This is a genomic window from Nitrospirota bacterium, assembly GCA_016214845.1.
In the GTDB taxonomy this organism is placed as follows: Bacteria; Nitrospirota; Thermodesulfovibrionia; order UBA6902; family UBA6902; genus SURF-23.
Map to the genome: position 1 here is coordinate 1 of JACRMS010000004.1, position 57,671 is coordinate 57,671.

A 57,671-nucleotide genomic window follows, 5' to 3' on the forward strand; every position below is an offset into this window, starting at 1 on the left:
GCGTCGTTGATGATTGCGTTGTTGACAGAGAGTAAGACTTATAATGCGGGCATCGGTGCGATTCAGTATGTATACGGTACAATGACCATCCCGAATTATTATGCATCCGGCAACTACGACTTGCAGCACTGGCTTTCCGTGAGCGCTAATTCAAGTGTAATTTCCCAAGCATTAAGCAGCGGCGGTATCCCTTCAACTGTTTATTATTGGGACACAAATATGGATCGTGTGTGGGTAAAGGCAACGATTAACGGAACGGAATACATGTTTGACCCGGCATTTAAGAAGTATGGTGATACAACCGGCATTGATGTGAAAAGCGCCATGCTTTAGCTCTGCTGACCGCAGCGGGAGGCGAAACAGGTACGGATTACATTCGCAACCTTAATGACAGCGCTCTCCGCAGCAAGCTTGTGGAATACTCAACAAACCTGACATCATTTCTCCGCACAAATTATCCGAATTCTGAAATGTCTGAGATACTCGGAGACAGAAAGATTGTTACTGAAATAACTGAACAGTATCCGGCAGGGTTATAACTATTGGGATGAGGTTCCCGATGCGTTTGTCCATAAAATTCATGTTCAGCATGGGGGGATAGACCGGATGTTTTCAATCCCGGAAATTGCCGGGAAGAAATTGGCGATAACGTATAAAATTGATCCCGGTAATTTGAATGTTTCTAATTCTATTACTCAGCCACCTTTATACACTAACAAATTCACGATCCCCCCAAGTACTGTTTTACCTGCACAAGAAAATCCTCCTGTATTTGTAACTTCTGCTAATTGTGTACCAATTGATGATTTAAGTTCACTGATAAATATGGGCGCAATAACTAATGAGTCTAATAGTTGCACGGAGTGGAAAAGGACGCTTTCTAATCCGTCGGGAAGTCTTGCTCTTATGCGAGTGGACTCAAGTCTGAGTATGGGGTCTGCATACTCATGTACAAATTGTGGTTCACACTTACTGAATATCGGGCAAAGTGTAGAGATAGTTGTAACATTCTCCGGGGCCGGACAATCAAGGGGGACAAAGACAGCGCAACTCCATATTGAACATTGTACTGAATGTATTCATACTGTCATTCAAGAGGACTATGCCTTTACAGGAATGATAATTGAATACCCCAACCTGATCGGCTCATACGGCGCAAGCATGCAAACATTTCTGAATGAGCCTGTTACAAGCTTTGCGCGGATAATAAACAATGGTTCACAGAACCTTACAATTACAGATATGTCACTGACCGGTAATGATCCAAGCTTATTTCAGTTCGGGTTAGAGAGCAACACGGTTCCCGGCGGTGGTTACGTGGATATCCCTTTGCAATACTTAGCTTCTGCACAGGGCGCACACAGTGCGCAAATTCATGTTACATACACATACGAAGGCATAAACTATCAATATGATCTGCCTCTGCAAGGGCAAACCAGACTCAGACCCGATGTTTCCGGCTCCAGTATTAATTTTGGGATACGTTATTACAACCAGAGCACTAATGCGGCAGCACAATTGGTAAACAACGGGGCTCTTGATCTGACGATCAACAGCATAACCTTGACCGGCGCAAATCCGGGACAGTTTCAGATAAGCTGGAATACAGGGACCCTTCCCTCAGGTCAAACCCGCAATATAGACGTAACTTATATGGCTAATGCTGTTGGCTCACACAGCGCGTCAATCGATGTCGCTTTTACATACGATGGGCTTTCGTATTCCATTCAACTGCCGTTGTCGGGAGAAACGATCCCCGTCCCTGCTGCTCAGCTTTGGCTTGATGATGTTTTAATTGACGAAGAGAGCCAGCCGGTTTCGTGGGTTGATAATAATACACTCAGGCCAGCTCTGACCTTAAACATTGATCATCCTTATGCCGCTCCATGTGTCCCGGGTGGACCTCCTGGATGTTATGCCGACCAGCCCTCAACGTATATCCTGAAGCGGGGCGCTTCCTACGCAATTATTTCTGATTTCGGTGGAAGCAAAGATGGCTTGCTGCTAAAGAAGCGCCAAAAAATCCTTAATGATTACCGGGCAATTGACGGACTACAGGACATGTCAAGGGAGGTTAGAACGGAAGCCCTTAACATCGTTGGGCAGACATGGATGCACCAGACTACGATGTCAGATAATTTGCTGAGTCAGTTGGCGAACGTGATCCATGTCAGACATCATCGTTTCGGTATCATGGCGCAGGAAAAAGGCTACTATGTGGATGTCAAGACGCAAATGTATTCCTACACTTCCCGGAACAATACAGCAGATGACGAATATAAGTGCTTTAAGTCCGGCGGTTTTCTTAACAGCGCTATGGAGCATGGGGTGCTTGAGCAGTTGCAGGGCATTGACAGACCGGCAGCTTCCACAATTAAACTTATCACCATAGCCAACACAAACGGAAGTAAAATATTTTTTGCTAACGGAAGTGATTTCCCGGCTATAAGACCCCAATTATCAGGATATAATGAAGAAGACCTGAATGATATTGCAGTTAGAGTCAAGCCGATTGCCGAGGGAGGGGACGGGGCCGTTTATATTCTTCCGGCAAACGGCCTGATTCCTCTTGGACAGTGGCAGGGCAAGGGATACGTGAAGTTTACTAGTTCGGAAATAGGTATGATTATCGGGGGGGATTATTATGGAGGATATGCAGGGTACGAAGGAGACTTGGAAGTTGATCCGGTTTACAATGAGTATTTCCCTGATCTTCTACCTCCTGCCGAAATTTCAAATCCTGTAAGCATGGAGCCTGTGGATATGGCGACGGGAGCGTATACGTTTGAGCATGAAGACCTCTCGCTTGGGGCCGCGGAGCCGATGGGGCTGCATTTCAGGCGTTATTACAATAGTGATAATAACACCCAGGAAAGCTCCCTCGGCTATGGATGGAGCCATAGCTACGACATATATTTGAACGTTCACAGCGATGTTAAATCAGGTCTTGCCATGCGCCAGCCGATAGACGCTGCTGCTTTATTAGTGTCTTCAATCGTTACGCTTGATCTTATGAGTATGAGCCAGGAGCAGCCGGGAATAAAAGAATGGATGACGGCAGTATTGACCAACAAATGGGCGATGGATCAGCTCTTCGAAAATTCCGTTTCGGTACATCTTCAAAACAAGGTCCTTAATTATATCAAGCTGCCGGACGGCATTTCTTACAACCCACCTCCGGGTGAGACAACGCAACTTGTAAAAGAAAACGGCCTATACCGTATCGAAGAACGCTTCGGCACCAAAATATATCTCGATTCAAATAACCGTATCAGCCAGTTAACCGATGTTGACGGAAACGCCATGACCTTCACATATGACAGTAGCGGATTAAAGACTGCGCGGGATGCCTTTGGACGAATGCTAACTTTGCAATATTCAGGGGACAAGATCACTTCGGTCTCGGATTCAGCCGGGAGAACGGTAAATTATTCCTATGGAGCGGACAATTTAACGGCTTATTCTGATCCCGAAGGGAATGGATGGGGCTATGGATATGAAGATTCAAACAACCCTCACAGGATGACCAAATTGACCAACCCAATGATAGTAAATACGGCAATAAATACATATGACAGTCTCGGCAGGGTAAAGACGCAGTCTGTACCACGGCAGGGAAGCAACAATACGAGGGTCAACTACAATTTCTATTTCTCACGCTTTAAAAACATGGAAGAAAATCCTGATGGAAACACCATTGGCTACTATTTCGATGATAAAGGAAGACAGATTGCCAGGGAAAACGAGCTGGGGCATAAAAGCACAACTGAATACGACGGACAAAATCACGTGATCAGGTATACGGATCCTAAATCGAAAGTCACACAATTTCTCTATGATGACAGCAGCCACAACTTAAAAAAGATCACCAATGCCCTCAATGAAGAGACTAAATATTCATACGATTCCCTGTTCAGGCTTAGAGATACAGTTGCCCCGTTGTTTAACGGTGCGCATATCGAATACGATGCAGAGCATCATCCTGTTTTAGCTAAATTCGGCGTAAGATATGATGCGACTCTTTCACCTGTAGACAGCGGCATTTTTCAGACCTCGGCTTCTTATTATGCAAACGGCCAGACTGAAACCACTTCTGACGGACGCGGTGCAGTCACAACTTTGACATACGATGACTATGGCAACCCCAATACGATAAGAGTCGGCAGTCATAGGTTTGTGAATTATACATATTACTACGAGATCGGGAAGATAGGGTACCTGACCGACCAGGTAGGCTCAATAACCAGTTTTGATTATGACAAAAGAGGGTTGCTTGAAAGCAAAACCGACCCTATGGGTAAAACTACATCTTTCACTTATTGGAGCACAGGAAATCCATTTAGCAGAACCGACCGCAACAATCATACAATTTATTATTCTTATTCACTAACAGATAAATTGGAATCGATAACTTATCCCGACTTTTCTACCGTTCGACTTACTTACAACCAGCATGATGATCTTTCAGGAGTGCAGGACAGTGTTGGCAATATTAGTTACATCTATGATGCGGCGCACCGTCTCATTTCTATGACCAATCCGTATAATTCTGCAGTGTCTTATGCATATGATGCAAACGGCAATCTCACGGAGCTTACGTATCCGGGGAATAAAAAGGTCGTTTATACTTATGATGCATTGAACAGGTTGAATAGCGTAATGTTGGACTGGGTAACTCCAAAACAGACGGCAAACTACTATTATGATGCGGCAGGGCGTCTGGATTATGCCGTGAACTTCAATGGAACGATAATGGATTATGATTATGATAATGCTAATCGTTTGACGACTCTTGTAAATAAAAAGTCAGATGCAGCAACACTGGCAAGCTACAGCTTCACCCTTGACGGCAATGGCAACAGGACGCAGATTGTTCAGGATGAACCACTGACACTCTCACCAGCCACAGACGCTTCGTATGCTTATAACGCGAAGAAGAATCGTCTGTTGACAGCAGGCGCTTTCAGTTTTGGATATGATGATGAAGGGCAATTACAAACCGGATACAGTTCCACATATTCATTTGATTACGAGCATCGACTCACCGGTATCGGTAGCAATATTCAGTTCTCTTATGACCTTGTCGGCAATCGCCTTCAGGCAGAAAGAAACGGGGTGACCACGCGCTACATCTACGATGCAGGAGGGAACCTGCTCGCCGAAGCAGACGGATCGAATAACATTACACGCTATTACATTCACGGTTTAGGCTTGTTGGCGATGGTTACGCCGGGGAATCAGACATACTGCTATCACTTCAATGCAGTAGGCAGCACGATAGCAATGACGGATTTATCCCAGTCGCTCGTGAACAAATATGCGTATGATGCATTCGGAACGGTCACGAGTTACGCAGAGAACATTCCGCAGCCGTTCAAGTTCGTAGGTCAATTCGGCGTCATGACCGAGCCGAATGGGTTCTATTACATGCGGGCGAGGTATTATGATCCGAATGTGGGAAGGTTCATAAGCGAAGACCCAATCGGCTTTGAGGGCGGAGATATCAATTTGTATGCGTACGTCGGAAACCAGCCAGTAAATTATAATGATCCGAATGGGCAATTCTGTCCATGGTGTGCAGTAGTAGGGGGTGTAACCGGAGCAATTGGCGGATATACTGCCGGAACTATTAGTGGCGATGGTAGTACAATAGCAGCATTAGGAGGGGGATTAGTTGGCGGCCTTGCTGGTGCAATTGTGGGACTCTCTGGCGTGGGAACTTTTGGTGGAGGTGCAATTGGCGAGGCTGCAGGTTCAATTGTTGGAGGTTTTATAGGCGGTGGTGTCGGGAGTATTGCTTCACGGCAAATTGATAATAAAGAATTCAGCTTAAGTGCAACAGGGGTCGGTGCGCTTGCAGGAGGATTGTCTGCAACAATCGCATCACCCGTTGTCTGGGGTGCTGCAGCTCTTGGTGCATCTGAATTTGCAACATCACTTGCTGGTGGAACAATGGGTATTATGGGTGATACTCTTATAGGTACTGGAGCAGCGATTCATAATAGTTGGAAATGATTAATAACCAGAGACAAAAAAATATTAATGTATACACTTTTGGTTTTAAGTCGAGGTTTGCTGAACTTATATGGAATCATCCCTGGTTTTCGTTGCTCTTTTTCTATATATTTACAGGATTCATATTTATTTGTGTGGAAAGTAAAATTGAGAAGGTAATATGGGCTTTGGAAGTAGTGCTACCATATTATGTTGGTTGTTTTGTTTTAAGTCGGTATTTTCTTAGAAATTCATGTTATAGAGTTGTTATTGACAATGATCAACAAATCATAAGATTTTATGTGATGTTTAACAAGGGAATTGTAACCGTTAAGATGAGTGATATTAAAATTGTTATAGGCAGAAATTTTAATTGTGTTGTCAATGGAAAAAAATTTGTGTTGATGAATAATCTCTTGCATGATGTAGTAGCTTTATTACCAGAATCTACAGAGATCAAGTTTGTTGGTTTTTGGGGACGGCTATGGGAAAAGGACTTGATTAAGAGGAATAGAAAACTCAGGCCGGGAAAAAGGCTGGGTTGATTTTCAATAACCAATTGGCTGTTTAGACGGCAAATCCTAATCTATTATTGAAGTGGCGTAGAATGAAAAGAATTGGAATATTTAAAAAGTTTTTATTGGTATTGTTGTCTTTAAGTTTAGTGGCGGTGATCATGGCGTGCGGAGGAGGAAGCAGCAGCGGTGGCGGGGGCAGCAACGCTGGGAACGATCTTAATAGTGTCAGCGGGAATAAGTTTGTAATATCTAAGGTCGAAGAATATACCTATGTTGATGGCGAGCTGTACTCATATGACATTGGACACTACACTTATGACGCCAACGGAAACAAAACGAAATATGAGGAAGACTGGGATAATAATGGAAGCGTGGACTGGGTGACATATTACACAAACGATGCGGACGGGAACGTGATTAAATGGGAAGGCGACCAATATAATGACGGACACATGGACTCGGTTTTTTCTTACGTCTACAATGCTGACGGGGAAATGATCAAGATCGAGCTTGACTATAATGGTGACGGGAAGCTTGAAGATATTGGACACTACACCTACGACGCTGACGGCAAGTTGATAAATGATAAGCATGATTATAACAATGACGGGTCGATTGACGGGATTTGCTATCACACTTATAACTCTGAAGGGAAAGAGGCGAAGCGGGAATTTGGAAACGGCAGTGGAGAGATAGGCGGCATTGGATATTTGATCTATGACTCTGCCGGAAATAATACGAAGTATAAGATTGACTGGGACAATGACGGGAAGATGGAATATGTTCACAATTATACTTATGATGCCAATGGGAACATGATTAAATGGGAAGTTGACGAATACGATGATGGGAAGACCGACCAACTCGAAAATTATGCCTATGACGCTGACGGAAACCGGGTTAAAGAGGAGGTTGACTGGAGTAATGACGGTAAGATCGACAGGATCACTTATTACACATGGCAAAAGATTTGAGGGTCTAAAAATTTTTTTGGGGGGGTAGAGAAATGCTTCTAAAGCTTACGCGCAAGACATTAATGATTTCTGTCAGCATCGCTTTCACCTTATTATCGGGTGCCATCTCTTTTGCCGAAACAATTAATTACGTCTACGACGATCTGAACCGGCTGACGCGGATAGAGTTAGAGGATGGGGCCAAGGTTAATTACTTCTATGATGAGGTTGGTAATAGACTGGAAGTAATGCGGGACAGCGACGGAGACGAAATGCCTGACAGATGGGAAGCTATCAACGGTCTAAACCTCAACGATCCTACCGATGCAGGGTATGATTACGACAATGACGGGTTTAGCAATCTGGAAGAGTATCGGCAAGGGACACATCCGGCGGAGAGCATACAGTGTGTGGATTGCCCGAGGAATTATTCGTCCAGTTATCCTGTTTCTACCCGCGCCATTGCGATAGACAATATGAACAGACCTCATATCGCATATGGCGGAGACCATCTCTATCATGCTTATTATGATGGAACAACATGGAGGTATCAGACGGTTGACAGTTCACCGGGAGTTGGCCAATATGCCTCCATCGCTATAGATTCAAATAACAGTGTGCATATCAGTTATCATGACGGGTATCGCCTCAAATATGCCACAAATGCCTCAGGCTCATGGAATATTTCCACAATAGACTCAACACCAGGTGTGGGACAATATACTTCCATCGCTGTAGATTCAAATAACAGGGTGCATATCAGTTACTATGACTATTCCAACAGCGACCTTAAATATGCGACGAATGAATCAGGCTCATGGGTTGCTTATAAGATAAATCCAACAGGTGATGTTGGATCATACAGCTCCATAGCTGTAGATTCAAACAACAGGGTGCATATTAGTTATTCTGAACAATTTGTTGTTAATCTTCATGTTGACTATGATCTCAAGTATGCGACGAATGCTTCAGGCTCATGGGTTGTTTCAACAATTGATACGGCAGGGAGTGTAGGACAATACTCTTCCATAGCAGTGGATTCCAACAATAAGGCGCATATCGGCTACTATGACTGGGACAATGGCGATCTTAAATATGCCACAAACTTATCTGGGACATGGACTATATCTGTAATAGATTCAACAGGGTATGTGGGACAGTATTCCTCCATTGCTACAGATTCCGATAACGAAGTTCATATCAGCTATTATGATTACACGAATAGTGATCTTAAATATGCGACAAATGAATCAGGCTCATGGGTTGTTTACACGATAAATTCAGCAGGGGATGTTGGTACATATAGCTCTATTACCATAGATTCAAACAAGAAGGCGCATATCGGTTACTATGATTCCACAAACGGGAATATCAAATACGCAACTAACACCTCCGGCTTTTGGGTGTTATCAGCGGTGGATTCGATAGGGGCAAGTGTAGGTTATTATTCCTCTATCGCAATAGATTTAAACAAGAAGGCGCATATCAGTTATTATGATTACACTAATAGTGATCTCAAATACGCTACCAATGCATCTGGGGCATGGGTTACATCTACAATAGATGCAACGGGATATGTGGGACAAACTCCCTCCATAGCCACAGATTCAAACAACAAGATTCATATTAGTTACTATGACGGGCCCTTTAACTATAACCTCAAGTATGCCACCAATGCCTCGGGCACATGGGTTATATCTGTAATAGATTCAGAGGGAGACGTGGGGGCATATTCTTCTATAACCATTGATTCTAACAATAAGGTTCATATCAGTTATTTAGACGCCACCAACTATGACCTTAAGTACGCCACCAATGCCTCAGGTTCATGGGTTATATCAACAATAGATTCAGCAGGGTATGTGGGAGCATATTCTTCCATAGGCATAGATTCAAACAACCGGTTGCATATCAGTTACTTTGATTCTACAAATGCCTACCTCAAATACGCCACTAACGCTTCAGGCTCATGGGTTATTTCAATGGTTGATTCTATTGATTATGTTGGAGACTATAGCTCGATAGCGGTTGATTCAAACAATAAGGCGCATATCAGTTATTATGACTGGAATAAGTGCGTTCTCAAATATGCTACAAATGCGTCAGGCTCATGGGTTGCTATGATAGCTGATGGTGATGGTGCTTGTATGGAAGATGTAGGCAGGCACAGTTCTATCGCCATAGACTCAAACAACAATATACATATCAGTTATTCGGGTGCTGGCCGCCTTAAATATGCTGTACGCACTTCAGGTTCGTGGGTAGTTTCCACTATAGATTCCTCAGGAGCGTATACCTCCATAGCTGTAGATTCAAACAACAGCGTGCATATAAGTTATTCAAGGTCCGTTAGAGATGGTTATTTTAGCAGCAATGGAGAATTGGCGTATTTCACAAACTTTGTCAACAACTCGCCCGCTGCAAATCCCGGAGGTCCATATTCTGGAGTTGAAGGTCAGGTAATAACTTTTAACGGCTCAGGCTCTATCGATATTGGCGGAAGCATAGTGCTTTATGAATGGGACATAAATAATGACGGAACGTATGATTATTATTCTTCATCCCCGGCTCAAAGCCACACCTATACACAACAAGGTGCATTTACTGTTAAACTGAGAGTCACTGACAATAACGGCACAACAAATGAGGCACAGACAAACGTTAACATTTCAGATACTTCTCCAGCAGCATCAATTACAGTGTTGCCGGGGTCAGGCATAGAGCCTCTTACTGTAAGTCTTACAGATGCATCCACTGCATATGATGGAACAGTATCCCGCTCTTGGAATTTCGGAGACGGAAGTCCGGGTAACTCTGAAGTCTCGGTACCTCATGTTTACGCACGGAATGGTGCATACACCGTCACTCTTTCAGTAACAGATGGTGACGGTTCAGCCACCGTAAAAACAGAACTTGTAACTGTCAACGATGCGTTACCGACAGCAAATTTTACAGCATCACCGACAAGTGGAATCGCTCCTTTGATAGTGAATTTTACCGATCAATCCACAGGCTATGATCAACCGTTCACCTACTTGTGGGATTTCGATAATAACGACACTATTGATTCAACCGATCAGAATCCTCAATACATGTATTCAACTACAGGCACTTACACGGTAAAGCTTACCGTCACGGATTCGGACGGGAGCACGAATACGCTGATACGGTCAAATTATATAACGGTAACCCCATCTTGTTTACAGCCCGCAAGAATAATGAGAGCCGCAACTGTTATCAGCTATTACACCACACTTCAGTCCGCCTACGACGCGGCAGTTGACGGAGATATCATTCAGAGCCAAGTGGTGCTATTTATAGAAAACCTTATTATCAATGACCCGGCTACTCCAGGCAAAGCGGTTACATTCGAGGGCGGATATGATTGCGGTTATACAAACAAGACTGGGAATACCGAGTTAAAAGGGCAAGTGACAAACAGTAAAGGGATTGTCAAACTTAAAAACTTTGTAATTAAAAAATAAATATCAGAAAACTGGATTCCCGCTTTCGCGGGAATGACAAATAAGGAGGGAGATATGAAGAAGAAAATAATAATTTTAATGGTAGGCGTTTTACTCATTGCAGCAAATCTCTTTGCGGGAGACGGAGATTTGATTGTGGAGGGGAATCTTGGAGTTGGCACGTTAAGCCCGGCCAATAATTTAGAAGTTGTTGGCACAACGAAATTAACAAACAATTCAGGGACTGATTTGATTTTTAACCCATCAGCGGGATTCTATAAACTCTCTGGCACCACCGCCAATAATTTCGGCATTAGGTTTTATGCGGATGGTAATGCAATAGCTTCTTTGAGTTCTCAGGGACCGAACACCTTTAATCAAGAAGTTTATTCCAATGTCAATTATCCGAGATTTTATGGATCGAGGTCAAGAGGAAGTAACACATCAAGGACTGCCGTTCAAGCTAATGATATTTTTTATTCAATTGAAGGCGGCGGCTGGTATGTGGATGCAGGGGCGCCTACCGCCAATATTGGAGGCAAGATACAATTCGCAGCTTCACAAGATTGGGCAAGAGACACCGGAGGGCCACACTTCGGGACAAGAATATCTTTTTTCACAACGGCAAATGATACAGAAACTAATATTGAAAGATTAAGAATAGACCACGACGGCAATGTCGGCATCGGGACGACAAGTCCAGCTTATAAGTTGGATGTAGCAGGTGATATCCATACAACAGGAACTTATTATCCTACTTCTGACGGAAGATTTAAAAAAGATATAGGCGAAATAGATAATCCACTTGGAAAAATTCTGATGGTAAAAGGAGTGTCTTATAACTGGAAGACATCCGAATACAAAGACAAAGGATTTGACAAGGGAAGGCATTACGGCGTGATAGCTCAGGAGGTTGAAAAAGTTTTTCCTGAGACAGTAAAAGAAGGATCTGACGGCTCTAAAGGCGTAGCCTATACAGAATTGATTCCTGTTCTTATTGAAGCAATAAAGGAACAGCAGAAGATTATTGAGAGTCAGGAGAAAGATATGGATGAACTTAAAGCTAAAGTCCAAAAATTGGAGGCTAAGGATTTCGTGGCAAGGGCTCGGTAAGAGCTTTTGCCACAGTTACAGCTTCTTGAGCGCCTCGGACTTTTTCTTTTCAGTTTTCGACTGTTTCTTCGGGTTGCCTTTTTGCCGGGCGGGGACCATGGCAGCTTCATCGTCAGCGTCAGGGGTCTCTTCTTCTTCACGTTTACTTGCGTCAAGGGCCGCCTGAAGCTTTTTTTCAAATTCGTCCGAGGTGAGGGCCACGAAATCCTTTTTCTCCGCAAAGTCGTAGATCTCCCTGTCCGAGCTTACGACAATCCACGGTGTTGCGGCAGCGGATATTAATAACCTGATAACCTGGTCCGCTTTTTCACCGAGCTTTGAATAGATGATGGTCACCTTGCCGATCTTCGTTCTCGTTTCAGTCAGCTTGCCGTCCTTCCACCCGTCAAAGACGACGGTGAGACTGTGGCCTTTTATTTGCGCGTAATCGTAGAGTTTCTGCACGAGGTCGTTGCGTGCCTTTTCAAGGTTCCAGTGGGCGGTGCCGATTAGGTTGTAGCCGTCTATCAGGATGTGGGACATTAGGTATTATACATCATGAAGAAATAAAGAGGGCAGCCGCGGGGGGTTAATACATTTAATACAATTGTAAGGGCGGGTTTAAAACCCGCCCCTACGTCAAATTTATACCGTTACTTTTTCTGCTACTTCTTTCAGCCATACAAGTCTTGATGAGTAGATCACTGACTTGTTTATAGAATCGTTCAACTCGGCAGGGTCCACGTCGAGGCCCTGTTTCTTCTCGAAGGGGTTGAACTTCGGTTTGTCCTTAACCTGAAACGCGCTCTTCATTTTTGCTGCTGATTCTTTTATCGGAGCTCCCATGACTTTTGAAAGTTCAATAAGAATGTTCTTGTGCTGTCTGGACTCGCCAACAGGCTCGATCACTTTGACGGCGTCTTTTACCTTGCCGAGATAATTGATCATCGTGCCTTCCGATTCAAGATATGCAGCGGCAGGCAGGACAACATCAGCCTGTTTCGCAAGCTCTGTCATATATGATGACTGGACTACCAGGAAATTAACATTGGGTCTCTTGGCAACCGGCACTTCGCCGACAGCGTAAAGAACGTCTACTCCGCCGCTGGTCATCTCTTTGTAAGTCTTGCCCTCGGTAGTGAGTCCCAAAGCAACCACGCCTCTGGCATTGGCCTCATACGGCACAGCGATGACTTTGATATCCATCAACAGGGAAATATTCCTTGAGGCGTTAAAGAGGGAAGGGGCGCAGAATATTACAGGAGACTTCGCTTCAGCCAATAAGTCCGAAGCTTTACCCGCATCCTCTGATACGGCCGCTCCTGAGACGGCGGTTTCAAGCGCCTTGTCCGTTTTTTTACCTTTCGCGATGAGCGCCTTTGCGACCTGCGCAAGCGATGAAGCCTCATCGGCTTTAATATTCACTGCCGCAACAGACGCGGCCCTTGTCTCTTCATGATTTATCACAATGAGTTTTGCTCCTCTTGCAACTCTTCTTCTTATCGCGGCGTCAAGCGCGGGCAGGACCCTTTCCCATTGTGAGGGGGCCAACCCGGCAAGCACGATCACGTCGGCAGAATCAATGTCTGCTGAATCGGAAAATTTCATCGAGTCCGTGTCCGCATAGAGGCTTACGGTTGTATCAATGTTCTTGGTCCTTACGGCGTTCGATGCGAATTGTGAAAGCACGAAGGCGTCCTGGTTTAGTATGCCGGCGGTGCTGATGATGCCGGTCTTGCCGCCTGCCGTCTTTAATTTTTCCGCAACCGCGGCCAGCGCGTCCTTCCATGAAGCCTCTTTCAATTCTCCGTTCACCCTGATCATCGGGGTCATGGCCCTTGCATCCGACGATAAGGCATCAAAACCGTACCTGCCTGTGGCGCAGATATATTTCTCCACGGAGCCTTCAGCCCCGCCTGAGTTTATTTTTGCAAGGCTGCCGTCTTTTGTGCTGACAACTATATCGCAGCCGTTGCCGCATGAAAGGCACACGGACTTTGTTTTTGTATAGTCCCACTCCCTGCCTTTTCTCCACCTGTCCGCTTCAAGCAACGCGTTGACGGGACACGCGTCCACGCAGCTTCCGCAGAACGTGCATCCTGACTCCTGGAGTGGTTTGTCCATGGCAGTGACGACTTTTGCGCCTACGCCTCTTCCCATGAAATCAAGGACGTTCGTGCCCTGCTCCTTGCAGACCCTCACGCATCTTGCGCAGAGGACGCAGTAATCCGGGTCTCTTTTTATAAACGGGTTCGCGGCATCTATCGGATAGCCGAATTTCTTTCTCGTGAAATTCGATTCCTTTATCCCATAATCATATGAATATTTCTGGAGTGTGCACACACCGGCCTTTGTGCAGGTCATACAGTCAAGGGGATGCATGGAGAGGACAAGGTCGAGTACAAACTTTCTCATCTCCTCGATCTGGGGCGTGGTCGTCTTTACGCTCATGCCTTCCTTGACCCTCGTGATACAGCCGACAACGGACGACTTCATGCCTTCTATCTCAACAAGGCACATCCTGCACGCGCCGATGCTTCTCATGCCTTTGAGATAGCAGAGGTTGGGGATATGAATCCCCGCTGATTCAGCGGCGTCAATGAGATTGGTCCCTTCAGGGACCTTGACGGCCTTTCCATCTATTTTTAAAGATACTGTCTTTGACATGTATGACCTCCCAATATATTTTTAGGGGTTAGGGATTGGGGGTTAGGGGTCGGTAAAAAAAACCAAACCCTGATCCCCAATCCCCAATCCCTGTTTTTTATACTCCTACCGGTTCCTTCACCTTTGCGTCAACGAGTATGATCGCGCCTGTCGGGCAGACCTTTATGCAGTCGCCGCATTTCTGGCATTTTTGCTGTCTTATCTCAAACGGGCGGTATCCGCTTTGAAAAGGTTTTTTCTTTTCGCCGTGGACCGCATTATAAATGCAGACGTCTTTGCACAATCCGCACATGTTGCATTTATCAGGGATTATCCTGTACTCGATAAATGCAACGCATGTTCTATCAGGGCATACGCCTTCAAGATGTTTTTTAAACACGTCCGTATCGATCCATTCCAGTATGAATTTCGCGGTGTCCTTGCCTTTCTTGCACATGGACGCTTCGAGCATATTTCCCGCGATCCTCCTGACAGCGGCCAGATCATCCTCATTGCCGATGCCGTCAGCGATATGCTGAAGCCTGACTTTCGCCTCATAAGAGCCGAGGGAGCACGGGAAGCATTTGCCGCACATGGGACCTGACAAGAATTCAGTTACATAGTAGAGCGCTTTTTCCACGGCGCAGCTTTTTTCATCCGCTGCTTTCTTGACGTCTTCGACCTTTAATTCTTTCTGTTCGTTCATTCTTTACCTCTAATACATATCTTCAGCCATATAGATTATTTCGGGCAGGACATATGAAACAAGGTCACGGTAGGTGATCATTCCAACGATCCTGTCTCCCTCAACAACCGGCAGATGTCTTACTTTTTTATTTGCGACAACCGATATGGCCGCGCTGACTTCAGTGGACGGAGTAAAGGTTATCACCTCGCGGGTCATGATGTTCTGTATTATCTCGTTTAAGAACGTCCCGCCCTTTGACAGGCCGCGGACTATGTCCCTCTCGGTGATCATTCCCTTTAATTTCTGGCTTTCGTCAACAACCATTACCGCGCTGATATTTCTGTCGTTCATAAGCTTTATCGCGTCCGCGACCCTGTGGTTGGGGGTCATGGCGAAAAGCTCATACGATGCCTTTGTTTTCATAATGTCGCCAAGCGTCATTTTTGCCCTCCTGTCTATTACCTCTATTTTGTCGGTAGAAACCTTGAATATTTCCTCAAGCGCAACATGTCTGGGCTTCTTTATCTTGACCGCCTTGATCGGACACGCTGTATAACAGGCCTTGCACTGGGTACAGGCTATGCGGTCAATCAGAAACCTGTTTTTCGTCTCGATGACGGCCCCAAAGGCGCACGCCTGTTTACACAAGCCGCATCTGAAGCATTCATTCTGGTCTATAACGAACGCGCCAAGCCCGCTGCAAGCGCCGGCGCGGCAGTACTTATCGTAAATGTGCTCCTCATATTCTTCCCTGAAATACTTGATCGTGCTGAGAACGGGGTTCGGTGCGCTCTGTCCGAGGCCGCAGAGAGAGGTCTTCTGAATATTCTTGCCCAGATCAACAAGTCTCTGTATATCGCCCGGCTCGCCTTTGCCCGATGTTATTCTCTGAAGTATCTGGAGCATCTGAGACGTTCCTATTCTGCACGGCGGACATTTGCCGCAGGACTCGGACTGCGTGAATGAGAGAAAGAATTTCGCCACGTCGACCATGCAGGTGTCTTCGTCCAGGACAACCATTCCGCCGGACCCCATCATGGAACCGACGGAGGACAGTGAGTCAAAATCAACGGGCAGGTCGAGATATGAAGCCGGTATACAGCCTCCTGAGGGGCCGCCTGTCTGGACCGCCTTGAACTTCTTGTCGCCAAGAATACCGCCTCCGATGTCAAAGATAATTTCTTTCAAAGTAATGCCCATCGGGACTTCAACGAGTCCGGTATTTTTAACTTTCCCGGTCAGGGCGAAAACTTTTGTGCCGGGAGATGTCTTTGTTCCAATCGAAAGAAAGTAGTCTGATCCCTGCTCAATGATAACGGGGACGCAGGCGTATGTTTCAATATTATTAAGATTGCTCGGATAACCCCACGCGCCGCCGCCAGGCTCGGAAAGCCTCGGGGGCCTCGGCCTGGGAAAACCCCTCTCACCTTCAATAGACGCGACAAGCGCAGTGGACTCGCCGCACACAAACGCGCCAGCGCCTTCTCTGATGTCCATGGTGAAACTGAAATCGGAGCCGAGTATGTTTTTGCCAAGCAGCCCCAGCTCTTCCGCCTGTTTTATGGCGATCCAGAGATTCTTGACCGCGAGGGGATACTCGTGTCTCACATAAATAATTCCGTACTGCGCTCCTATTGCGTACGCGCAGAGCGCCATTCCCTCAAGCAGGCTGTGCGGATCGCCTTCCATGATCGACCTGTCCATGAACGCGCCGGGGTCGCCTTCATCGCCGTTTGCGATAACAAATTTAATATGGCCCGGTGCGGATTTGGAATGCTTCCATTTTTTACCGGCAGGGAACCCCGCGCCGCCCCTTCCCCTGAGGTTTGCCCTGTCCACTTCAGCAAGGACCTCGTCAGGGCTCATTGTTGATAAGGCCTTCTCCAGTCCGGCATAACCGCCGACCGCGAGATAATGGTCAATATTGCACGGGTCAATATTCCCGTTATTTCTAAGCGCGATCCTTTTTTGTTTCTTGTAAAAGGGCACTTCTGTCATTTCCGGCACCGGCTCGCTGAGGAAACTGTCCCTGTAAAGCCCCTGCCTGTAAGGCATGTTGCCGAGAATGGAATAGCTCATGATCCAGGAAACGTTTTCAGGCTTGGTCCTCTGGTAAAAAATATCCATCGGCTCCACTTTTAACACGGGGCCTTTCTGGCAGATCCCCTGACAGCCGGTCTTTACAATCTCAAGGTCTATGCCTGAATTGGCAGCTTCCTTCTTGAATTCATCAATGACCTTGTGAGCGCCTGTAGCAGTGCAAGCGGTGCCGCAGCAAACCCTTGTCCTTAGCGTATTGGGTTTGAAGGTTTCCCGCGCAAGCTTCTGCCTCAGTTCCTTTAATTCGTTTGCGTTGTTCAGTTTTGCCATAGTTCCACCTTATTTTATTTAGGTAGTTAGTAGCAAGTAGTTAGGGGTGCTTTCTAATGACCTGCACATTACTAACTACCTTTTTCCCTTAACTACTGTCTACTTTTTTATCTCTTCAATAACTCCTTCAACCTTCTTCATGTCTATCTCGCCGACAACGTCTTCGTTTATTGTGGCTACCGGCGCAAGTCCGCAGCATCCGATACATCCCACCGTCTCAAGCGTCATCGCAAGGTCGGCAGTGGTTTCGCCTTCTTCGATGCCGAACTCATTTTTTATTTTATTGAGCACTTTGTCCGCGCCCCTGACATGGCACGCTGTGCCGGTGCATACACGCACTATCTTCTTACCGCGCGGTGAAAAATAGAACTGCTTGTAGAAAGTGGCGGTGCTGTAAACATCAGACATAGGGATATCAAGATTTTTCGACAGCCTTCTCAGCTCTTCTTCAGGGAGAAAATTGTGCTCTTCCTGTATCTTCTGAAAGGCGTGGATCAAGATCCCGCGTTTCTTCTGGTCTTCAGTTAAGACGCTGCCAACGTGTCCGATGATCTCATCAGTTTTCAGACTCATTGATACCTCCAACACCAGCGTGAGGCGCTGCCGCCCTTTCGATCTCTCTTCTTGCCGCCATATCCATGAGGACTCTCTCGGCCCCGAATTTACCGGGTTCATATTTTCTCAGCTTCAGGTTTACCCTTGCCTTGTCAATGTAATCCAGGGTCATAGCGAGCATCTTCTCCGGGTCCGGCTCAAAATGCAGCGCTCCCATAAATCTTTCAAACCATACTTCGGTCATGATCCTTGTGACTTCCTTGCTCGCGCCTACAGGAGATTCACCGCCAAATATTACGGGCACTCCTGACGCCGCAAAGTAGCAGCCGATGGCGATGGCCTTTTCAGACATCCATTCAGGGGCGATACCTACAGCGGGCATTCCGCCGATCTCTTCTGAAAGTCCGCCTTCTGCCGCCATCGCGGTTGCAATCGTTAAGATCCTTGAATTGTCAACGCACGAGCCTAAATGCAGGATCGGCGGTATTCCAATTGCCTCGCAAACTTCTCTGAGTCCGGGGCCTGCGTTTTCCAGCGCCATTTCCGGTGTAAGGAACCCTGCGGTGCCGCATGCGGCAGAGCCGCAGCCTGTTGAGACGATCAGGACGTCATTCTTTATCAACTCGGTTGCAATATATCTGTGGAGTCCCTGAGACGGCACCCTCGGATTATCGCATCCCGCAAGGCCGACAACTCCGCGTATTCTTCCTGCCATGATCGCGTCATTTAACGGCCTGAATGAACCGCGCCATCTTCCACCCTGCATGTATTCGATGTATTCATGCGAGAAGCCCGCGATGACAGGGAATTTATCTGTGATATGACTTCCCTTTGTGGTCCTGTTCGGATAATTGTCGATAGCCATTCTCACGATCTTCTCCGCTATTTCACGCGCATGGTGTTCTTCATATTCAACATGAACCGCTCCGGGTATCATCGCCTTTCTGCTTGTCGTGATTATTTTAGTATGGAATTTTTTTGACAGCTCGGTAATCGCGGGCATGATGCACTGAACGTCTACCGTCATTGCATCAACGAGCCCTGTCATAATACCCAGCTCCTGATTTGTAAAACCTCCGGCTGTCGGAATGCCGTGCCTCATAAGGACTTCATTTGCGGTACAGCACATGCCGCCGAGGTTAATGCCTTTTGCGCCTTTGGACTTCGCATATTCGATCATCTTGGGATCATATGTAACGTCAACGATTATCTCGGCTAACGAGGGCTCATGACCGTGAACGACAATATTGACCTCGTCTTCCTTGAAGATGCCGAAGCTTGCCTCCGCCTTGACAGGGCTTGGGGTCCCGAAGAGTATATCGGTAATGTCCGTTGAGATCATACATCCGCCCCATCCGTCAGCAAGGGCAACTTTTAAACCATGTGTCAGAAGGTGGTCGGGGTCGTGATCGACACCGATATTGGTCCTGTGCATTGCCTCGACAACTTCCCTGTCAATGCCACGGGGAACGATGCCCCATTTTCTCCATCTCTCCTGTGTCTTCTTGGGCGCCCTCGCAGCGTAATTGATCTCGCCGGTCTGACGGCCGAAGTCTTCTATGAATTTAAGGGCCACGTCTTTTGCAACATCGTTAACGGGTCTTCCTTCAAATTCAATACCGATAATGCCCGCTACTCTGTATAGTTTTTTCACGTCAGTGATCTTGAAATCTTTTGCCTCACCGGTTGCCGCCGCAAGCAGTGTCATTGCCATGTCTCTCGCGTGGTCGGAATGTGCTGAAGTGCCAGCCGCGATCATTCTGACAAAATTCCTCGCGGCAATCGTCGGGAGCTGTGCGCCGCAGACTCCGCGCCCTTCCTCCTCCGCGTTTTTACCTACAAGCCTGCACGGCCCCATGTGGCAAACCTTGCAGCACGCGCCTGATTCGCCGATAGGGCAGGGCTTGAGTTTTTCCGCGCGTTCAAAGCATGTATCTATCTTCTGCTCTTCGCCCCATTCGATTATTTTTTCCGCAAATGTATCTGCGCTTTTCATTGTCTTATCCATATAACCTCCATTTAAAGGGGTTGGGGATTAGGGATTGGGGATTAGTTTTTACTAACCCCTGACCCCTAACCGCTAATCCCTGTCTTTAGAACATCGGGTCCATCTCAAGCGCGGGATGTCCGACGCTTGCGAGGAATTCCATTAACTTTTCCGAATCTTCAGCAACGGATTCGTCCGCTATTTTATCAAGCAAGTCGGGCACTCCTTCTTCGGCTGCCCGTTTATTGAAATCTTCTCCGAGCCTTTCTTTCAGGTTCTTTGTCATCCACACGATCCTCCTGAGGCCGCCGTCGGCATAGAGGAATTTTTTGCTTGTAATGAAGTTCACGCCGATTCCCATGAAGCCGGGGTTCTGCGTGCCGCCGCCTACAGTCCCCGCAAGCGTGGAGAACTTCATTCCCGCAGGCGTCATGCCCGTGTGTCCTCTCTGCACAAGCATTATTCCATTTGCCTCAGGAATAATTGCAACGATACACTCAAAGCAGCCGCAGGATGTCATCGGGTTGTCCATGATCGTGTAGAGGTTTAAAGATTCCACCGCGCCCGCAGAATTACTTTTTAAATAAGTATCAACGCCGGCCCATCTGCCTCTCGTTGCGTCCAGTGCCTCGCCTTTGATGATCGGCTGGTTGCCGCCTGTCGGGTCAATTTCAAACGCAGCCTTTGTATCAAGCCAGTTGTACGCTCCGCACAGTCCGAGACGTTCAGGGCTGATAACACAGACGTGTGATGGAGCAAAGGACTGGCAGAGCAGGCATGAATAAAAGGTGTCCACTGATTCATCCGTCAGTCCTGCAAGCCTGTGGTCTCTTTCCTTGTAGACTTTCCGCGCTTCATCCTGTAAAGCAAGCACGTCCTTTTCATCCACATAGATCGTGACCTGTACTTTGTCCACGATTGACTTGAACCTGTTGTGCGTCATTACGTTATGAATTACTCCAAGATGCTCAAGGGTGATGCCGTCTTTATAGGCCTGGTTGCTGATCCTCATCCAGACGATATCGCGCTGCCCCATGTGCCAGAGCCCCTGCGCTTCATTAATGTTGTGATGGAGTTTCCGCTCGATGATCGCCTCGAAATCTTTCTGCATCTTTCGTCCGGCGACATCTATAACTACGGCCATAGGCATCAGGCCGCCTTTTTTGTACCTTTCCTCAACATCAGTGCCTACAATGACTACCTTGTTATCTTCGATCTCGTTAAGCTCTTTGGTCCTCACCCATTCAAAAGCAGGTGAGCGCTGTCCGCCGAACTCGATGAACATGTCTTCTTTCCTGATCCTTTCTCCCTCGAACGCCGGGCCGAATGATACCGGTATCGGCGGTTTTTCAACAGTTACCTTGAGGCCGCGCACTTCGATTACCTTTTGAACGATCTTGCTGTGGTCAAATTCTTTGTCCACGTGTTCATAGGTGCATACGCCTGTGGGATGAATTACGGGAACATCCGTGTCGCACACAGCAGGGAAGCCCATGTTTATTGCGCCCGCTCCGGTAGACCACTTGACGTCATCAAGTTCGCCAAGGACAAGGGCGAATGCGAAGACCCTGTCTTTCTGGTATTTGAGATGTTCTTTGTAGTCGCCGGGTTTCTTGCCGCCGAATATTAGCGACGCCCTTATTGCCCAGTCAAGCGCGTACAGAGTATGTTCAGTATCGGGGCCGAGCGGGACAATGTATGTCTCCCAGCCCAGCGCGACATTTTGTTTCAGAAGCTGACGCGTTACGCTGGTCAACTGTCCGTTTTTATCTTTTGCCTGGCCCGAAAGAAAGATCAGAATATTTTTTTCCTGTAACTCCCTGACGATTTTAACAGCTATCTCTTCATCGGGGGCTGCACCGATGATGGCTGCAAAGCCGGGCATCCTGCCGTCAACGAGGGCTATGCCGAGGTTTCTCTGAATGGTATCTGTAATGAAGCCGTTATAAACGTATCCTGTTTCAGGATCAGTCACAGGTTCAAGTCCATTGATATATCTCAACGCCAGTATGATCTCCTCGGCGAAAAGAGTTGCCATCCCTGAATCAAGCGCCTCGCCCAAATAGGGTTTCCAGAGTTTTTCCTCCGGCACATCATGCAGCATCTCTCTTGTCATACTGAGAGCGACCTTCATATCGGCCAGTGTTTTGACCGGGAAGGCCGTCATCGCATATATCATCGGGAGATAAAATGCGGTGTCCGGGAATTCAAATACAAAATCCTTGCCTTTCTCTGCAATAGCTTTCTCAAGCATATCCTCTGCTCTTTTTACGAGCATGTGTGCAGCCTTGATGGCGGCAGAGGCTATTATTTTTGACATTTCAACCTCCTGAATTATTTATAGTGATCAGTGTTAGTGAATAGCGCCGGTCAGGGGATTTTTTTTCTGACACTATTTACTGACACTGATCACTGCCTTTATTTACATTTCCTGCATGTGCCGAAAAATTCTATGCTGTTGCCTGTTACGTCGAACCCTTTTTTTAATTCGTCCGGCAGGCTGAGTTTGTAATCTTTATTTATATCGACAATGTTCCTGCATTTTGTGCAGATGAAATGGTGGTGTCTCGTGCTGTCAGGATCATATCGCTTTCTCTTGTCGTCGATCTTGAGCTCAATGACACCGCCACGCTTTTTCAATGCCTCAAGGGTGTTGTAGACCGTTGCAAAAGACATTGTAGGAAACTGCTTCTGGACCGCTTTATATATGTCTTCAGCCGACGGGTGCGTCTTGTTACCGTTCAGATAACTCAATATCGCAAGCCGCTGCGGCGTAAGCTTAATGTTCAGATGCCTGTACTTTTCCATGGCAAAATTCTCTTTAATACCAGATAATAAACATTATCACATAAGAATTCTTGCTGTCAAACAGCCTTCAGCATTTACAAACTTATTTCCAACTGACGGATGTCCTGCAATTTCAGGTCTGCCCGGAGTTATTATTCTCCGGCAAACGTTAATCAGGCGACGCGGCCTTTCAAGAACGTCGGGATGGCGTTCGCCTCTCTCGGTCCTACCGTGATCTTCCATCCCTCAAGCTTGTCTTCAAGCGCCCCGCTGAGGATGGCGACCTGCCCGGGAATAATGAGTTCCTTATGCTTTATCTGGCCTTCAATTCCGCTGTCTTTTATGAACTGCGCTATCTTTGCAGCGGTGAACTTGCCCGCTGCCCATGCCGTGAGCACCGAAAGTCCCTCGGAGTCCATAACGGCAAGACGGCTTGGGACCTTGCTGTTTTCTATTTCGCCTGAAACTATAAAGTATGTCAGCGAGAAATTGGTTGTTATCATCAGGGGCGACTCAGCGGTCGGTTCACCGATATTGTAAATCTTCTGCTCAACCTGCATCGGCACCTGCGGGTCAGTGTATATATTCTGTCTCAATGTGAACAGCACAAGGTTCTTCCATTTCTCTATGCTGCTGAGAATAACAATTGAGGCATACTTGGCGATAGCTACAGATGCAATGGTCGCTTCGAGAATGGAATCCTCGCGTATCACGCAGTTAAGGACAGGGAACCCGAGCGGTTTAAAACCTTTCTTAAGCGCTGACCGTCTGATTTGTGTGTTGTGCTCGAGGATCTCTTTTGCCGAATTTGCTCCGGAGTCAAGCACAATATCATTTACACCCAGCCCCTGTAATTTTTCCGTAAGCGCGCTCAAAGCCTCAAGACCCTGCGCGCTGGCGCAGAGCGGGACACCGTGTGTCTTGGCGATCTTTGCCATTGCGTCAGCGTTCTCATTAGTAGCGGCGTAGATGAGGGGCTTGCGTGCTGCAATTACCTTGACTGCAGCTTCTGCAGCGGCAGCGTCCTTGCAGTTCAGTATGATCGCAGCAGCAGGGGCCTTTTCAGCTACAAGTTTCACGGCCTTTTCATATTGCGCGCTGTTGTTTGATGCATATTCAATAGAGATGGCGTCAACTCTGAGCTTCTGTCCTACGCGGTTCAGTTCAGAGGTCGCGACCCCGGTCGCATTTTTTACAAGCTCATCATCGCTGAGGCTGTCTTTTATATTAATTGCCAACGCGCATGGATTGAAGAATTTTTTGTCATGCCTGAAAAGCACGGTCTCTCCGCCAAGCTTCACCGCAGTGTCTCCGGCGCCGAGAGCAAAGGTCCTTATCGGCGGGGCAGAGGCTTCGCCGAGGGTCTTTTTTGCTTCCTCTGAGACATCGGGACATTTTTCAAGCGCTATCTTGCCCTGGGCGAGCGACATTGCAAACGCAAGGCAGGTGGGAAAACCGCATTTTTTGCAGTTTGTCTTGGGGAGAAATTTAAATATCTGAACACCGGTTAATGCCATTTTGATCCTCCGTAAATTAGTAGTAAGTAGTCAGTAGTCAAGGAATGGATCAGGACTTTTCGCCTAACTACTTGCTACTAACTACTGTCTTCAATTTATGTTAATTCCGCTATCGTCTTTTCAACCGTCTCAATCGCCTTCGGATGTCTCATGATCAGAAGGTTTGTGCCGGCAATGATCATGCCTGTTGCCGTCATCGCTTCCCATGCTATTCCTCTTTCCGCGAGAGTGCCCCATTCAGGGACGTCGGATTCAGATGCAACCGTTTCTTTGACCTTCCATACATACATCCCGACGTCGCCGAGTATAGGCGGCTGCATGGTGGCGTCGTTCTGCATAAGACCGGCAAGCCTGATCCTCTCCATGACCGAATAGGTATATTCAAGACCGTACCCGAGCGCTGAACACATGGGGTCCGTTATCAGTTTTTCTTTATCAAAACCCATTTGAGTGATGAGGATGTTGAGCTGCTTGGCAAGGTTTATATCAAGCTCGGACATGGCGATTAATTTGTGGTTGTGGGCGAGCGCCGCGGCAACTATCGTTTTGTAATTTCCTTCCTGCGCCTTTCCAATGATGCAGTTGTATCCGCTTGCGGCCTCGGCAGCGGCAACAAGTACGGTTGCGTCTTTTTCTATATGATTGGAGCCGAGAATGATAAGCGGTACTTCAATGGCTGTCAGGACGTCCTTTATCGTCTTTGCCGCGTCTTCGGCAGAGCGGTTGTCCCTGTCGGGATGAGTGCTTACCAGCCTGAGCGCGATGGCTTTTGCCTTTAATTCATTCTGGCAGTATTTGGCCCATGTGACAGGATCGCCGCTGACGTCTTTGTACGCGTTTTGTACAGTGTCGGGCCAGTCAACGGGCGGGATGTCCTGGATCTCGTATGCGATAACAGGGCGGTTCAGGATCTCGCCTTCAAATGATAAAAAAGGAAGACAATTTTCTCCGCCGATATTAAGGGCTTTATCGCCTTTTCCAAAGTCAACATTTAAAACCTTGCCGCTGCAGGATTCTTTCGGAACAACGTATGACATATCAACCTCCGTAATTTTAAGCAATCAGCTTTAAGCTCTCAGCGATCAGCTTAAGAATTTTCTTAGCTGACTGCTGAATGCTGACCGCTGATAGCTGTTTTTACATTTCCAGATACGAATGCGCGTAAAGCGTTTTACCCAAGAAGACATCTGTTGTCTTCAGCGTGTCCATAAGTTCTTTATCAAGAGGGTTCATGATAGCTGCTGTCAGTCCTTCATACATTAATAATGTCAGATAGACCCTGTCTATAAGCCCCCTCATTTGTTTGGGTACGCCGTTTGAAATATTGCTGAGCCCCACGACTGTTTTCATGGGGGGATCATTTAATTCCTGAAACATCTTGATGGCCTTGATGGAATGCATCGCCTGATCTTGTGTTGTGCAAACCTGGAGAATGAGCGGATCAAGGAAGATGTCTTCAAGCGGCACTCCAAACTCTGCCGCCCTGGCCATGATCTCCGCTGCGATCCCGCATCTCTCTTCGGCATCAGCAGGCAAACCGCCTTTGCCAACGGTAAGCGCTACTATCTGGGCGTTGTACTTTGCCGCAAGCTCAAGCATTCCAAACCTTTCAGGATCATTCGATGTTGAATTAATGAGAGGTCTTCCCCACTGGTTATTGTGGGCCTTGAGGCCGGCTTCAAGCGCGGAAGCATTAGTGGTGTCCAGGCAGAGCGGAGCGTGGACTACAGCCTGAATGCTTTGCACCATCCATGTCATCAACTCCTCGCCTTTTTCCTCGGCAGGGCCGGTGTTAACATCTATAAAATGAGCTCCTGCTTTCCACTGCGTATTTGCAAGCTCCTGGATCGGCTTTGGGTCACGGGCGTTCATGGCCTCTCTTACTTTTTTGGCAATAACGCTGATTTTTTCGCCAATGATAATCATGCTTGTTTCTCCTTTTAGGTTTTTCTTGCAGTGAATACATAACTGCTTAGAAGCAAAGTCTAAAATTATAACATAAGGCAATTAAAAAAATGCATCGTTATTTGATAATAAAAAAAATAAATAGAGTGATCCCTAAAGGGAGGGATTTAATAAAGAACATGGTAATTAAAAGTAGTATATTAAGGGATATTGACGGAGTCCAATAATTCAAAAACCGTCTTCACAGCGACCGAATCAGAGGGCAGAGCGAAGACAGGCTTTCCTTCAAGGTCGAGGTTGAAAATATTTTCGTCTTCCGGGACGTTAAAGGCTTTTTCAAAAGGTAATCCTCCTGAAACATTTTTGAGCCTGTCAAAGTTTTCAGACGATATTCTATTTACAATTAACTCGCGTCTGTTTATGTCCAGGGCAAGCTCGTCTACGAGGTTGTTTATCCTCTTTGCCGTCTGCAGCCCTTTCTGGGTGGGGTCGCTGATCACAAGCAGGAGGTCGACTTTGTGAGTAGTGCGCCTGCTCAAATGTTCCATTCCGGCTTCATTGTCGATAACAACGTAAGGATATTTTTCGGAAAGCTTGTCGGTATATTTCCGGATAATATTGTTGGCTGCGCAGTAGCATCCTGGACCTTCCGGCCTGCCCATTACCATGAGGTCGAACCCTTTTGCCTCGATTACGGACTGCTGTACCTGGTAGTCAAAGAGCTGCTCCATGCTCATTCCGCCGGGACGTTCGGCGCCGCTGCGCACCTTGGCAAGAGACTCTTCACGCAAACCGCCGATAGTCGCGTGCACCGGCACACCGAGCGCTTCATTCAGACACGAGTTGCTGTCAGCGTCGACCGCGAGGACCGCCCTGCGTTTTTTCTCGACAAGGTAACGGACTGTCAGCGCCGCGATGGTCGTCTTGCCTGTGCCGCCTTTGCCTGCTAATGCTATTACGAATGCCATAGTTTTTAATGATACAACATATCAGTCTGTTTTTGTATCGTCCTCCAGCATCCTGTGCTTGGGCCTCTCAGCGTCATCATACTGGCCGCTTTTTACCGCCCACATAAAGAATAACCATGCCCCGATTCCGAGGATTATTGAAAGAACTATTAAAAAGTATATCGTCCACATACAATTCAGGGGGGTTAGTAGTTAGGGATTGGGGATTAGTAAAAAACCAACCCCTGACCCCTAATCCCTAATCCCGTCTGTTATCCTCCTTATCCGAAGAGAGTTCCCTACAACAAAAAGAGAGCTCGCTGCCATTGCCCCTGCGGCGACAATGGGGTGAAGAACTCCAAGGACCGCCAGCGGGATTGCAACCACATTATAGAAAAACGACCAGAAGATATTCTGTTTTATAATTGAGTATGTCCTTTTGGAAAGACCAATAAAGTATGGAATAAGCTTCAGGTCGTTTCTGACCAGCACCGCGTCAGCGCTCTCCATCGCGATGTCCGTTCCGCGCCCCATTGCCATTCCTACTGATGCCTCTGTCAGCGCAGGCGCGTCATTGATGCCATCACCTGCCATTAAAACGCGGCCGCCTCTATTCTGAATATTCTCAATTACATCTTTCTTTTTCACCGGCAATGCCTCTGATATTGCGTTATTAACCCCAACCGCCGACGCTATTGAGTCAGTGGTTGTTTTATTGTCACCGCTTATAATAAACGTCTCAAGATTCATCCCATTAAGTTTATTCACCGCCTCCAACGCTTCAACTCTAATAACATCGGAGATTACAAATACCGCCCTCACTGTTTTGTCCCACGCCATATAAACAACTGTATCGCCGTTTCTCTCAAATTGCAATATGTTTTCATTCAGAAACTCCGTCCCTGAATTATTCTCATTCATAAAAATCCTGTTGCCGATGAACATTCTTTTACCGTCTGCTGTCCCCTCAACGCCTTTTCCTGTTGTCGCCCTGAATTCTGAAACATTAAATTGTTCAAGCCCCTTTGCCGCCTCTGTTATTGCGTGTCCTATGCTGTGCTCCGACAGTCTTTCAATAGAAGCTGCAAGCGATATGACGTGTTCTTTATTTACATTGTTATCTAAAACGACAACTTCCTTCAGCACGGGTTTGCCGATTGTTATGGTGCCTGTCTTGTCAAATATCACGCCGGTCAATCTGCTCGCATTCTCGATCACGTCGCCGCCCTTGATCAATACCCCTTTTGATGACGCCATGGTTGTAAACATCATAACAGACAACGGGGTTGCAAGCCCCAGACTGCAAGGACACGCAATAACAAGCACTGAGATGCCTGTCATCAATGCGAGCTGCGCCGGCGCGCCGTTCAATAGATAAAACACGACTGTCAACGCGGATATTATCAGCACAGCGGGAACAAAGACGCCGACAATCCTGTCTGCCAGCCTTTGTATGTGAGGCTTCTTGTTCTGCGCGTCTTCAACAGCTTTGATAATGCCGGACAGCACGGTCTCTTTCCCTGTTGCGGTAACTTCAAATACCAGCGAGCCGTAAAGGTTCATGCTCCCTCCGATAACTTTTGAACCGGAGGTCTTCATAACAGGCCTTGATTCACCGGTAATAAGAGACTCGTCAACTTCTGACTCGCCGCTGATCACGTTCCCGTCCAACGGGATTTTTTCACCAGGAATGACCTGAATCAGGTCTCCCTTATTGATTGAGGAAACAGGAACTGTATCTGTGTTCTGTGTTCTGTCTTCTGTACTCTGTCTTAAAACTCTGGCCTCTTTCGGCGTCAGTCCCGATAATTTTTCAATCGCCTCCGAGGCCTTGCCTTTTGCGTTTACCTCAATATATCTTCCAAGCAGTATCAGAGTTATTATCATTGCCGATGTATCAAAATAGACCTTGCCGCCGGTCCGCATCTGGTAGATGCTGTATATAAATGCCGAACCTGCGCCAATGGTAATAAGTGAGTCCATGTTGAAGCGCAGATTTCTTAAGCCGCTGATAGTCCCCTTAATAAAGGGCATACCTGAGTAAAAGATAACAGGGATAGTGATAAGCATCGCGATACTTTCAAAAAGAAATTTGTCCTGTTGCTCGATACCCTGGAAATATCCCGCGTAAAGCGCAATGCTGAAAAGCATCAACTGTGACGACAGAAACCCGGCGGTCCCGAACCTGATGAGCAGGTCTCTTGCCTCTGCCCTTTGTGCCTTGAACCTTTCGGATTCAGAATAAGGTTTGGGAATGTAGCCAATGGATATTATCCTCTTGAGTATTTGCTCAAGGCCGACAAGCTCCGGCTGCCATCTTATTTTCGCTTTGTGGGTCGCATAGCTTACCTTCACATAATCAACGCCATTCAGCCTGCTCAATATTTTTTCATTCAGCCAGATGCATGACGCGCAGCGGACACCTTCTATGAAAATATCTATTTCCTTCTGTTGTCTGTGCTCTGTGCTCCGGGCTCTGTCTTCTGTCTTCTGTCTTCCGCCTTCAACATTCACGACATGTTCCGTAAAGGGTTTTATATCTATCTCTCCGGTAAGCAGGGATGCTGAGATGCCCGCGTCCTTCCACATCCTTTTTTCATAAAATTCGTCAAGCCCTTCTTCATGGATCAATCCGTATATGCCGCGGCAGCCGTTACAGCAAAATGTTTTTTTCATGCTGTCTATTTCGTCATAGACCGCTTCTCTTTCGGGGAATTCCAGCAGGCAGTGGTCGCATTTAAGCATTTGGATATATACCCTTCAAAAGAAAATACGCGCCAAGAGCCATTACGACCACCCCGCTTATCCTGTAAGCTATCCCTCTGGTCCTCTGGCTTGCAAACGTAATCACTACGCCGAAGAGGAGCAGGGCAGGGAGGGTCCCCACTCCAAAAAAGAACATGACAAGCATCCCCGAAAGAAGATTGCCTGTGCCTGCAGATGCAATAAAAGCGGTGTACGAAAGGCCGCACGGAAGAAATCCGAGCAGCAGCCCAAGCGGATAGAACCGCAAGACAGATTCACCGTGCAAAATACTTTTTCCTGTTTTCAGGACAAGATTATTATGCTTCTCCAGCCATTTCATTCCGCCCGCGATTCCTGAAATGCTCAGTCCCATGAGTATCATCATCAGTCCTGCCAATATTGCCACCATGTTCTGAAACCCTGATATCCTGCCTGCCACGTTAACAAACGAACCTGTAAGCCCCATTAAAGAGCCTACAAACATATACGTGGTAATTCGTCCTATATTGTACAAGAGATGCGGAAACACCACCCTAATAAAATGGGGATTTAGAGGGGTTGCTGATTGATGACTACTACGAAGAGTATAAGTGGCAACAAGCGGGCCGCACATGCCTATGCAATGGCCGAACCCGCCAAGCAGCCCTGTCGTAAATGCGAGAGTATAGCTGAGTTCCATCTTGATTTTATTAGTCCGCTTAAAAAACACTGAGGCACTGAGACACAGAGAAAAGCTCCGTGCCTCGGTGCCTCTGTGTTTAGATTATCACTTCACTTCAAACAGGTAACTCACCGTCGCAGCCTTGCCGTTTCGCTCAACAGTCACATCCGCCCTCCACAGCTTACCGCCGTGAGGACATACGGGTATGACACCTTTGCCTTCATATCTCCCATCCTTGACATGTTTGAGAGCAGGCCTGTTAACGCCCATGAACATGCCCGGCATTGTCAGGTCCACAGAGACCGCAGCATCGGTGACGGGTTTTTCACCCTCTTTAAGAGTGACGTTGAAAAAGAGGTCCGCCATCGGATTTACCGGTTTGGGATTGATGTCCAATATCACCTTAAGGTTATCAAGCTCTATGGTCTTTGCGCACGGCCCGGCATTGATATCGCAATCTGTTTTTGTCCCGGAAGCGGCATGTTCATGCTGCATCCCCCGACTGTTTAACGGCAGCAGAAAAAGAGACACTAACATCAGCAGGAAAAGTTCCAATTTCATTTTATTATACGTTATCATCTATACCACCCCCTTGCTGTTTAAAAAAGGCGCGTATTTTTTGTCCTCTCCCATGATGTGATCAATAAGCCATTTGTTAAGGAAATTCAGGGTACGGGCAGTGACTATAATATCTCCATGATCAAATTTGTCTTTGAGTTCTTTCACCTGTTTTGTTAAATCACTGTGCAGTTTTTTATGCTGCATGTATTCCGGATACCCGTGTTCCTGGAACAGCTTTTCCTCTGTAAGAAAGTGATAGACCGTATAGTTCACAAGCTCATTTAATATTATGCCGATTACGTCCTTTCCCCTTCCTATCCTCATTTTGTCGAATAGATTATTTATGAGTTCAATAAGCTTCTGGTGCTGCGTGTCAATCTCTTTTATGTTGACGCTGTATTCTTCATTCCATGTTATGAATGGCATGGTTATTTCCCTTCTTAGTTTTAATTCTTTCAGTTATCTGCAAATATTCTTTCTTCCAATAACGCATCCTTGCCTTTCCGCCCTACGTGTATCTTCATGTCCCAATATCCGTACAGAGGGAAGTTGACCGCAGCGGTGTATAATCCTTCATGAAGTTTAACGGTCTTATAATCTTTATCGTACGCGTTTGTTGACGGCCTGCTGACTATCAGGGAGACAGTAGCGTCGGAAAGCGGTTTTCCTTCTTTGTCAAAAACAGAGATACTGACCTCCCCGTCACCTGTTTTAATTTTCCCGTTATTGATGACAGCGCTCCAGCCCAATTCAGACTTGCTGTCCTGTATCCTGTCCCATAACAGACCCTGTTCGTAAGGCTTCTCAACTACAACTCCGTCAAACATCTTTTCACCCACAATAATTGATCCGCCCACAGCGGAAAGCGCAATTATGGAAACGATAATAATTAAAATTTTCATTTATACCTCCCCCTCATCCCTCCGGAATAATAAAATTGGCCTTTTTGACCACCTCAACTCCCGGTGAATCTTTAGAACGGATAGATATATCAATGGCCTCAATATTTTCTTTCACGGATATATGTTTTAAATGAACGTAGACAGGGATTTTTTTAATGCTTCCAGCGGAAAGCCGGACACTGTCCGGGGTTATTTTTATTCCGTCCCCTTCTACTTTTGCGTTAATCTCAAGCTCCACATCCGACCTTCCCCTGTTCTTCACGGACAAGGTGTATGAGTTTATCACTCCGCCGTCTGCCGCGATGCGGGGCGGGAAAGAATAATTCGGCAGAACGGTCATATCAATGGCAACGCGCGTCAACAAAAGATAGATAAAGAAAACAAGAAAGACAGTGGTGACCGAACCCAGCAATACAGCATTCTGGCGCAGTATCCTTCCGGTCTCTCCCGGCAGTCCGAAGAAGTAACCTATCAGAGAGTCCTTCTTCCTGTGCCCCATCATTTTTGTACATGCATCGATGCATTCTGCACAGCTTATACAGGCCGCGTTCAGGCCTTCCTTTATGTCAATCCCGACAGGGCAGGTCCTTACACACGCCATGCATTTCATGCATTCTTCCTTTCTCCTCGGGTCAAATGAAATTACAAGCGTTTTACTATCGAACAGAACGCTCTGCAGTTTCGCATACGGACAGACGGTAGCGCAAAACTTGTGTCTGAGCAGGATGAAATTCAGGGATAATATCCCCGTTAAAACCAGCCAGAATCCCCAAGTCACACTTCCGAGATTTCCCTCCATGACCTCCGGGATGAATTCATATGGGGAAACGAAGTACCATATGAGATTTGCCGCGACTAAAACACTTATCAAAAACATCGCCGGGTACGAGCCCAGTTTATATGCCGGCCTTTTTGACTTCGCCTTGTCCACAAACCGGGTGAAGTCGACGATCACTGTCTGGGGGCAAAGCCACCCGCACCAGATCCTTCCGAACATCAATGTTATAAATACAACCAGGAAAGTAAGAAAAATTATGCCGATGAGGACGATGAAAAATTCTTCCATCCAAATGCTTGCGCCGAAGAAGTGCAGTCTCAGTGAAGGGACATCAAACCTTAACGCGCTCTCGCCTTCTATCTTCAGGAAAGGCAGGCCGACAATAAGAAACGCCTGAGCAGCCTCCACAACGCGTCTCCACGGTTGTATCCTCTTAGTCTTCGTCATCAAGCATTTTATACTTTGCTTCTTCGACTTTTTTGTGCCTCTTTTTTGAATAGTAAAAAACTATTATCACCGTAAATGCGACAACGAGCGTGACACCAAAAACAAAATATGCTATCTCCTGAGGGTCCATATGTACCTTGCTCACTTTTTCCGCACAGAAGCAAAATAAAGATAAAGCACCCCGATCACGGCGATAGTTGTGAATCCAATTGTTGCTATAACAGATATGTCCATAAAGTTGACCGTCCTTACTTCTTTAAAGATTCTTCGTATGCTTTTTCCTGCGTCCATCCTGTAATCGCCGGTGTGTAGGCTGTAAAATAAAAAACACTCCAGAGTATCAAACCCCAGAAAAGTATCAGCCATCCGACAGGGAGCTTGTTTACTGTTTCTTTTGCTTCAAACTCTTCCAGGTTGTCCAGTTCTTCTACCATGAATCCTCCTTATTAAAGGTTTTCCCGCAAAGGGGGCACGTGGCATCGTCCTCGTCATTCCACATTTCAACGTCCGCTCCGCAATGAGGACATTTTACATCCGTTGGAAACGGGGCTGCCTTGTCAGAGCATGCGGGCTTTTCTTTAAACCTTTGACTGTTCCCGTTCATTTGCCTTCCTCCATCCGTCAGCGGCAAGCTTTTGCATTCTTTCGATACCCCACTTTTTGATCTCCTGAAAATATCTCTTGGGGTCTGTTTTTGCAAGCTTTAAAATCTCGCTGCGTTCGGTTACAGAATCTATGTGGTCCGTCGGATAAACCCCTCTCCACGTGCAGTAACCTTCGTCAAAGAGCATATCAGGCGTGATCTCCGCAAAAGGGATATTCTTGCCCATGAACCTTGCGATGTCCATGTCAAATTCTATTATCCAGCCATTGTCGTTGACCATAGTCGCCGGGTCATGCGGAACGTCCGTTGAACAATCGGGGCAGTAGAGCCTGTTTACGATTTCTACGGGCATTACCCCGTCCCTTAAATTAAAGCTTGCAGTGCTGCCGCCGCAGCAGCAGCTCTTTTTGTAATCCATACACATCTTGTTTGAATCCTCCTTTATTTTTTCTCTGCGTCCTGTATCGATCTGATATATGAGACCAGAGACCAGATTTCATCTTTTTTCAAAGTGTCTTTAAAAGCGAGCATACCGCCTTTTGCAGTGCGCCCTTCTTCTATCATACCGGGGGATGTCCCGTTGTTGATTATTTCAAAATAGTCATCGTCAGGCACATCTCCCTCAACGTACAGGAATTTATTTCTGTTCGTCAGGTCAGGGCCGATGTCGCCTTTTGCATTCTCGCCGTGGCAAACAGCGCAATGTTCTCCAAAGAGCTTTTTCCCAAGGGCAATTGCCATCGGATCTCCTGCAAGCGGATTTGGAATATGCTGTTTCGCTGCAACTGCGGGTTTTGCCGCGGGTCTCTTGGCAACTGAAGTGCCGATCACTTGCACGTACGAAACCAGCGCGTCAAGCTCCGTCCTGTCTTTCAGCGCAGTAATATCTTCGGGCGTATACGGAAAGTTCAATGCCTTCATATGCGCTTCGACATCGGCAGGGTCAAGTATATTGTTTTTCAACCAGTTGTAGGACGGCATGTTGGAATCCGCAAAGAAGGCCCTCGGGTTTTCAAAATGCCTGTAGTGCCATGCATCGGCGTATTTACCTCCGATACGGGCGATGTCAGGCCCGGTCCTTTTTGATCCCCACAGAAACGGATGGTCATATGCGAACTCTCCGGCCTTTGAATATTCACCGTATCTCATCACCTCTGTTTTAAGAGGCCTGACGGTTTGGGTGTGACAATAAGCGCATCCCTCTCTCTGATAAATGTCCCTGCCGGCAAGCTGTAAGGCAGTAAATGGTTTCAGTGTTTCAAGCTTCGGATGCATCTGCCGGGTGAACATCGGATAGATTGCGGTAACGATACTCCCGATCAATACAGCTACAGTAGCAACTATCGCAAACAGTATTGGTTTTCTATAAAGTTCGCCTTTCATCATGCCACCCCCTGCGCTCCTGACGCCGCCAGTTCCTTGCCCCTGCGGATCGTCATGTAGATGTTATAGATGAAGAAGAGCATCCCGACGGTAAATATAATGCCGCCGATGGTCCTCATCTTCCAGAAAGGATAATTTCTTACAAGGGTTTCAACGAAGGTATACTTAAGTGTTCCGTCCGGATTAACCGCCTTCCACATGGCGCCCTGCTGAATGCCGGTAATCCACATTGTAATTGAATATATGAGCTGGCCTATGAGTACGAGATAGAAATGAGTGTTGGCGATCTTTACGCTGTATATTTCCGTTTTATAAATTTGCGGAATGATGTAGTACATCGCGGCAACTAATACCATCGCATCCCACCCCATTGCTCCCATATGCACATGTCCGGGGACCCAGTCAGTATAATGGATTAACTGACTCACCACTCTTAATCCCTGGGTCGGTCCCTGTATAGTCTGGAGTCCGTAAAACGTTATCCCGAGTATGAAAAATTTTGTAAGGTAGTTTGTCCTCATCTTGGACCAGTCGGCGCCGACGGTATAATAACCGTTCACCACCGAACCCCAGGAGGGCGCAATGAGAAACACGGTGAAGGCGATTCCGAGTGTTTGTATCCAGTCAGGAAGCGGCGTGTAAACAAGATGATGGGCGCCGGTCCAGAGATATGTGAACACCAGCGACCAGAAAGCGATGATTGATAATCTGTGGCTGTAAATCGGCATCTGTGTTGACTTGGGCAGAAAGTAATAGAAAATGGCAAGCACCGCCATTGTGAGCTCGGAACCGACAGCGTTATGCCCGTACCACCATTCAACATTAGCGCTGTTGACTCCAGCGAAAAGATGATAAGACTTAAACAGCCCTGCTGGAATTGAAAGGTTGTTAACGATATAAATTACCGCAATGGTTATCAGTGTGGCGATGACATACCAGAGCGAGATATACATCTGCTCCTCTTTCCTTTTGATAACAGTTCCGAGAATATTGATTGAGAACAGGACCCATAAAATTACGACTCCTATATCGAGCGGCCATTCAAGTTCGGCATATTCGATGGACTGGGTCATCCCCCAGAAAAGCGTTAGCGTAGCCAGGGCTATGGCTGCGTTAAACACATACAGGGTAAGTCTTGCAAGTTTCGGGAAGAGAAGAGGGCGCTTTGCAAGCCTCATCGTTATATAGTAGAAGATTCCCATAATAGCCCCCAAAACAAGTCCGAAGGCTAAAATGTTTGTGTGTATCACCCTCAATCTTCCAAAGGTAAAATAAGGTGAGATGTTCCACGCAGGACTCCACATCTGGATCGATACCCATATCCCTGCAAGGATGCCTACAACGCCCCAGAAGATAGAGGAAGTGATGAACCCTTTGACCGTTTGATTATCATATTGATAATCATTCATGGTTTACCTCCTCTTTAAAAATTGTTATTAAAGTTTAAGAGCTTCTATTGTTTATCTAATATCACAGTTTAAGCCTAATGACAATCTCTTTTTATGACTTTCTGAGATTTTCTTATACCCGCTAGTTTTGCAAAAGTCCAGCTCTTCAGGCGGTTTTTTATATCTTTCCGCAGTTCAATCCAAACAGGATGTACAGAGCAGGAAGAGCTGAACCCGCACATTTTTTTATCAACGGCGCATACATTCATCGCAACAGGGCCGTCAATGGCTTCAACGACATCAAGCAAGCTGATCTCCTCCGGTCCTCTTGCAAGTTGAAACCCTCCTTTGACCCCGCGGGTCGAGTTTACTATTCCTGTCTTCATGAGGCGCTGGAGGATCTTGGCGAGAAAGGTTTTCGGCACAGACATCTCTCCGGATATCTCATCAACACTTGATACCCGGTCAATATGTCTTGACAGGAAAAGGACGCATCGTACAGCATAATCAGCCTTCCTCGTTATATGCATATTCATTTGCCATTAAAAAATCTGCCGAGCAGTCCGTTAAGCATCTGGGCATGTCTTGCCTCATCCCTTGAGGACTCGTCAAAAAGATCATGGGCTTCATCGACATTCACCTCTTTTGCCTTTACAGCCGCCTCTCTTTTCCCTCTGTTTGCGTTTATCTCTCCATTGAGCATTTTTTCGAGATTTACTTTAGTGTTGTCAGAGATAAGCCCGTTCAGCTCGGCATATCGCGCTGCGTGGTCTGCCTCTTCAAATGCGATTCTTTTAAGGGCCTCGGCTATCTCTGCATATCCCTCTCTCTGCGCCTGCCTTGCCATTGCAAGGTAGAGCCCGACTTCATATGTTTCACCTTTAAAATTTGCTGTTACGGCATCCTCGACGGGTGTGCCTTTGGCTACGCCAAGTTTGTTTACGTTTACGAGTTCCATTTTATCCTCCTTATTTAAATAGGACCAATTTAGTCCTATTTAAACACAGCCAAAAAAATTTGTCAAGAAAAAAAGTGCATGTATGTGTGCGATGTATTTTTAGAATGGAAACTGAGAAGAACGCAGTGTATTGACGAGCTCTAAATAATCTTTATGATCATCCAAAAGCTGTACTGCAACGCCGTCGAAAACATCATTTGATTTTGTCATCCTGATCACTTTGACGGGAACATTCAACAGTTTGTCGTTATGAGATATATATATTTCGATTTTTGAATCAAAAGGGAAAGACATCTGTTTTGTGCTGATAAACATTCCGTTTTCAGAGAGATTTGTTACAGTGCCGCAATAGTCTGTGTCCCCGCAGTAAAATCTAACGCTTATATTTGACGGTACCCTGTCGAAAATTCTTCGATTCATATAATTCTATCCAGAAACTTATTAATGCAATTTACCGAATCAAGATCAATCAAATATCAACCTTTCATTTTATCTATCCATGTGTCATAGGCAAAATCCAGTATATCGATCTTTGCTTCTTTATCTATTTCCTTAAATCTTATTCCTGTCAGCCATCTGTCGTTAAGCCGCTGTTTCCATATCACATCCCCCACTACATGGGCGTAGAGATCTTTCTTCGGGAGTCTGATCCTGAATTCCATGGTGTCATCTAATTGAGAATCAAGATTGTTTGATTCAATGCAGCATCCTTCGCGTGAAAAATTCTTTATCACGCCGGTTGAATGTCCACCTCCGTTTCCTGTAGAAGGTAATATTACATCAAGGGGAACTTCAAACCGTATATATCTTCTTTTATCTATAAGCATTATGCCACCTTAAATGTAAAAGAAACATATTTAGTAAATAGCATATCAAAATAATAATATCAATGATAAAATATGCAATAAATGAATTTCCTTTCATATGTGAATATTGCAAATTCAATGCCATTTGTAATGATGTAATTTATCAAATAGTTAGCTCATTGGTATGTGTGAAAGCAAAGTTGGTTTTTTGACAGAAGGGTTTATCCAGACAATAGCATGACATATTATCAGGAATGAAATTTCAAAAATTGAAAGGATGTTGTTTGCCCTGAAGTAAATGTCGATTATGTCAGTAGAAGAATTTATGTCCAGTGTCAGTCCGATTGCATTATTTTGAATCTTTGCAATTACCGGCATTGCAGGGAAAATAAACAGAGAAGGCCTTCTTCATTTTATCAATGGCTTCCAGCTGAGTCTTTCCCCTGGCAGAAAAGCCGGATATTTTATCGCTTTTAACAATCCAATCTCCATCGTCATCCTGATAAACAAGCAGTTCCTTCATTCGAGCAGTTCAGCCGATACCAGGTCAGATGTTATTCCGGCATCTATGCCTTTCAGGTCGTTCTCCGAGATCCCCAGTATGTCGAGGGAAGAATGGTCAAACGGGTAAGCCGGGTCTTTTTTCGTCGGGCTGAAAATTTTTTTAGTAGTAATGTAATCCGCTATATGTATAACAGCTACATGTTTGCGGTTCCTTTTTGCAAGTGAGGGCGTATGATGGTGCAAAGTTGTATCTAAGACTGTTCCAGGCAAATGCCATTCATCGGCAAGCCATGAGCCGATTTCAGCGTGTGTAAAATCCAGGACCGTTTTTTCCGCGTCGAGCATGGAATTTCCCTGTTCAATTAACTCCAGCACCTTCCGGTAGGTCTCGGAAAAGTGCCTGTTCAGGACTAAATATCCAATATCATGCAGTAAGCCGTTTATCAATATTTCTTGTGAAAATTCTAACTTGAGTTGCTGAGAAAGCAACCCTGCTGTAAATCCAACTGATACTGAATGATTGAATATCCTTTGATAATCAAAATCTGTCCCGCGTTTACCGTCATCAAGGACTGTCATTAAGGATATTCCAACGGCTATATTTTTGACGTTATTAAAACCTATCCTGAAAATTGCGTTGCCCAGAGTTTTCGTAGGTGTTTTGGAGGCAAAGTACGCTGAGTTGGCAACGCTGAGAATTTTTGCGGATATCGCAGGGTCATTCTCGACAATCTTCTCGAGTTTGCTTATTGATACCAGGTCATCGCCGACAAGGCTTAATATTTGCTGGGCAATAACCGGGATGGTCGGAAGAGTTTTTATTTGTTGAATATAATGTTTTAATGATTCTTCCATAGTCACATTGTACTTTAATCATCTTATTCTTGGCAAATATAATCGAGTATAGCAAAGCGGAATGGAAAGTCAAGAATGGAATAAGAGTGGATTATGAATGTCCTACCATGACTCGCTTCCATTACTGCTGCTGTTGTGATCGCCGCAAGAGCTGTTTGAAGAGTAGCAGTTGCTCTTACTGTAGCTGCCGGTTGCCTTAGTGAACTTCCTCAGATACACTGTTCCTCCGCCGTTACCGTCAGGTGCAAGTCGTGCAGGCAGGACTGTGAGCGGAGTGGCGCTATTTGTAGCGCTTATCAGTCTTGAGACTTTACCACCATGCGGTACGCGGATGTGGCATCCGACACAAGGTATGGACTGATGCGCGCTGTCTGAAGTGTGTGGCGCTACGGCAATGTTATGACAGTTCAGACAGAAAAGACCGTCGTCGGTGTTCTGGCTGGTAGCTCTGTTACTGTATGTCCGGAACGTTCCGGAAGATGTACCGTTATTCGACGCTAATGTGTACGGCCAAGCCTTATTCGTTCCTCCCAGCATCCACTTCACGGAAGAACCGTGAGGTCCGGTTGAATTCGCAGAATTGGTTTTATGACAGTCAGTGCAATACATTGTCTGTCCAGGTGTCCAGCCTCCTGCAAGTGCAGTTGAACTAAGCACGCTCGATCCTGACCCGGAGCTGTTCAGAGCCGCAACTACAGGATGGAATGACTTATTCCCCAGATTAAAATCAAGCCCTACATCGGTCCAGGCTGCAGCACCCGTTCCACCCCAGTTTGTAACATTTGTATTCGCTCCGGAGTGACACTTGTAACAGATCTCATACGCTTTCGTTGCGCTTCCCAGGATATATGTTGGCGCCGTCCAGTTGGTCAAAGTTGCTGAAAAAGGTAAGGCATTAGGCATTGTCGCGTAACTGTCATTTGTTGTGCCTGAGCCATTCCATCTGTATGTTGCCGTGTATGTCGTAGCTGTTGCTCCCCTTGAGTCTATTTCGAGTTCTACGACTACCCTGTCTCCAGTATTAAGCGAAGCTGTCCCGCCTGCAAGTGTCCATGAGTATGCCGCACTTGTTGTTGTTAATTCAGAACCATAACTTGTAGGGGCGACAATTACGGTCCCCTTGGTGTTATTTGCGTTCCAGACATATATAGTGGCGCGCATGTAGGCGTTTGCGCCAGCATTGTTTTCATCGGCCCATATTCTCAATGTCCAGTTACCGGCTGAAATGCTGGAAGAACTCGAAACCGCAGGCGAGATGAAGCTCGTCATTCTCCAGTACTTTGGATTGCCTGTGTTATTAATTGTCACTGTCTGCGTTTGCGCTGCCGAACCCTGTGCCGTCAGCATGTTACGTGACTGCCATGTACCTCCCTGGAAAGTGTCGGTTGAAGCCGTGGCAGTCGGTGTGGGTGTAGCCGGGATAGTATCCCTGAAATACAGAGTGCTCGAGTTTGCTGATATGACTGCTCCGTCCACTCCTCTAAGGATATCTGAAACCACATTCGTTCCTTGGGTATGTTTTGCTGATCCTGCGGCATGCATATTATGACAGTCGGTGCATTCAACATGTTTGTTCGCGCTTATATAGTCCAGTGTCTCGTCGTCGTGTGAAGGTTTATGTAAGCCGCTGTACAGTGAGACGTTATGTCCGTAACCGGTCTTTCCCGGATCATTATAGGTAAACGGTACGCTTCCAGGAAGTTGGAGACTGCCTGTAGCGCCGCTGCCGAAATAATAAGCTATCGTATATGTGCCGCTCATTGTAACAGAGACCGTCTGTATCTCGATATCTACCGAGATCTTTTCACCTGCGTTTAGGGTTATAGAGCTGGCAACAGGGATACTTACGGAGCGTAGACCACCCGGTGCCGCTGCGGTTGAAAACTCCATGGCATGCGTGGCAGCGGCAATTAAAGTTGTTCCCTTTGTGTCATTGGAATTCCACTTGTAAATCATATAACGAATATTTGCGTTTGCAGATGTGCTGCTTTCCCGCGAGTAAATGCTTATAAGCCAGTTACCTGCCGGTACTGTAGTAGTTGTAGCAACAACAGGAGATGTAAACGTAATTGCACCCCAATTTTTTGTTCCGGTAGTAACTGACAGCGACTGACTATAGCTTTCATAGTTTGTTGACGTTGTCCACGGCGACATAGACCTGCCTATCCAGGTCCCGCCTTGGAACGTGTCGCCTGATGAATGCGCATTCGGCATTGGCTCAGAAGGAGTTTCAGTGCCTGAGGGTTTAAAGTACAATCTGTCTGTCGTGCTGGTGGAACTTGCGGGACGTCCACCAGTTGTCTGCATGACAGTAAAGATATCCTGTGCCGCTGTACTCATGTTCGTGGCATTATAATAATCCCTGTTTGCTACTGATTTTGCAGTACCTCCGCCCGGATTCGTGTCCGTGCTCTTGCTGTGACAGCGGAAGCAGAGGTCTTCTTCTTCTGTCTCTGACGGAGCTGAGATACCGAGGTTGGCCTGCAGTCTTCGGATTGAGCCGACATGCACTCCGAACCTGTTTGTGTTGGAAGAATCACCGCTATATTGTCCCTGGAATGTGTTCGACTCATTTTCCTGAGTATCATGACATTTGGTGCAATTTGCATTGAAGGTATATCCGCTGTTTGTATAACGTGACGTTACAGCATACTGATGCTTTGCGTTCGTATAATCGGAAATTGTAATGACCGGCGTCCTCGTTACATGGCTTTCCGTCATCCTTCTTGATGTATCTTTAAGGATTTCCTGCTGATGGCAACTTACGCATATGCCTGTGCCTGTTGCTGCATTGAAATCGGTATTAGTGAATGTTGTAGTATCGTTTGCATCCGGAATAACATTTATGCCGATCCTCAGGACGTTGGCCCTGTTTGTGGAATTGCTGTTGAGCAGCGGACTGAATATGTTATGGTCCACATGGCACATCAGACACATCCTGTGATCGGGATTTTCACCGGTTGTTGCATCGCCCTGTGGTGTTAATTCAGGATAGTGGTCGGCTGCTGTAGAGTTCATCGCGTGATGATAGCTTGCAGGTGATGTCATATCGATGATGTGACAATCTGTGCAGAGATAGTTGGTTGCCGACCATGTCTTCTGCGCGGCATCTGATGCAGGATGACACGAAACATTCATGCATTTTTTCGTGCCCTGGTCATAAGACCCGATTGTCACTGTGGTATCTGTCCCGTACCATGTTTCGCCCACGCTGCCGAAGTCCCAGTACGTGCCGCCTCCATCAACGTCATAGACGCCGTTAACATGTTTGGTCCAGTCTGCGATTGATGTGTTTGTCGTAGTTGTTGCACCATGACAGTTGACGCACTGAATTTCATTTGAAGGCGTTGTCTGGGTCGAGGTATGGAATATGTGGGCATTGCCCTTTGGCGAGCCGGAGGTATATAGCGGTGTGGCCTTTCTGTAATCTGAATACGTTGCATTGCCGTGACAGACGTTGCAATCGGTTATGCTGCCTCCATACCAGTTGGGAGAAGTTTTATCAAAATCCCCGTTGCCCTGCGAATGACAGTATGCGGCGGAGCATGTTACTGATACGCCCTGTGTCTGGCTGTAACCTGATGTGTCGTCAGAAACACCGTTTTTAGACTTCAATGCGCCGCCGTGGTTTTTATTAAGCGTAATGTTCAATGTTCCGTTTCTGTGATTAGCTGTATCAACTGGATGACAGTTGCCGCATCCAAGGTCAACACTGGTTGTCGTGTTGTTTACCGCTGTGCTGCCGTATGCAATTGCCGCAGTCTTCACATGAGCGTTGTGAGCCCCTGAAGTCGGCAGTGCATTATGACAGGTGCTGCATCCCGTTCCTGAAGACCCCCATGTAGGGGTTGTCTTGTAAGTTCCAAGACCATTGCTGTGACAGTATGCTGTTGTACAGGTTGAAAAAGCGCTACCCTTTGTCTTGTTTTGTAGATAACCAAGATCGCCTGAAGTTAAAGCGTAGACATCGATATTTTCGTCAAGATGTTGATCAGGAGCCGTGGTGCCTTGCACTGCTCCCTTATGGCAATTGGCGCAACTGACTCCGCCCGCTGCAAGATGTATGCTGTGGCTCCCTGTAGCGGGCGCGGCAGCGTGACATGCAGTGCAGGCAACTGGTGAACTTCCCCATGCTGGAGTTGTTACGATGCTGCCTCTTCCGTTGTCATGGCATGATGCAGTTGAACATGTGCCGTAACCGTTACCAGGAGTACCTGCTGCTGAATATGAATTTGAAACCTCTATTAACCTGTCAACGTGATTTACTGAATTGTATAACGATGCATCATTTGATGCTCCCGTATGGCAGTCGCCGCAGCCGTTTACCCCCGTAGCGCCAAGATGAGCGCCGTGGCTGCCGGATGTTAAGCCTGATGCTTTTGTGACTTTGTGGCAAGTTCCGCATGTCGCGCTTGAAGAGTCGCCCCATGTCGGGATTGCGTAAGTTGGAGTTACGGAGCTCCCGTTTGTTGTGGACTGCCCTGTGCTGTGACAGTATGCTGTTGTACATGTTGTAAATGCACTACCTTTTGTCTTATCCTGAGGATATCCAAGGTCGCCTGCAGTTGAAGCATAAACATCAATGTTACCATCGCGGTGCTGAGCAGGCGCAGTTGAGCCCTGTACCGCTCCGTTATGGCAGTTACCGCATACGGACTTGTTGTATTGTGTTGTCACCACATGTTTTTGATGACTGCCTGTGCCCGGTATTGTTGCATGACATTCAGAACAGTCGGTTACGCTGGTACCCCATGTCGGTGTCACAGTGAGAGTGCCTGTTCCATCATCATGACACGATGCTGTTGAACACGTCCCATAACCATTGCCCGGTGTTCCGTCAGCAGTGTAGGAGTTTGCTGCATCAATCGAACCATTGACGTGATTTGATGAGTTATATGATGAAGCGTCATTTGACGCCCCTGTGTGACAATCACCGCAGCCGCTTACTCCCGTTGCGCCAAGATGCGCAGAGTGACTGCCGGAGTTTAATCCTGACGCTGCTGAAACTTTATGACACGTGCCGCATACAACGCTTGACGGATTATCCCATACCGGTGTTGCATAAGTAGGGGTTGAAGAATTTCCATCTGTTGTTGATTGTCCGGTGCTGTGGCAGTATAAGTTCGAACAGGTCTTTGCTCCTGTAGTGGAAACCATGGTGACAGGGGAGGTTGATGATGTATTGTAACTTACTCCTGATTGACCGTTATATGTTCCTCCCTGATAAGCCCCGCCAAACAAAGAAAACCCCATTGTTATTGTTAGAGAACTGTTGTGAGTTGGGCCCAAACCGGCGCTGTTATAGTGACATGTTGCACATGCATAGCCTTTAGTATTTGCATGCAAGTCATGAGCTCCGGCAGTTGAGGAACCGGTCGTGCCGTTATTACTTGCCAAGCCGTTTGGCCCTCCAACAGTATTAACAACCGGCGGATAACCATGACAGGTATCACAGTTGTGTCTGAAGCCTTTCGTGTGAAGGTGGCATGCTGTGCATTTTACTCCCGAATTATGAGAATGATTTCCTGCCGCGCTGTTTTTATGATATGTTGTTTGCGTGTGGCAGGCTTCGCAAACGCCGTTATAAGTTGAGTCTCCATCCGCAAATGAATTTGTCCCGGTTGAATAATAAAACTTAACAGACTTGTTTCCGCTATTTGGAGTGGTGACAGTGCTTCTGATCAGTTTCCCATACACTATCGCAAATGTATTGCCGGAGCTTGCTTTTGTTAAATCTACAGGGCCTGCAATAGTAAGCGTGTCGCCGGTATTGCCTGTAATTTTATAGTTATAATTTTTCTGGGCAATGTTTGGAACAACTACCAAGTCTTTATACTGATCATCAGTCCAGCCCGCGCCGGTTCTTGTAAGTGTTGTTGTTGTTACTGATGATACTGTCCCTTGATAGAGATAGCTCGGGCTTCCATATGTTCTGAACTGTCTTTGGTAATGCTGGTCATGACAGGTTATACATTCCATGGTCCAATTACCATAGCCGTTGTCTATATTTAAACTGGAATGTGTCCTTACATAGGGAGCGTCAACGTCATTATGACAGCTCCAGCAAAGGGAATTGTACTGGGTATCGTCTATATTCTGCTGAGTATGTGACGTCCATTCCGGCATAAGAGTCGACTGAGTGCCGTATACAAAATGACATGAATCGCATCCGATATTATTTACGCTGGAATGAGGATAATCCAATGAATAGGCATGGCTTGTTATAAGACAGAATGTTAATACAAGAATGGCTATTATGGTTTCTTTTTTTTTCATCTCTACCAATATACATTTCCTACCGCAACGTTTACGCCGTATCTTGTATCTAAAGCCTTAAAGTATGCTTTCTCTATTCCGTTAGAATCAAAAACCTTTACCATTGCCTTATTGCCTGCTCCTGCTCCCGCCCCTGCCACTATCTCTGTTAGTCCGTCATCATCCAGGTCGCCGATCGCTATATTTACTCCATAATTTCTTGCTATATATGGCCTGAACGTTGATATACTGTCGCCGTTTATATCATAGATGTCTATTTCGTCGCGCATCTTGCGGTCAGCTATGACGCCGGTTACAATTTCGTCATAACCGTCGCCATTCATATCTCCGGCCGACAGGCTTATACTATAACCATATCGAGATTTTATCGGATACTCTTTAGTCTCTGAAACAGTCCAATGTCCTGTTCCTGCTGATGTATTCACTGTCCACATTTTTATTACAGAGGTATTAGTTCCATTACCTGGGGCTGTAATTATCTCGTCAATACCGTCATTGTCAACATCTCCGGCCGCAACTTTTACTCCGCTGCCCCTGTCATATGCAAGCAGGTTGATGCCGCTGTCTATCATCTTCTGCTCTGTCGGATCATAGACGAATACTTTCACATATGCAGGATTGCCGGCTCCTGAACCGGTACCTACTATGACCTCGCTGCGGCCGTCGCAGTTAAAATCTCCGGACCCCACATGCGCCCCATAGGAATACTCAAATACGTCAATTTTCAGGTTGGTCAGCTCATCGCCGTTATGGTCAAATATTTTTACTTCCGCAGGATTTTTCGGTCCCGGACCTGGTGCCGTGATTATTTCATCTACCCCATCATCGTTGATATCGCCGGTTGCTACATTTACTCCATATTTATATTCGTGGGCAATAAACTCTATTCCGGCCTCACTGCCGTCTGCATCGAACACCTTTACAATACCGGTGTTTTGCTCGCCGGGGCCTGCTCCAACAATAATCTCTTTCCTTTTATCTGGCTGGATTACCACTTGACTGACGTATTCACCTCTGAAATTTATTCTGCCATCAGCCTGCAATGTCTGGCTCTGTGAGGAAGGCTTTCCGTATCCGTCTACATCCCCGAATACTATTGAGTACGCACCCACAGTGGCATTTGTTTTTGACCAGAGAGACCCGGCTCCTGTGTAGGATTCGGGGCCGTTTATTATGAAAGTCGCTCCGGGAATGTTTGTTGTCACAAATATTGTGCCTGTAATATGGATTATATTAAGCGTAACGTCTATGACTGCCGGACTCGATAATACGTTTTCTCCTGCTATTGTTATTGCTCCAGAATAAGTGCCTGCTCCCAATGATGTAATATTTACTGAAACTGAAATGGTATCTGGAGCTGTCCCTGTTTCTTTGTTTATTGAAAGCCAGGCGCTATTTGATGCCGCTGTCCAGCTCAGCGTGCCTTCGCCTGCATTGGTTATTGATAGGCTCTGTGCTGAAGGCAATGAGCCGTTAACAGATGTAAATTCCAGGAGGGAAGGGCTTACTGAAAGCACAGGTGTCGGTAAAACAGTAAGCTGGATATATATGACCTCTGTTGAACCGGATGCCGAACTTATATTTACTGTGCCTATGTATGTATTTGGCGAAAGTCCGCTGATATTTACTCCTATATTAAGAGTTGATGTGCCTGACACCATTGCCACTCCTGATGTCTCCGATAAAGTTATCCATCCGGTCGTAGTGCTTGCTGTCCATGAAAGAGGCTCGTTACCGTTGTTTATTATTTCCAATGCCTGTGACGGCGGGTTGTCACCATACTGCTGTGCTGTAAATGTGAGAGCCAGCGGGGTTATCTTCATATTTGTAAATGAAGCCAATCCATAAATTTCAACTGTACAGGCATTAAGCGATGCGATAAAAAGCCTGTTACTATTTGCTATAGTAACGCCCATCGGGGTTCTCAGCGGATTATCTGAATCGAATACTGCGCCAAGGTACGCGCCGTTCTTGTCATAGACGAGCGCTACATTGTGATATGTGTCGGTAACGTATATCCTCCCTTCATTATCAATTGTTATATGCTGAGGTTTGTACATCTGTCCTACATTTTGTCCGTAGCTGCTAAAACCTTTCTTGTACACTCCGTTCATGTCGAATATTTGTATCCTTGCGCCATCCACCAGCGTGCCATATTGGTCATACGTAACCTGCCGGTCCAGCACTAATATCTCTCCTGCCGCCTCATCTATTTCCACTGACATTGGTTTGTGAAATTGACCGTCACCGCTGCCGGAGTTTCCGAAAGATGAATTGAAAGAGCCGTGACTGTTGTATATCTTTATCTTGTCCTCACTGCTGTCTGCAACATAGATCTTCCCAGCGTTGTCTATTGCGATATCATTTGGCTGAGTAAATTCACCATCTCCGGAGCCAAGCTTAAATAATAACGTCAGGCCGGGATTATAAACCTCAACATTCCTGCTGTCTTTGTTTCCTATGAAAATCCGTCCTGCTGCATCTAAAGCAACGCTGATTGGTTTATTAAGTCCTTCAAGAGTTCCTTTGTATTCGCCGCTCTGTGTGAAGATGAGCAGTTTGTTATTAACTGACTCTGCCACGTAAATGTTTTCCTGATTATCCAGCGCCAATGCCGTCGGTGCATCAAGGTTACTTGTAACGGGCTGAAGCCTCGTATAATCAGGCATAACGGATGCCTGGGAAATACTAGAACAGAAAATAAATATGATAAGACTTATAGCAATGGCGACGTCTGTTTTTATTGCATTATGTTTTGAGACCGTAGTCATATCTCTTGAAATCCTCAGCCCTTTAACTGCAAATAATATGCCTCAATTATCAAATCGTGTAATTAGGCTTTTTATTTAGGTAAATTTGAGCGTGGAATACAAAAGTGCTTTAAAAGATGTGGAAAATAACGCTATGTTAAGCGACTAAACGCAATTCAGTAAAGAGACAGTAAGAGTAATTATATATATTATATTGCCGTTAAATAGCTTAAGTGACAAATGTTGTCAGCGATGTTATCAGATTTACGATAGATAATTGGGGCGCTTATTTACTAAAAAAACAAGGGATGCAATCAGCGTGTAAGTTGAGCATGTAGCTTTTCCAGCATCTTTTTGACATCCTCAGGCATTGTCGTGTCTTTCATTGTTTCCGCGAGATATGAACTTGTGGAAATTATATGAACAACCTTTATCATGAATTCCTTCTTTTTCTCGGTCATGCTGTCAAGGGTATTTATTTTATGCATATAAAACTCTCTTGACGCCCTACCAAGTTCTTCAGAGACCTCCGCGAGGGTCATGTTCTTTGGTTTAATCACAGGCTCTACGAGATTATATTTGCTGTAATCCGTCACAGCTACATAATCTTTCAATTGCGGATAAAGCTCGGAGTATGGCCAGGGGGCTATTGCCAGAAAGAATGCAAGGTCAGGGTTGTAAAACTTGGAAAGCTCGAAGGTCTTTCTCATGCTTTCAACTGTGTCATCAGGCATTCCCATTACAAACGATGTCTCGGAGACCATATCATGTTCGTTAATCAGGTCAATCGCTTTTTTGGACTGCTCGACCTTTATGTTCTTTTTAAAGATATCAAGCGTCGCCTGCGTTGTTGCTTCCACTCCGACGTATATATGGTCGATAAGCGCTTTCTGGTATTTCCACATGATGTCTTCATCACGGAGTATATCGTCTACCCTGGTTTCCATCAGTATCTTGGTGCCGACTTCTCTTTCAATCAGCAGGTCCAGTATCTTGTCCCATCTCTTCCTGTTCAGAGTGGGCGTTTCGTCGGACATCATGACAACGTTAACGCCATATTTATCTCTTAAAAATTCAAGCTCATTCACAAAATTTTCAGCGCTTCTGCCTCTCCATTTTCTCTCCCAGAAAAGCTGCTGCGAGCAGAAGCTGCACTGCTGATTGCATCCGCGTGATGTGCTGACTATAGCGAGCACCGAATCTTCCATCGGTTTATACGTGTAGATCGACCAGTCTATCAGGTCCCACGCGGTAGGAAGGCTGTCGATATCCTTGATAAATCCTCTTGTCTGGGTTACAGCAACCTGGCTGCCTGTCCAGTATGCAATGCTTTTAACTTTTGAAACATCTCCCTGCGCAAAGACCGTGTTTAAGAGGTCTACAAAAGTTTCCTCTCCTTCACCGCGCACAATGAAGTCTAAATACCCGTTGTGTTCCTTCAGTATCTCGTGATAGCAGAATGTGGGGTGGACATTTCCTATGACGGTGATGATGTTGGGGTTAATCCTTTTTGCAAGTTTTAATACCTTTAAACCATCAACTATGCCCGCGGTAAACGCTGTCGTGGCGACAACATCGGGTTTTTCATCCGTTATTCTTTTTTCTATATCATCGTATCCGTGCCAGTGGCTCATCGCATCGTAGATAACAGGTTCATATCCCGCGGCCCTGAGACTTCCGGCAATATATACAAAGGCGACATTTAGCCACACGCCTGCCGATTCAACCACACCGGAATGATAAGGGGGGGTTATGAGTAATATTTTTTTGCGCTTATTCATTTAATTGTGATCTCCTTAATTTGTCATTTAGTCAAAATTATGAGCAGTGAGTGTCATTTTGACAATCCAGCTACAGTGTTAGCTGCAATTATCATTTTAAAATGATTATGCAGTAAAGAGCAATACTGTTATAAATTATTCTTTATAGAACAGCCGGTTATCTTTCGTTGGTTGTTACCCTGAATAGAAAATCTGTATGTCCTTTCTTTTTATCCGGTATTTTAAAAAGCAAAAATAATGCCATGTGCTAAAGACAGCTATGAAAGAACATCTGCTGTTATTTGAAATATTCCGAATGGATCGATGATTCAAGAAACGGCACAAAAAATACGGACAGCAGCGTAAGCAAAAAACACAACATGAAAAGATATGCGGCGTTTTCCCCCTTTAATCCGAAGAAATGTCTGAGGTGGAGGTATACCCCAAAGAATATCCAGGTGATCAGCGCCCATGTCTCAATAGGGTCCCACGCCCAGAATCTCCCCCAGGACTGATAGCCCCAGATGGAGCCGGCAAGAGTCGTTATGGTCCAGAAGGCGAAACCGAAACCTGCAAAGCGGTAGGCGTACACGTCGATCGTTTCCAGATCAGGGAGTTTTTGCAGCCACTGGGTCCTGGTATGTTTTTTCAGGACGTAGAATATGGAAAAAGCCAGCGCGATAAGCATCGCTCCAAGGGCGATCTTAATGAACGAGACATGGAGCACAAGCCATATGCTTTTCAGCGAGGGAGGTAGTTGGTCTGCCTTCGGGTCAAAGAAAAGACTCAACCCAAGGGCAAGCAACGTTACCGGGAAAACAATAACGCTTGCCGGTTTTGTCTTTGGATAGAACTTGATGAATATGAGAAATAGAAACAGCGCGATCCACGCGTCAGAGGAGATCACCTCGTAGCGCACCATGTAAGGGCCGTGTCCGGATGTTATCCATCTGTAAAGCAGCGCGCTTCCGTGACTGACAAGCCCGGCGCTTACAAAAAAGTAACTGCGCCTCTCGGATTGTTCCTTGTTGAAAATTACCCCTGCCGCGTTAAAAATAATTGCGATCGCGTAGATAATAACTGCGGCCCAATTGAAAACGGATTCAATCATGTACTGATTACTCATTTGCCGTCACTCCACGCAAAGGCCGAACATATCTCTTTAAACTCTTCCTCATAAAATTTCTCAAACTTTGTCGGTATCCACACGAGGGAATACCCTTCGCGTTCCTTTCTGATCAGAAACTCCCTCGGAGGGGTGAAGTAGGAAAGTATCACGCCGATTATTATAATTGAAAAACCGAAGAAGACGCCGGACATGCCGGGGTCTTGTACAAATATCAGTCCGGACCACCTGGAAATATAAACAAGCCGCGCGGTGTACGGCCCGAGTTCGCCGCTATCCCCAAGCCTGAGGCGTACCTCATTAACGAGCTTATTTTTATCGTCCGTGATCATTATATTCAAAAGCGGATTCCCGCCGGTCATTTTCTTTTTATCCGCGTCTGCAAAATAGCTGGCTTTTATAGGGTAGGGGAGGCCTTCTACATTGAAGCTGCCGTGGCCCGGTTTGTCCCTTCGTCCGGGGTGTTCAATCAAGAGTATGGTGCTTGTCTCTGCGCCATCTTTGTCAATGAGCTCCACGAAAAATGCATGACCTAACGTGTTGCTCTGGTAAATGCGGGTCCCCTTATAAGTGATGATCTTGTTGATGCCGGGCTTGTACTTTCTGGAATTTCCCCGCGGGTCGATGATGGTGATATCCGATGACAGGCTTTTCAGATCGTCTGAATTCCAGAACTCGTAGTTGACCTTATCGAGCCGTACCGCATCCGGCAGGACAAATGCGTCTGAAAGCAGCCCGTTCTCTTCAACGGTCCATGGCTTGCCGGGCCCATGCACCTCTTCCTCCACAAGGTGAAGCAGACCCCTCTTCTGTGTCAGTAAAAGAACGAGAGACGATGCGATGATGGCCACAAGGCCAAGATGTAAGAGCGTGTTGCCCCAGTATCCCCACGGATGCTTGACGAATCTTTTTGCAGCTTCATATGTTCTGATATTGATGTATCCCTTTTTTCTGACCGCGGACACCAGAGCTGCTTCGGATGCCTGGATAATTGCGCCTTCTTTTTGAGTGAAAATATCTTTATTAAAAGTCCGGTGGAAAGATTTTTTAATCTGGTCTAATGTTGAAATAATCAGTGTGAGCAAGAATATGGAAAGCATTACCGCAAACCACGGTGTCGTGTACACGTGATCGAGGCCGAGTCTTTCCAGCCAGGGGACAAGGCCGGGATTGGCATACCTCCATTTCTCAATGTCCGCCAGCGATGTGATGAATCTCTGAGGGAAGCTGTATCCGAGCAGGACCACGGAAAGTATAAGAGATATCTGTATAATGACGGATTTTCGTGAAAGGAGGAAGGATTTAAATTTGTTCATGCTTTATTGTTGCGCGCTTTTCTCTTCTCCCGCAGCCGTAACATTTATGACGAGCCACTTGTCTTTTTCCTTTTTCAGCTCATAAGTCATTTCGTAAGTGAAATCCTTTTCCTCAACCTTTTTCTCCCCGGTATTTATGTCGTAGTGTGCGTAATCCCATTTCTCACTTGTTGCTGCTACGGCTTTGTCTCTTTCAGGGAAAGTGATCTCTTTGAACTTTATGTCCTTCAACTGCGACTCCATTCTGATATTGCTTTCGCCGAGCGCGGCCATGTGATAGTAAAGCTTTGTGGCATGGTCCACGGTAGCGACTTCCTGCATGGGATTCATGTTCATATTTTTATATCCTTCAGCGAGAAGCGCATTGTACTTGTATATCACATGCTTGATATTTTCCGTTTCTTTTTCACTCTTAACGCAGGCAATCAGGGCTGAAATAAGGACTAACAGTAAAATAATTTTCTTTGTCATTTGAAGTACTCCAGATGTATGGCGGTTTCAAGGTGTGATGTGTAGAAAAGCGCAATGAGAGAAATTGTGAAACAGGCTATGAGAAGATATGCCGCTTTTTCACCGGACCAATTAAAAAATCTCCTCATGTGAAGATAGAACCCCCAGAATACCCACGCAATAAGAGCCCAGGTCTCCACAGGGTCCCATCCCCAATATCTTCCCCAGGACTGGTGTGCCCAGATGGAACCGGCAAGCACTGCTACGGCCCAGAAAATGAAACCGAAGCCGGAGAACCTGTACGCGTAGAGATCGATTATTTTGAGCTCAGGCAGGGATTGCAGCCATTTGGACCTCGTACGCGTTTTCAGAATATAGAAGATCGAGAAGGCGAGGGCTATCAGAAGAGAGCCGAGGGCTATCTTGAAAAAGGAGATATGGAAGATAAGCCAGATACTGGTAAATATAGGGGTAAGGGTCCTGATCTCGGGCGAGAAAAAAATACCGAGCGCCATCGCAAGGAAAGTCGCGGGAATGACAATTATACTTGCGCGGCTGATGACCGGGAAATATCTTCTAAACACGAGGAAGACCGATATCATGATCCATGCGTCCGATACCAGCACCTCATTGCGGGTGATATACGGGCCGTGCCCGGTGATTGTCCACCAGAAACCTATGCCGATACTGTGTACGAGCAGACCGGCGTACACCATGCGGTAGCCGTTACGCTCAACGTTTTCCTTTCTGAAGATGATGCCGTAGGCATTCAATACGCCGGCGATTATGTACATAAGGACAGCCAGCCAGAGCAGCCCGGTATAAACAGCGAAATTATTCATGTCTCTTTCTCCAGTGCGAGTTTATTTTTCAACTGTCCCAATTCTTCAGAATACAGCTCGGCAAATTCGACCGCCTTCCATGACAGGGACAGCTTGTCTCCATGAGTGAACAATATTATCTCCCTTGGCGGCAGAAAGTAATGCGCAAACGCGCCAAGTATTATTATAAAAAATCCAAAGAAAATTCCGGGCATTCCGGTTATGTCCACAAAAATTATCCCGGTCCACTTCCGCACGTCAAGGACCTTTACGCGGTATCCGCTTACATAAGCTGTTTCACCGCGCGTTAATGAACTCTGCTCCGATATATTATCACCATCCTTGGTCCTTATGACAAGAAGGGGGTTTGTTCCCTCGATGGATTTTTTGACCGCGTCGGCGAAGTACTTTGTCTGAAGCAGACTGTTTGTCCCCGGCAGTATAAAATCCTGGTAGCTGGCAAGCTCCAGGCTTTCGGGATGAATGAGCTCAAGTATCATTTTATGTATTTTATTTTCTTTGTCTTCCAATTCGATAAAAAAGGCATGTCCGAAATCAAGCGTCTGATAAATACTGACACCTCTGTATTTCCCCATTGTGTTCACTGATAGCGACTGCTTGGACGCTTCATTGTTGTCTTTGATGACAGTGATATCCGATGATATTTGCCGCACACGAAAATTGTCCCAGAAAACGGGCGCTGTTTTATCGAGCCGCACGGAAAACGGCAGGACAAAATCTGATGCCAGAAGGCCGTTCTCCTGGACTATCCATGGGGTGTCCGGTTTAAAGGTCTCACCCTCCACGAGATTCACCTTGCCTCTTTGCTGGGTCAGGGCAATGAAGAATGACGACGCTATCACAATGGTGATCCCCGCGTGAAGCAGGAAATTGCCCCAGTGTCCCCAGGGATTTTTTATGAATTTTACTGCACCTTCCGTCTCAGTGACCTTTGAATATCTGAAACTCTTTATCAGTTCTTCCGCTTTGCTCCTGCTGACGGAAACGCTCATGCTGCTGCTGTCCGAAGGGGTGATGCGGAAGGTCTTCTTCCGCGAGCCGGAGAACTGCTCTATTGTAGATACCAGAAGCGCGAGAAAAAGCAGGGACAGGATTATTCCAAACCAGACAGTTGTGAAAATATGGTCCAATCCGTACCACTCATACCTGCTCCTCAAGAAGGGATGGGCCTCTTCCCATTTCACTACCTTGTCAATGCCGAGAAGAAATTTCTGGGGAAAATACGTGCTCATTGCCACCGCGGTAATGTTGAGAATTATCAGGGCGGCGACAACTCCGCGTGACAGGATATATTTTTTTATCGTTCCGTAGATCGCGGGCATTTTCATTTCAGGGTCTCTTGAGTCATGTGCAGTAATAGTATATTCGATGTCAGGGCAAAAAAAAACCGGGGCGAGCGCCCCGGTTTTTTAGAAGTCAGGTTACCACCTGTTTGTTGTAGAGATTGTCAGGTTGTGCCTGGTGTCACAGGTGACGTTACAGTTTGTGCTTGAGCTGCTGTATCCGGTCGGAGTCGCTGCCTTTACAAAGGCCTCCAGGTAGATAGTCCCGGTGCCATTGCCGGCTGGCCAATAACGCGCCGGGAGTCCTGTGCCGGTCCCGTTGGTATTGTTAGCATTTACAAATCTCGGCATCTTTCCGCCGTGCGGTACCCTTATGTGACAATTTACACATGCGGCAGAGCTGTGGTTGCCCTGAGAGTGTACGTTGTTTGCAGTATTCGCACTCGGATGACAGTTGAGACAGAAGAGACCGTTCGCTGTGCCGCTGCTTGTTGCCTTATTGGACAGCGTGCGGAAACCTGTGGTCCCGGAGGTCCCGTTGCTTGTTGATGCCGTGTACGGCCATGCCTGGTTCGGGCCCTTAAGCATCCACTTCACAGATGAACCGTGAGGTCCGCTCTGGTTGGTCAGGCTTGAATCATGACAATCCGTACAGGTCATTATCGCTCCCGGGGCCCATGCTGTCCATGTGCCGCCGGCGCTTGTGCATGTTGCTGAGGTTGTATTCTGCGGCAATGAACATCTTCCGCCTGCAAGCTGGGCTGCTATTAAACGGCTGCCTGTTGCAAGGGCAGTCCCTATCGGATGCCTTGCGGTGTTGCCTGTGTTGAACTCAAGACCAAGGTCTGTCATCTGCGCTGCGCCTGTGCCAAGGCCAACTGCTGACTGGCCGGTTGAATGGCACTTGTAGCACAACTGGTACTCAGCCGTGATCGTTGCTGCTGCTCCGTATGTCGGTGCTACCCAGTTTGCGCCTGCAACTGATACGGGCCTTCCGATGCTTCCTGTAAGTACGCCGGCAAGTGTCGTTCCGTTGGCATGATTGCCGGTGACTGCTGTGTGCTGATCGTGGCAATCAAGACACTTTACCGTGCTGTGTCTGCCTGTGGTCAGGTCAAAGGCGCTCTTTATAGCGTCTACCGCTCCGTTAGCAGGCGTGTTGCCGTGACAGTTGTAGCAGAAGTTGGTTGCTGCTGTGACCGTGTCGTTAACGTTGTACGTGTAACGTAAGAGCTTGGCCAGGCTGGAGCCGTGAGCATTAATTCCTGCTGTGTCTCCATGACATGCCAGACACTTGTTGGTGTTGGCCGCTCCGCTGTGGGCCACTGTTCCAATGGTCCATCCGATGTTGACAGGGGAGTGTGTATCGCCTGAGCCTGCCTGGTTGAACGGTGTCGCTCCATACAGGGTGCTGCCGTTTGCATCGTGACAGCTTACGCAGAAGGCTTCTGCCGAGCTGCCTGTTCCGTTGTAGATAATGCCAGCGCCTGTATCCTGGTTCTTCAGGTACGCGCTTACGCCGTCACCGTATGTGGTGTGGTTTGTCTGGTCGTGACATACGATACATGCATCCTGGTTTACAATCTGCGATGAAGCAGTTGCGCCAAGCACATGGTGCGATGTCTTTACAAAGTCACCGGTGCCGGGTGTTGATTCCACTATCTGGCGTCTCCTTGTGTCTGATGAGCCCGCAGGAGGCGTGCTGTTGTGACACTGTAAGCAGTTGCCTGACGGCTGGAACCCTGCATCGTGGAAATGACAGGATGTACATTTCGCTCCGTCATTGTGTGACTGTCCACCGGGTGCAACGCCGTCTGCCTGGTGATGGTTGGTCTGCGTATGACATGTGTTAC

At 46.5% G+C, this 57,671-nt stretch carries 46 protein-coding genes (1 of these 46 running past the window's edge); 6 read left to right on the top strand and 40 right to left on the bottom strand.

From position 1 onward, the window contains the following. Positions 1-21 precede the first annotated feature (21 nt). From HZB61_00935 to HZB61_00960, 6 genes are all read left to right on the top strand, one after another. Positions 22-333 carry a hypothetical protein gene (locus tag HZB61_00935; protein ID MBI5055167.1) on the top strand — a complete coding sequence of 104 codons (312 nt, stop codon included), beginning with the start codon at positions 22-24 and terminating at the stop codon, positions 331-333. Between the two features lie 573 nt (positions 334-906). Beyond that, the gene (locus tag HZB61_00940) at positions 907-6,015 is read left to right on the top strand and encodes a choice-of-anchor D domain-containing protein (GenBank protein ID MBI5055168.1); all 5,109 of its coding nucleotides are present in this window, start codon (positions 907-909) and stop codon (positions 6,013-6,015) included. Beyond that, positions 6,006-6,539, top strand: a complete 534-nt coding sequence (locus tag HZB61_00945; protein MBI5055169.1) for a hypothetical protein — start codon at positions 6,006-6,008, stop codon at positions 6,537-6,539. Before HZB61_00940 ends, HZB61_00945 begins: the two co-directional genes overlap by 10 nt. Before the next feature lie 62 nt (positions 6,540-6,601). Further along, positions 6,602-7,486: a hypothetical protein gene (locus tag HZB61_00950; protein MBI5055170.1), complete on the top strand. Its 885-nt coding sequence runs from the start codon at positions 6,602-6,604 to the stop codon at positions 7,484-7,486. Between the two features lie 32 nt (positions 7,487-7,518). Next, entirely contained in the window at positions 7,519-10,950 is a 3,432-nt protein-coding gene (locus HZB61_00955) for a PKD domain-containing protein (GenBank protein MBI5055171.1), read from the top strand. A 54-nt stretch (positions 10,951-11,004) separates the two neighbouring features. After that, complete coding sequence (locus HZB61_00960) at positions 11,005-12,042, top strand: tail fiber domain-containing protein (protein ID MBI5055172.1); 1,038 nt, start codon at positions 11,005-11,007, stop codon at positions 12,040-12,042. A 15-nt stretch (positions 12,043-12,057) separates the two neighbouring features. Here HZB61_00960 and HZB61_00965 read toward each other — a convergent pair whose 3' ends face one another. The 40 genes from HZB61_00965 to HZB61_01160 form a co-directional block, all read right to left on the bottom strand. Continuing rightward, positions 12,058-12,564, bottom strand: a complete 507-nt coding sequence (locus HZB61_00965; protein MBI5055173.1) for an NYN domain-containing protein — start codon at positions 12,562-12,564, stop codon at positions 12,058-12,060. 102 nt (positions 12,565-12,666) lie between these two features. Then, positions 12,667-14,688 carry a molybdopterin-dependent oxidoreductase gene (locus tag HZB61_00970; protein ID MBI5055174.1) on the bottom strand — a complete coding sequence of 674 codons (2,022 nt, stop codon included), beginning with the start codon at positions 14,686-14,688 and terminating at the stop codon, positions 12,667-12,669. 97 nt (positions 14,689-14,785) lie between these two features. Continuing rightward, the gene (locus tag HZB61_00975; GenBank protein ID MBI5055175.1) at positions 14,786-15,373 is read right to left on the bottom strand and encodes a 4Fe-4S binding protein; all 588 of its coding nucleotides are present in this window, start codon (positions 15,371-15,373) and stop codon (positions 14,786-14,788) included. A gap of 9 nt (positions 15,374-15,382) precedes the next feature. Beyond that, positions 15,383-17,725 carry a CBS domain-containing protein gene (locus HZB61_00980; protein MBI5055176.1) on the bottom strand — a complete coding sequence of 781 codons (2,343 nt, stop codon included), beginning with the start codon at positions 17,723-17,725 and terminating at the stop codon, positions 15,383-15,385. A gap of 99 nt (positions 17,726-17,824) precedes the next feature. After that, positions 17,825-18,298 (bottom strand): NADH-quinone oxidoreductase subunit NuoE, encoded by a 474-nt coding sequence (gene nuoE / locus HZB61_00985; GenBank protein MBI5055177.1) that lies wholly within the window; start codon positions 18,296-18,298, stop codon positions 17,825-17,827. After that, positions 18,282-20,288 carry an anaerobic carbon-monoxide dehydrogenase catalytic subunit gene (gene cooS, locus HZB61_00990; GenBank protein ID MBI5055178.1) on the bottom strand — a complete coding sequence of 669 codons (2,007 nt, stop codon included), beginning with the start codon at positions 20,286-20,288 and terminating at the stop codon, positions 18,282-18,284. Before cooS ends, nuoE begins: the two co-directional genes overlap by 17 nt. 85 nt (positions 20,289-20,373) lie before the next feature. Continuing rightward, the gene (gene cdhC / locus HZB61_00995) at positions 20,374-22,587 is read right to left on the bottom strand and encodes a CO dehydrogenase/CO-methylating acetyl-CoA synthase complex subunit beta (GenBank protein MBI5055179.1); all 2,214 of its coding nucleotides are present in this window, start codon (positions 22,585-22,587) and stop codon (positions 20,374-20,376) included. 98 nt (positions 22,588-22,685) lie between these two features. Continuing rightward, positions 22,686-23,075, bottom strand: a complete 390-nt coding sequence (locus tag HZB61_01000) for a transcriptional repressor (GenBank protein ID MBI5055180.1) — start codon at positions 23,073-23,075, stop codon at positions 22,686-22,688. A 152-nt stretch (positions 23,076-23,227) separates the two neighbouring features. Then, positions 23,228-24,571, bottom strand: coding sequence for an acetyl-CoA decarbonylase/synthase complex subunit gamma (locus tag HZB61_01005; GenBank protein MBI5055181.1), 1,344 nt, complete (start codon positions 24,569-24,571; stop codon positions 23,228-23,230). Positions 24,572-24,666: 95 nt separating this feature from the next. Beyond that, a complete protein-coding gene (locus HZB61_01010) occupies positions 24,667-25,608 on the bottom strand; it encodes an acetyl-CoA decarbonylase/synthase complex subunit delta (protein ID MBI5055182.1) in 942 nt (313 codons plus the stop codon). Positions 25,609-25,708: 100 nt separating this feature from the next. Next, positions 25,709-26,497 carry a dihydropteroate synthase gene (locus tag HZB61_01015; GenBank protein ID MBI5055183.1) on the bottom strand — a complete coding sequence of 263 codons (789 nt, stop codon included), beginning with the start codon at positions 26,495-26,497 and terminating at the stop codon, positions 25,709-25,711. A 179-nt stretch (positions 26,498-26,676) separates the two neighbouring features. Then, on the bottom strand, positions 26,677-27,444 hold the full coding sequence (locus tag HZB61_01020; GenBank protein ID MBI5055184.1) for an AAA family ATPase: 768 nt from the start codon (positions 27,442-27,444) through the stop codon (positions 26,677-26,679). Positions 27,445-27,465: 21 nt separating this feature from the next. Next, positions 27,466-27,615, bottom strand: coding sequence for a cbb3-type cytochrome oxidase assembly protein CcoS (gene ccoS / locus HZB61_01025; GenBank protein ID MBI5055185.1), 150 nt, complete (start codon positions 27,613-27,615; stop codon positions 27,466-27,468). A gap of 60 nt (positions 27,616-27,675) precedes the next feature. Beyond that, positions 27,676-30,168 carry a heavy metal translocating P-type ATPase gene (locus HZB61_01030; GenBank protein MBI5055186.1) on the bottom strand — a complete coding sequence of 831 codons (2,493 nt, stop codon included), beginning with the start codon at positions 30,166-30,168 and terminating at the stop codon, positions 27,676-27,678. Then, positions 30,161-30,847: a sulfite exporter TauE/SafE family protein gene (locus HZB61_01035; protein MBI5055187.1), complete on the bottom strand. Its 687-nt coding sequence runs from the start codon at positions 30,845-30,847 to the stop codon at positions 30,161-30,163. Before HZB61_01035 ends, HZB61_01030 begins: the two co-directional genes overlap by 8 nt. 87 nt (positions 30,848-30,934) lie before the next feature. Beyond that, the gene (locus HZB61_01040; protein MBI5055188.1) at positions 30,935-31,408 is read right to left on the bottom strand and encodes a FixH family protein; all 474 of its coding nucleotides are present in this window, start codon (positions 31,406-31,408) and stop codon (positions 30,935-30,937) included. Then, positions 31,409-31,816 (bottom strand): bacteriohemerythrin, encoded by a 408-nt coding sequence (locus tag HZB61_01045; protein MBI5055189.1) that lies wholly within the window; start codon positions 31,814-31,816, stop codon positions 31,409-31,411. It abuts the gene before it with no gap. Positions 31,817-31,845: 29 nt separating this feature from the next. Further along, positions 31,846-32,292: a FixH family protein gene (locus HZB61_01050; protein MBI5055190.1), complete on the bottom strand. Its 447-nt coding sequence runs from the start codon at positions 32,290-32,292 to the stop codon at positions 31,846-31,848. Positions 32,293-32,305: 13 nt separating this feature from the next. Continuing rightward, a complete protein-coding gene (locus tag HZB61_01055) occupies positions 32,306-33,517 on the bottom strand; it encodes a 4Fe-4S binding protein (GenBank protein MBI5055191.1) in 1,212 nt (403 codons plus the stop codon). After that, the gene (locus tag HZB61_01060) at positions 33,504-33,647 is read right to left on the bottom strand and encodes a cbb3-type cytochrome c oxidase subunit 3 (GenBank protein ID MBI5055192.1); all 144 of its coding nucleotides are present in this window, start codon (positions 33,645-33,647) and stop codon (positions 33,504-33,506) included. Before HZB61_01060 ends, HZB61_01055 begins: the two co-directional genes overlap by 14 nt. Positions 33,648-33,765: 118 nt before the next feature. Next, on the bottom strand, positions 33,766-33,951 hold the full coding sequence (locus HZB61_01065) for a hypothetical protein (protein ID MBI5055193.1): 186 nt from the start codon (positions 33,949-33,951) through the stop codon (positions 33,766-33,768). Then, on the bottom strand, positions 33,945-34,121 hold the full coding sequence (locus HZB61_01070) for a hypothetical protein (GenBank protein MBI5055194.1): 177 nt from the start codon (positions 34,119-34,121) through the stop codon (positions 33,945-33,947). Before HZB61_01070 ends, HZB61_01065 begins: the two co-directional genes overlap by 7 nt. Further along, positions 34,096-34,545 carry a hypothetical protein gene (locus HZB61_01075; protein ID MBI5055195.1) on the bottom strand — a complete coding sequence of 150 codons (450 nt, stop codon included), beginning with the start codon at positions 34,543-34,545 and terminating at the stop codon, positions 34,096-34,098. Before HZB61_01075 ends, HZB61_01070 begins: the two co-directional genes overlap by 26 nt. A 17-nt stretch (positions 34,546-34,562) precedes the next feature. Next, a complete protein-coding gene (locus tag HZB61_01080; GenBank protein ID MBI5055196.1) occupies positions 34,563-35,507 on the bottom strand; it encodes a cbb3-type cytochrome c oxidase subunit II in 945 nt (314 codons plus the stop codon). Then, positions 35,504-36,913, bottom strand: coding sequence for a cbb3-type cytochrome c oxidase subunit I (locus tag HZB61_01085; GenBank protein MBI5055197.1), 1,410 nt, complete (start codon positions 36,911-36,913; stop codon positions 35,504-35,506). Before HZB61_01085 ends, HZB61_01080 begins: the two co-directional genes overlap by 4 nt. 74 nt (positions 36,914-36,987) lie before the next feature. Further along, on the bottom strand, positions 36,988-37,422 hold the full coding sequence (locus tag HZB61_01090; GenBank protein ID MBI5055198.1) for an Rrf2 family transcriptional regulator: 435 nt from the start codon (positions 37,420-37,422) through the stop codon (positions 36,988-36,990). Positions 37,423-37,424: 2 nt separating this feature from the next. After that, positions 37,425-37,850 carry a rubrerythrin family protein gene (locus HZB61_01095; protein ID MBI5055199.1) on the bottom strand — a complete coding sequence of 142 codons (426 nt, stop codon included), beginning with the start codon at positions 37,848-37,850 and terminating at the stop codon, positions 37,425-37,427. A 99-nt stretch (positions 37,851-37,949) separates the two neighbouring features. Further along, positions 37,950-38,270 carry a PilZ domain-containing protein gene (locus tag HZB61_01100; protein ID MBI5055200.1) on the bottom strand — a complete coding sequence of 107 codons (321 nt, stop codon included), beginning with the start codon at positions 38,268-38,270 and terminating at the stop codon, positions 37,950-37,952. Positions 38,271-38,326: 56 nt separating this feature from the next. After that, the gene (locus tag HZB61_01105) at positions 38,327-38,677 is read right to left on the bottom strand and encodes a PilZ domain-containing protein (protein ID MBI5055201.1); all 351 of its coding nucleotides are present in this window, start codon (positions 38,675-38,677) and stop codon (positions 38,327-38,329) included. A 328-nt stretch (positions 38,678-39,005) separates the two neighbouring features. Beyond that, the gene (locus HZB61_01110) at positions 39,006-39,179 is read right to left on the bottom strand and encodes a hypothetical protein (GenBank protein MBI5055202.1); all 174 of its coding nucleotides are present in this window, start codon (positions 39,177-39,179) and stop codon (positions 39,006-39,008) included. Further along, positions 39,176-40,015 (bottom strand): HDOD domain-containing protein, encoded by an 840-nt coding sequence (locus tag HZB61_01115; protein ID MBI5055203.1) that lies wholly within the window; start codon positions 40,013-40,015, stop codon positions 39,176-39,178. Before HZB61_01115 ends, HZB61_01110 begins: the two co-directional genes overlap by 4 nt. 102 nt (positions 40,016-40,117) lie before the next feature. Further along, entirely contained in the window at positions 40,118-46,291 is a 6,174-nt protein-coding gene (locus tag HZB61_01120; GenBank protein ID MBI5055204.1) for a CxxxxCH/CxxCH domain-containing protein, read from the bottom strand. A 2-nt stretch (positions 46,292-46,293) separates the two neighbouring features. Beyond that, entirely contained in the window at positions 46,294-48,960 is a 2,667-nt protein-coding gene (locus HZB61_01125) for a VCBS repeat-containing protein (GenBank protein ID MBI5055205.1), read from the bottom strand. A 395-nt stretch (positions 48,961-49,355) separates the two neighbouring features. After that, positions 49,356-50,822, bottom strand: coding sequence for a cobalamin B12-binding domain-containing protein (locus HZB61_01130; protein MBI5055206.1), 1,467 nt, complete (start codon positions 50,820-50,822; stop codon positions 49,356-49,358). 277 nt (positions 50,823-51,099) lie between these two features. Then, on the bottom strand, positions 51,100-51,927 hold the full coding sequence (gene ccsA, locus HZB61_01135; GenBank protein ID MBI5055207.1) for a cytochrome c biogenesis protein CcsA: 828 nt from the start codon (positions 51,925-51,927) through the stop codon (positions 51,100-51,102). After that, positions 51,924-53,243 (bottom strand): cytochrome c biogenesis protein ResB, encoded by a 1,320-nt coding sequence (locus HZB61_01140; protein ID MBI5055208.1) that lies wholly within the window; start codon positions 53,241-53,243, stop codon positions 51,924-51,926. The genes ccsA (HZB61_01135) and HZB61_01140 overlap by 4 nt, the downstream gene beginning before the upstream one ends. 3 nt (positions 53,244-53,246) lie before the next feature. After that, positions 53,247-53,714, bottom strand: a complete 468-nt coding sequence (locus HZB61_01145) for a hypothetical protein (GenBank protein MBI5055209.1) — start codon at positions 53,712-53,714, stop codon at positions 53,247-53,249. Beyond that, positions 53,711-54,535, bottom strand: coding sequence for a cytochrome c biogenesis protein CcsA (ccsA, locus tag HZB61_01150; GenBank protein MBI5055210.1), 825 nt, complete (start codon positions 54,533-54,535; stop codon positions 53,711-53,713). Before ccsA (HZB61_01150) ends, HZB61_01145 begins: the two co-directional genes overlap by 4 nt. Beyond that, on the bottom strand, positions 54,532-55,863 hold the full coding sequence (locus HZB61_01155) for a cytochrome c biogenesis protein ResB (GenBank protein MBI5055211.1): 1,332 nt from the start codon (positions 55,861-55,863) through the stop codon (positions 54,532-54,534). The genes ccsA (HZB61_01150) and HZB61_01155 overlap by 4 nt, the downstream gene beginning before the upstream one ends. Positions 55,864-55,956: 93 nt before the next feature. Beyond that, on the bottom strand, positions 55,957-57,671 hold part of the coding region annotated (locus tag HZB61_01160; protein MBI5055212.1) for a cytochrome c3 family protein (this coding region is incomplete at its 5' end). The annotated region continues 1,926 nt past the right edge of the window; 1,715 of 3,641 annotated nt are visible.

Bases quoted from the DNA above. Each gene is read 5' to 3' on its own strand.
- HZB61_01005 (MBI5055181.1), bottom strand. From the start codon at position 24,571: ATGGCATTAACCGGTGTTCAGATATTTAAATTTCTCCCCAAGACAAAC.
- cooS (MBI5055178.1), bottom strand. From the start codon at position 20,288: ATGGATAAGACAATGAAAAGCGCAGATACATTTGCGGAAAAAATAATC.
- HZB61_00940 (MBI5055168.1), top strand. From the start codon at position 907: ATGCGAGTGGACTCAAGTCTGAGTATGGGGTCTGCATACTCATGTACA.
- HZB61_01065 (MBI5055193.1), bottom strand. From the start codon at position 33,951: ATGGTAGAAGAACTGGACAACCTGGAAGAGTTTGAAGCAAAAGAAACA.
- HZB61_01090 (MBI5055198.1), bottom strand. From the start codon at position 37,422: ATGCATATAACGAGGAAGGCTGATTATGCTGTACGATGCGTCCTTTTC.
- ccsA (MBI5055210.1), bottom strand. From the start codon at position 54,535: ATGAATAATTTCGCTGTTTATACCGGGCTGCTCTGGCTGGCTGTCCTT.
- HZB61_01035 (MBI5055187.1), bottom strand. From the start codon at position 30,847: ATGGAACTCAGCTATACTCTCGCATTTACGACAGGGCTGCTTGGCGGG.
- HZB61_01125 (MBI5055205.1), bottom strand. From the start codon at position 48,960: ATGCCTGATTATACGAGGCTTCAGCCCGTTACAAGTAACCTTGATGCA.
- HZB61_01145 (MBI5055209.1), bottom strand. From the start codon at position 53,714: ATGACAAAGAAAATTATTTTACTGTTAGTCCTTATTTCAGCCCTGATT.
- HZB61_00970 (MBI5055174.1), bottom strand. From the start codon at position 14,688: ATGTCAAAGACAGTATCTTTAAAAATAGATGGAAAGGCCGTCAAGGTC.
- HZB61_01075 (MBI5055195.1), bottom strand. From the start codon at position 34,545: ATGTGTATGGATTACAAAAAGAGCTGCTGCTGCGGCGGCAGCACTGCA.
- HZB61_00965 (MBI5055173.1), bottom strand. From the start codon at position 12,564: ATGTCCCACATCCTGATAGACGGCTACAACCTAATCGGCACCGCCCAC.
- HZB61_00960 (MBI5055172.1), top strand. From the start codon at position 11,005: ATGAAGAAGAAAATAATAATTTTAATGGTAGGCGTTTTACTCATTGCA.
- HZB61_01100 (MBI5055200.1), bottom strand. From the start codon at position 38,270: ATGAATCGAAGAATTTTCGACAGGGTACCGTCAAATATAAGCGTTAGA.
- HZB61_00955 (MBI5055171.1), top strand. From the start codon at position 7,519: ATGCTTCTAAAGCTTACGCGCAAGACATTAATGATTTCTGTCAGCATC.
- ccoS (MBI5055185.1), bottom strand. From the start codon at position 27,615: ATGTGGACGATATACTTTTTAATAGTTCTTTCAATAATCCTCGGAATC.
- ccsA (MBI5055207.1), bottom strand. From the start codon at position 51,927: ATGAGTAATCAGTACATGATTGAATCCGTTTTCAATTGGGCCGCAGTT.
- HZB61_00950 (MBI5055170.1), top strand. From the start codon at position 6,602: ATGAAAAGAATTGGAATATTTAAAAAGTTTTTATTGGTATTGTTGTCT.
- HZB61_00975 (MBI5055175.1), bottom strand. From the start codon at position 15,373: ATGAACGAACAGAAAGAATTAAAGGTCGAAGACGTCAAGAAAGCAGCG.
- HZB61_01130 (MBI5055206.1), bottom strand. From the start codon at position 50,822: ATGAATAAGCGCAAAAAAATATTACTCATAACCCCCCCTTATCATTCC.
- HZB61_01050 (MBI5055190.1), bottom strand. From the start codon at position 32,292: ATGAAAATTTTAATTATTATCGTTTCCATAATTGCGCTTTCCGCTGTG.
- HZB61_01070 (MBI5055194.1), bottom strand. From the start codon at position 34,121: ATGAACGGGAACAGTCAAAGGTTTAAAGAAAAGCCCGCATGCTCTGAC.
- HZB61_01140 (MBI5055208.1), bottom strand. From the start codon at position 53,243: ATGAACAAATTTAAATCCTTCCTCCTTTCACGAAAATCCGTCATTATA.
- HZB61_01105 (MBI5055201.1), bottom strand. From the start codon at position 38,677: ATGCTTATAGATAAAAGAAGATATATACGGTTTGAAGTTCCCCTTGAT.
- HZB61_01120 (MBI5055204.1), bottom strand. From the start codon at position 46,291: ATGAAAAAAAAAGAAACCATAATAGCCATTCTTGTATTAACATTCTGT.
- HZB61_01040 (MBI5055188.1), bottom strand. From the start codon at position 31,408: ATGATAACGTATAATAAAATGAAATTGGAACTTTTCCTGCTGATGTTA.
- HZB61_01000 (MBI5055180.1), bottom strand. From the start codon at position 23,075: ATGGAAAAGTACAGGCATCTGAACATTAAGCTTACGCCGCAGCGGCTT.
- HZB61_01095 (MBI5055199.1), bottom strand. From the start codon at position 37,850: ATGGAACTCGTAAACGTAAACAAACTTGGCGTAGCCAAAGGCACACCC.
- HZB61_01080 (MBI5055196.1), bottom strand. From the start codon at position 35,507: ATGATGAAAGGCGAACTTTATAGAAAACCAATACTGTTTGCGATAGTT.
- HZB61_01155 (MBI5055211.1), bottom strand. From the start codon at position 55,863: ATGAAAATGCCCGCGATCTACGGAACGATAAAAAAATATATCCTGTCA.
- HZB61_01115 (MBI5055203.1), bottom strand. From the start codon at position 40,015: ATGGAAGAATCATTAAAACATTATATTCAACAAATAAAAACTCTTCCG.
- HZB61_01110 (MBI5055202.1), bottom strand. From the start codon at position 39,179: ATGAAGGAACTGCTTGTTTATCAGGATGACGATGGAGATTGGATTGTT.
- HZB61_01060 (MBI5055192.1), bottom strand. From the start codon at position 33,647: ATGGACCCTCAGGAGATAGCATATTTTGTTTTTGGTGTCACGCTCGTT.
- cdhC (MBI5055179.1), bottom strand. From the start codon at position 22,587: ATGTCAAAAATAATAGCCTCTGCCGCCATCAAGGCTGCACACATGCTC.
- HZB61_01085 (MBI5055197.1), bottom strand. From the start codon at position 36,913: ATGAATGATTATCAATATGATAATCAAACGGTCAAAGGGTTCATCACT.
- HZB61_01020 (MBI5055184.1), bottom strand. From the start codon at position 27,444: ATGGCATTCGTAATAGCATTAGCAGGCAAAGGCGGCACAGGCAAGACG.
- HZB61_01030 (MBI5055186.1), bottom strand. From the start codon at position 30,168: ATGCTTAAATGCGACCACTGCCTGCTGGAATTCCCCGAAAGAGAAGCG.
- HZB61_01015 (MBI5055183.1), bottom strand. From the start codon at position 26,497: ATGATTATCATTGGCGAAAAAATCAGCGTTATTGCCAAAAAAGTAAGA.
- HZB61_01055 (MBI5055191.1), bottom strand. From the start codon at position 33,517: ATGACGAAGACTAAGAGGATACAACCGTGGAGACGCGTTGTGGAGGCT.
- HZB61_00980 (MBI5055176.1), bottom strand. From the start codon at position 17,725: ATGGCAAAACTGAACAACGCAAACGAATTAAAGGAACTGAGGCAGAAG.
- nuoE (MBI5055177.1), bottom strand. From the start codon at position 18,298: ATGAGTCTGAAAACTGATGAGATCATCGGACACGTTGGCAGCGTCTTA.
- HZB61_01010 (MBI5055182.1), bottom strand. From the start codon at position 25,608: ATGTCATACGTTGTTCCGAAAGAATCCTGCAGCGGCAAGGTTTTAAAT.
- HZB61_01045 (MBI5055189.1), bottom strand. From the start codon at position 31,816: ATGCCATTCATAACATGGAATGAAGAATACAGCGTCAACATAAAAGAG.